General features: G+C 30.6%; 58 protein-coding genes, 4 tRNA genes, 1 other RNA gene and 1 pseudogene (2 of these 64 cut by a window edge). 10 read left to right on the forward strand and 54 right to left on the reverse strand.

All coding sequences use genetic code 4. The features are described from left to right. Both cmk and der read left to right on the forward strand, forming a co-directional pair. Positions 1 to 200, forward strand: the 3' end of a protein-coding gene (cmk, locus tag VBM89_RS02140) for a (d)CMP kinase (protein WP_257089399.1). Its footprint begins 487 nt before the window's first position; 200 of the gene's 687 nt are visible here — the last part of the coding sequence; the start codon falls outside the window, past its left edge; it ends in the stop codon at positions 198 to 200. Continuing rightward, positions 193 to 1,503, forward strand: coding sequence for a ribosome biogenesis GTPase Der (gene der / locus VBM89_RS02145; protein ID WP_323188655.1), 1,311 nt, complete (start codon positions 193 to 195; stop codon positions 1,501 to 1,503). Before cmk ends, der begins: the two co-directional genes overlap by 8 nt. Before the next feature lie 121 nt (positions 1,504 to 1,624). On the opposite strand, the gene rsmG is transcribed toward der, so the two are convergent. Further along, on the reverse strand, positions 1,625 to 2,314 hold the full coding sequence (rsmG, locus tag VBM89_RS02150) for a 16S rRNA (guanine(527)-N(7))-methyltransferase RsmG (RefSeq protein ID WP_323176653.1): 690 nt from the start codon (positions 2,312 to 2,314) through the stop codon (positions 1,625 to 1,627). Continuing rightward, positions 2,301 to 3,287 carry a ribose-phosphate pyrophosphokinase gene (locus VBM89_RS02155; protein WP_323176654.1) on the reverse strand — a complete coding sequence of 329 codons (987 nt, stop codon included), beginning with the start codon at positions 3,285 to 3,287 and terminating at the stop codon, positions 2,301 to 2,303. Before VBM89_RS02155 ends, rsmG begins: the two co-directional genes overlap by 14 nt. A gap of 110 nt (positions 3,288 to 3,397) precedes the next feature. Here VBM89_RS02155 and VBM89_RS02160 point away from each other — a divergent pair. Then, positions 3,398 to 3,483 (forward strand) — tRNA-Leu (locus VBM89_RS02160). Positions 3,484 to 3,491: 8 nt separating this feature from the next. After that, positions 3,492 to 3,567 (forward strand) — tRNA-Lys (locus VBM89_RS02165). A gap of 170 nt (positions 3,568 to 3,737) precedes the next feature. On the opposite strand, the gene VBM89_RS02170 is transcribed toward VBM89_RS02165, so the two are convergent. The 15 genes from VBM89_RS02170 to alaS form a co-directional block, all read right to left on the reverse strand. Continuing rightward, a tRNA-Ile gene (locus VBM89_RS02170) sits at positions 3,738 to 3,814 on the reverse strand. A gap of 64 nt (positions 3,815 to 3,878) precedes the next feature. After that, on the reverse strand, positions 3,879 to 4,277 hold the full coding sequence (rpsI, locus tag VBM89_RS02175) for a 30S ribosomal protein S9 (RefSeq protein WP_323176655.1): 399 nt from the start codon (positions 4,275 to 4,277) through the stop codon (positions 3,879 to 3,881). 2 nt (positions 4,278 to 4,279) lie between these two features. Next, positions 4,280 to 4,714, reverse strand: a complete 435-nt coding sequence (rplM, locus tag VBM89_RS02180; RefSeq protein ID WP_257089389.1) for a 50S ribosomal protein L13 — start codon at positions 4,712 to 4,714, stop codon at positions 4,280 to 4,282. Positions 4,715 to 4,886: 172 nt separating this feature from the next. Then, positions 4,887 to 5,567, reverse strand: coding sequence for a 16S rRNA (uracil(1498)-N(3))-methyltransferase (locus VBM89_RS02185; RefSeq protein ID WP_323188656.1), 681 nt, complete (start codon positions 5,565 to 5,567; stop codon positions 4,887 to 4,889). Between the two features lie 2 nt (positions 5,568 to 5,569). Then, positions 5,570 to 7,189, reverse strand: a complete 1,620-nt coding sequence (locus VBM89_RS02190) for an ABC-F family ATP-binding cassette domain-containing protein (protein WP_323176657.1) — start codon at positions 7,187 to 7,189, stop codon at positions 5,570 to 5,572. 184 nt (positions 7,190 to 7,373) lie between these two features. After that, the gene (locus tag VBM89_RS02195) at positions 7,374 to 7,985 is read right to left on the reverse strand and encodes a hypothetical protein (protein WP_323177654.1); all 612 of its coding nucleotides are present in this window, start codon (positions 7,983 to 7,985) and stop codon (positions 7,374 to 7,376) included. A 60-nt stretch (positions 7,986 to 8,045) separates the two neighbouring features. Then, positions 8,046 to 10,859 (reverse strand): preprotein translocase subunit SecA, encoded by a 2,814-nt coding sequence (gene secA / locus VBM89_RS02200; RefSeq protein ID WP_323188657.1) that lies wholly within the window; start codon positions 10,857 to 10,859, stop codon positions 8,046 to 8,048. A gap of 197 nt (positions 10,860 to 11,056) precedes the next feature. After that, the gene (locus VBM89_RS02205; protein ID WP_323177656.1) at positions 11,057 to 11,857 is read right to left on the reverse strand and encodes a hypothetical protein; all 801 of its coding nucleotides are present in this window, start codon (positions 11,855 to 11,857) and stop codon (positions 11,057 to 11,059) included. A 25-nt stretch (positions 11,858 to 11,882) separates the two neighbouring features. After that, positions 11,883 to 13,328, reverse strand: coding sequence for a hypothetical protein (locus VBM89_RS02210; RefSeq protein ID WP_323177657.1), 1,446 nt, complete (start codon positions 13,326 to 13,328; stop codon positions 11,883 to 11,885). A 249-nt stretch (positions 13,329 to 13,577) separates the two neighbouring features. Then, on the reverse strand, positions 13,578 to 14,372 hold the full coding sequence (locus VBM89_RS02215; RefSeq protein WP_323177658.1) for a hypothetical protein: 795 nt from the start codon (positions 14,370 to 14,372) through the stop codon (positions 13,578 to 13,580). A 113-nt stretch (positions 14,373 to 14,485) separates the two neighbouring features. Then, a complete protein-coding gene (locus VBM89_RS02220) occupies positions 14,486 to 15,172 on the reverse strand; it encodes a hypothetical protein (RefSeq protein ID WP_323177659.1) in 687 nt (228 codons plus the stop codon). 24 nt (positions 15,173 to 15,196) lie between these two features. After that, a complete protein-coding gene (gene greA, locus VBM89_RS02225; protein WP_257089363.1) occupies positions 15,197 to 15,691 on the reverse strand; it encodes a transcription elongation factor GreA in 495 nt (164 codons plus the stop codon). Between the two features lie 63 nt (positions 15,692 to 15,754). Beyond that, the gene (locus VBM89_RS02230) at positions 15,755 to 16,411 is read right to left on the reverse strand and encodes a BC85_0335 family putative methyltransferase (RefSeq protein ID WP_323177660.1); all 657 of its coding nucleotides are present in this window, start codon (positions 16,409 to 16,411) and stop codon (positions 15,755 to 15,757) included. Next, a complete protein-coding gene (gene ruvX, locus VBM89_RS02235) occupies positions 16,411 to 16,851 on the reverse strand; it encodes a Holliday junction resolvase RuvX (RefSeq protein ID WP_323176663.1) in 441 nt (146 codons plus the stop codon). The genes VBM89_RS02230 and ruvX overlap by 1 nt, the downstream gene beginning before the upstream one ends. After that, positions 16,839 to 19,463, reverse strand: a complete 2,625-nt coding sequence (gene alaS / locus VBM89_RS02240) for an alanine--tRNA ligase (protein ID WP_323188658.1) — start codon at positions 19,461 to 19,463, stop codon at positions 16,839 to 16,841. The genes ruvX and alaS overlap by 13 nt, the downstream gene beginning before the upstream one ends. 276 nt (positions 19,464 to 19,739) lie before the next feature. Between alaS and VBM89_RS02245 the strand changes: the two genes are divergently transcribed. Then, on the forward strand, positions 19,740 to 22,172 hold the full coding sequence (locus tag VBM89_RS02245; protein ID WP_323188659.1) for a leucine-rich repeat protein: 2,433 nt from the start codon (positions 19,740 to 19,742) through the stop codon (positions 22,170 to 22,172). 44 nt (positions 22,173 to 22,216) lie between these two features. On the opposite strand, the gene mnmA is transcribed toward VBM89_RS02245, so the two are convergent. Both mnmA and VBM89_RS02255 read right to left on the reverse strand, forming a co-directional pair. After that, the gene (mnmA, locus tag VBM89_RS02250; RefSeq protein ID WP_323188660.1) at positions 22,217 to 23,332 is read right to left on the reverse strand and encodes a tRNA 2-thiouridine(34) synthase MnmA; all 1,116 of its coding nucleotides are present in this window, start codon (positions 23,330 to 23,332) and stop codon (positions 22,217 to 22,219) included. A gap of 100 nt (positions 23,333 to 23,432) precedes the next feature. Then, positions 23,433 to 24,746 (reverse strand): C1 family peptidase, encoded by a 1,314-nt coding sequence (locus VBM89_RS02255; protein WP_323188661.1) that lies wholly within the window; start codon positions 24,744 to 24,746, stop codon positions 23,433 to 23,435. Positions 24,747 to 24,821: 75 nt separating this feature from the next. Here VBM89_RS02255 and VBM89_RS02260 point away from each other — a divergent pair, with 75 nt between their 5' ends. Continuing rightward, on the forward strand, positions 24,822 to 25,607 hold the full coding sequence (locus VBM89_RS02260; protein ID WP_323188662.1) for an MAG0110 family membrane protein: 786 nt from the start codon (positions 24,822 to 24,824) through the stop codon (positions 25,605 to 25,607). 111 nt (positions 25,608 to 25,718) lie between these two features. Here the strand turns inward: VBM89_RS02260 and tuf are convergent, their stop codons facing one another. Then, positions 25,719 to 26,906 (reverse strand): elongation factor Tu, encoded by a 1,188-nt coding sequence (tuf, locus tag VBM89_RS02265; protein WP_257089347.1) that lies wholly within the window; start codon positions 26,904 to 26,906, stop codon positions 25,719 to 25,721. Positions 26,907 to 27,392: 486 nt separating this feature from the next. Between tuf and VBM89_RS02270 the strand changes: the two genes are divergently transcribed. After that, the gene (locus VBM89_RS02270) at positions 27,393 to 29,774 is read left to right on the forward strand and encodes a phosphoketolase family protein (protein ID WP_323188663.1); all 2,382 of its coding nucleotides are present in this window, start codon (positions 27,393 to 27,395) and stop codon (positions 29,772 to 29,774) included. Between the two features lie 82 nt (positions 29,775 to 29,856). Here the strand turns inward: VBM89_RS02270 and VBM89_RS02275 are convergent, their stop codons facing one another. The 5 genes from VBM89_RS02275 to VBM89_RS02295 form a co-directional block, all read right to left on the reverse strand. Beyond that, the gene (locus VBM89_RS02275; RefSeq protein WP_323188664.1) at positions 29,857 to 31,827 is read right to left on the reverse strand and encodes an endonuclease; all 1,971 of its coding nucleotides are present in this window, start codon (positions 31,825 to 31,827) and stop codon (positions 29,857 to 29,859) included. Between the two features lie 93 nt (positions 31,828 to 31,920). Then, positions 31,921 to 33,390, reverse strand: coding sequence for an endonuclease (locus VBM89_RS02280; RefSeq protein WP_323188665.1), 1,470 nt, complete (start codon positions 33,388 to 33,390; stop codon positions 31,921 to 31,923). A gap of 143 nt (positions 33,391 to 33,533) precedes the next feature. Next, a complete protein-coding gene (locus tag VBM89_RS02285; protein WP_323188666.1) occupies positions 33,534 to 34,379 on the reverse strand; it encodes an HAD-IIB family hydrolase in 846 nt (281 codons plus the stop codon). 7 nt (positions 34,380 to 34,386) lie between these two features. Next, positions 34,387 to 35,217: a bifunctional 5,10-methylenetetrahydrofolate dehydrogenase/5,10-methenyltetrahydrofolate cyclohydrolase gene (locus VBM89_RS02290; RefSeq protein WP_323188667.1), complete on the reverse strand. Its 831-nt coding sequence runs from the start codon at positions 35,215 to 35,217 to the stop codon at positions 34,387 to 34,389. Further along, the gene (locus tag VBM89_RS02295) at positions 35,205 to 37,694 is read right to left on the reverse strand and encodes a valine--tRNA ligase (protein WP_323188668.1); all 2,490 of its coding nucleotides are present in this window, start codon (positions 37,692 to 37,694) and stop codon (positions 35,205 to 35,207) included. Before VBM89_RS02295 ends, VBM89_RS02290 begins: the two co-directional genes overlap by 13 nt. A gap of 167 nt (positions 37,695 to 37,861) precedes the next feature. On the opposite strand from VBM89_RS02295, the gene smpB reads away from it, so the two are divergent. The 3 genes from smpB to VBM89_RS02310 all read left to right on the forward strand — a co-directional run bounded on the left by smpB (position 37,862) and on the right by VBM89_RS02310 (position 38,770). Next, positions 37,862 to 38,302 (forward strand): SsrA-binding protein, encoded by a 441-nt coding sequence (gene smpB / locus VBM89_RS02300; RefSeq protein ID WP_323188669.1) that lies wholly within the window; start codon positions 37,862 to 37,864, stop codon positions 38,300 to 38,302. Between the two features lie 7 nt (positions 38,303 to 38,309). Next, positions 38,310 to 38,692, forward strand: a transfer-messenger RNA (tmRNA) gene (gene ssrA / locus VBM89_RS02305). 3 nt (positions 38,693 to 38,695) lie between these two features. Further along, positions 38,696 to 38,770: transfer RNA gene (locus tag VBM89_RS02310), tRNA-Thr, on the forward strand. Between the two features lie 480 nt (positions 38,771 to 39,250). Here the strand turns inward: VBM89_RS02310 and rplO are convergent. The 29 genes and pseudogenes from rplO to rplQ form a co-directional block, all read right to left on the reverse strand. Further along, positions 39,251 to 39,691 (reverse strand): 50S ribosomal protein L15, encoded by a 441-nt coding sequence (gene rplO, locus VBM89_RS02315; RefSeq protein ID WP_257089325.1) that lies wholly within the window; start codon positions 39,689 to 39,691, stop codon positions 39,251 to 39,253. A gap of 1 nt (position 39,692) precedes the next feature. Then, positions 39,693 to 40,322 carry a 30S ribosomal protein S5 gene (rpsE, locus tag VBM89_RS02320; protein WP_416234916.1) on the reverse strand — a complete coding sequence of 210 codons (630 nt, stop codon included), beginning with the start codon at positions 40,320 to 40,322 and terminating at the stop codon, positions 39,693 to 39,695. Next, the gene (gene rplR / locus VBM89_RS02325) at positions 40,322 to 40,672 is read right to left on the reverse strand and encodes a 50S ribosomal protein L18 (RefSeq protein ID WP_257089321.1); all 351 of its coding nucleotides are present in this window, start codon (positions 40,670 to 40,672) and stop codon (positions 40,322 to 40,324) included. Before rplR ends, rpsE begins: the two co-directional genes overlap by 1 nt. Before the next feature lie 24 nt (positions 40,673 to 40,696). Continuing rightward, complete coding sequence (gene rplF / locus VBM89_RS02330) at positions 40,697 to 41,236, reverse strand: 50S ribosomal protein L6 (RefSeq protein WP_323188670.1); 540 nt, start codon at positions 41,234 to 41,236, stop codon at positions 40,697 to 40,699. A 5-nt stretch (positions 41,237 to 41,241) separates the two neighbouring features. Further along, a complete protein-coding gene (gene rpsH, locus VBM89_RS02335) occupies positions 41,242 to 41,637 on the reverse strand; it encodes a 30S ribosomal protein S8 (RefSeq protein WP_257089317.1) in 396 nt (131 codons plus the stop codon). A 2-nt stretch (positions 41,638 to 41,639) separates the two neighbouring features. Then, complete coding sequence (locus VBM89_RS02340) at positions 41,640 to 41,825, reverse strand: type Z 30S ribosomal protein S14 (protein ID WP_257089315.1); 186 nt, start codon at positions 41,823 to 41,825, stop codon at positions 41,640 to 41,642. A 3-nt stretch (positions 41,826 to 41,828) separates the two neighbouring features. Beyond that, positions 41,829 to 42,374 carry a 50S ribosomal protein L5 gene (gene rplE / locus VBM89_RS02345; RefSeq protein ID WP_257089313.1) on the reverse strand — a complete coding sequence of 182 codons (546 nt, stop codon included), beginning with the start codon at positions 42,372 to 42,374 and terminating at the stop codon, positions 41,829 to 41,831. Position 42,375: 1 nt separating this feature from the next. Further along, positions 42,376 to 42,699, reverse strand: coding sequence for a 50S ribosomal protein L24 (gene rplX, locus VBM89_RS02350; RefSeq protein WP_416099228.1), 324 nt, complete (start codon positions 42,697 to 42,699; stop codon positions 42,376 to 42,378). 31 nt (positions 42,700 to 42,730) lie between these two features. Then, entirely contained in the window at positions 42,731 to 43,096 is a 366-nt protein-coding gene (gene rplN / locus VBM89_RS02355; protein ID WP_257089308.1) for a 50S ribosomal protein L14, read from the reverse strand. Further along, positions 43,096 to 43,365 carry a 30S ribosomal protein S17 gene (rpsQ, locus tag VBM89_RS02360; protein WP_416234915.1) on the reverse strand — a complete coding sequence of 90 codons (270 nt, stop codon included), beginning with the start codon at positions 43,363 to 43,365 and terminating at the stop codon, positions 43,096 to 43,098. Before rpsQ ends, rplN begins: the two co-directional genes overlap by 1 nt. A 2-nt stretch (positions 43,366 to 43,367) precedes the next feature. Then, complete coding sequence (gene rpmC, locus VBM89_RS02365) at positions 43,368 to 43,562, reverse strand: 50S ribosomal protein L29 (RefSeq protein ID WP_323176676.1); 195 nt, start codon at positions 43,560 to 43,562, stop codon at positions 43,368 to 43,370. Next, entirely contained in the window at positions 43,562 to 43,984 is a 423-nt protein-coding gene (gene rplP / locus VBM89_RS02370) for a 50S ribosomal protein L16 (protein WP_257089304.1), read from the reverse strand. The genes rpmC and rplP overlap by 1 nt, the downstream gene beginning before the upstream one ends. Continuing rightward, positions 43,984 to 44,634 (reverse strand): 30S ribosomal protein S3, encoded by a 651-nt coding sequence (gene rpsC, locus VBM89_RS02375; RefSeq protein WP_323176677.1) that lies wholly within the window; start codon positions 44,632 to 44,634, stop codon positions 43,984 to 43,986. The genes rplP and rpsC overlap by 1 nt, the downstream gene beginning before the upstream one ends. A gap of 1 nt (position 44,635) precedes the next feature. Continuing rightward, on the reverse strand, positions 44,636 to 44,980 hold the full coding sequence (gene rplV / locus VBM89_RS02380) for a 50S ribosomal protein L22 (protein WP_257089299.1): 345 nt from the start codon (positions 44,978 to 44,980) through the stop codon (positions 44,636 to 44,638). Further along, a complete protein-coding gene (gene rpsS, locus VBM89_RS02385) occupies positions 44,980 to 45,258 on the reverse strand; it encodes a 30S ribosomal protein S19 (RefSeq protein WP_257089297.1) in 279 nt (92 codons plus the stop codon). The genes rplV and rpsS overlap by 1 nt, the downstream gene beginning before the upstream one ends. Beyond that, positions 45,258 to 46,103 (reverse strand): 50S ribosomal protein L2, encoded by an 846-nt coding sequence (gene rplB, locus VBM89_RS02390; RefSeq protein WP_323176678.1) that lies wholly within the window; start codon positions 46,101 to 46,103, stop codon positions 45,258 to 45,260. Before rplB ends, rpsS begins: the two co-directional genes overlap by 1 nt. Positions 46,104 to 46,217: 114 nt before the next feature. Further along, positions 46,218 to 46,685 carry a 50S ribosomal protein L23 gene (gene rplW, locus VBM89_RS02395; protein ID WP_323188671.1) on the reverse strand — a complete coding sequence of 156 codons (468 nt, stop codon included), beginning with the start codon at positions 46,683 to 46,685 and terminating at the stop codon, positions 46,218 to 46,220. Further along, positions 46,685 to 47,413 carry a 50S ribosomal protein L4 gene (gene rplD / locus VBM89_RS02400; RefSeq protein ID WP_323188672.1) on the reverse strand — a complete coding sequence of 243 codons (729 nt, stop codon included), beginning with the start codon at positions 47,411 to 47,413 and terminating at the stop codon, positions 46,685 to 46,687. Before rplD ends, rplW begins: the two co-directional genes overlap by 1 nt. Positions 47,414 to 47,584: 171 nt before the next feature. Next, positions 47,585 to 48,208: pseudogene (gene rplC, locus VBM89_RS02405) on the reverse strand (50S ribosomal protein L3); the annotation flags it as partial. 33 nt (positions 48,209 to 48,241) lie between these two features. Beyond that, positions 48,242 to 48,547 (reverse strand): 30S ribosomal protein S10, encoded by a 306-nt coding sequence (rpsJ, locus tag VBM89_RS02410; RefSeq protein WP_257089286.1) that lies wholly within the window; start codon positions 48,545 to 48,547, stop codon positions 48,242 to 48,244. Positions 48,548 to 48,748: 201 nt separating this feature from the next. After that, entirely contained in the window at positions 48,749 to 49,090 is a 342-nt protein-coding gene (locus VBM89_RS02415) for a thioredoxin family protein (RefSeq protein WP_257089285.1), read from the reverse strand. Between the two features lie 8 nt (positions 49,091 to 49,098). Further along, positions 49,099 to 50,751 (reverse strand): ribonuclease J, encoded by a 1,653-nt coding sequence (locus VBM89_RS02420; protein ID WP_323188673.1) that lies wholly within the window; start codon positions 50,749 to 50,751, stop codon positions 49,099 to 49,101. A 154-nt stretch (positions 50,752 to 50,905) separates the two neighbouring features. Next, entirely contained in the window at positions 50,906 to 52,339 is a 1,434-nt protein-coding gene (pyk, locus tag VBM89_RS02425; RefSeq protein WP_323188674.1) for a pyruvate kinase, read from the reverse strand. A gap of 170 nt (positions 52,340 to 52,509) precedes the next feature. Continuing rightward, positions 52,510 to 54,123 (reverse strand): MAG1430 family protein, encoded by a 1,614-nt coding sequence (locus VBM89_RS02430; protein WP_323188675.1) that lies wholly within the window; start codon positions 54,121 to 54,123, stop codon positions 52,510 to 52,512. Beyond that, a complete protein-coding gene (gene yihA, locus VBM89_RS02435; RefSeq protein WP_323188676.1) occupies positions 54,110 to 54,703 on the reverse strand; it encodes a ribosome biogenesis GTP-binding protein YihA/YsxC in 594 nt (197 codons plus the stop codon). The genes VBM89_RS02430 and yihA overlap by 14 nt, the downstream gene beginning before the upstream one ends. A 4-nt stretch (positions 54,704 to 54,707) precedes the next feature. Further along, on the reverse strand, positions 54,708 to 55,169 hold the full coding sequence (gene coaD, locus VBM89_RS02440) for a pantetheine-phosphate adenylyltransferase (RefSeq protein ID WP_323188677.1): 462 nt from the start codon (positions 55,167 to 55,169) through the stop codon (positions 54,708 to 54,710). Further along, positions 55,156 to 56,352: an acetate/propionate family kinase gene (locus VBM89_RS02445; RefSeq protein WP_323188678.1), complete on the reverse strand. Its 1,197-nt coding sequence runs from the start codon at positions 56,350 to 56,352 to the stop codon at positions 55,156 to 55,158. Before VBM89_RS02445 ends, coaD begins: the two co-directional genes overlap by 14 nt. A gap of 2 nt (positions 56,353 to 56,354) precedes the next feature. After that, entirely contained in the window at positions 56,355 to 57,299 is a 945-nt protein-coding gene (locus tag VBM89_RS02450; protein ID WP_323188679.1) for a phosphate acyltransferase, read from the reverse strand. Positions 57,300 to 57,451: 152 nt separating this feature from the next. Next, positions 57,452 to 57,671, reverse strand: the 3' portion of a protein-coding gene (gene rplQ, locus VBM89_RS02455; RefSeq protein WP_323176688.1) for a 50S ribosomal protein L17. 152 nt of this gene lie beyond the right edge of the window; 220 of the gene's 372 nt are visible here — the last part of the coding sequence; its start codon lies beyond the right edge, outside the window; its stop codon occupies positions 57,452 to 57,454.

Here is a 57,671-nt window from a genome sequence, read left to right on the forward strand (position 1 = left end):
ACAACACAAACTACCAAGAGGTTTTAAAAGAAGTTGAATTACGTGATCAACAAGATATCCATAGAGAAGTTGATCCATTACATAAAACAGAAGATGCTATTTATATTGATTGTACTGAACTAACAACTGAAGAAGTTGAAAACAAAATTATTGATATTGTTAACCAAAAATTAAAAGCAAAGAAGGAACAAAATGCGTAATACAGTTGCAATTGTAGGGAAACCAAATGTAGGGAAAAGTACTTTTTTCAATAAGCTTGTAGGAAGAAAAGTTTCTATTGTCCACGACCAACCTGGCGTTACACGTGACAGACTTTACGAACGTATTGTTTGAACTGGTCACGAAATTAAAATCATTGACACTGGTGGAATTGAAATTGAAAACAGACCATTCCAAGAACAAATTCAAATCCAAGCTAAAATCGCTATTGAAGAAGCTGATGCAATCATCTTCTTATTTGATGGAACTAGTGAAATTACAAATGATGACTTATTCATTATGAACATTTTACGTAGATCTAAAAAACCAATCATTGCTGTAGCTAACAAACTTGAAGACACACAACAATTTGATTACTCTTGATATAGTTTAGGAGTTGATCACATTTATCCAATTTCAGCTCTTCACGGAGAAGGGATCGGGGATGTTTTAACTAAATGCATTGAAGTTTTAGATTATTCAGACCCTGAAGAAATCGATGCATTTAATTTAGCTATTATCGGAAAACCTAACGCAGGTAAATCTTCACTTTTAAACAATTTAGCTAAAGAGGAGCGTTCAATTGTTTCAGATATTGCCGGTACAACCCGTGATTCAGTTACATCATTAATTGATATTGATGGAAAAACATACAATGTTATAGATACTGCCGGTATAACTAAGAAGTCAAAATTAGTTGAATCAGTTGACCACTATGCACTTATGCGTGCTATGAACTCACTTTCAGAAGCTGATTTATCACTTATCGTTATTGATGCTACACAAGAAGAAGTTTCACACTTTGATTCAAGAATTATCGGTTATGCATTAGATAATGAAAAACCAGTTATCATTGTAATTAACAAGTGAGACTTGATCGAAAAAGAAACAAACACAATGACTGAATATGAAAAAAGACTTAGAAACAAATTCCACTTTGTTCCATGAGTTCCATTTGTATTTATTTCAGCTAAATACAATCAAAGATTAAACAAACTTTATGACACAATTAACTTAGTTAGAACAAACTTAGAACGTCAAATCAAACCATCATTATTATCAAACTTAATCTTAGAAACTCAAATTATTCAACCTGCTATTCCATTCAATGGTGGTAGATTAAATATCTACTTTGCAAGACAAGAAAAAGCAAAAGTTCCTACATTCACTTTCTTTGTTAACAATAAAAAATACTTACACTTCTCATATCAAAGATTCCTTGAAAATCAATTGCGTCAAACATTCGATTTTAGAGGTTGTCCTATTAAAATGAACTTCAAAAACAAGAAAGATGCTATTGAATAATTAAAAACCATGCATATGATTTCGATCATATGCATTTTTTATCGAAACATAAAACTCTATTAATAAAGTGAGAAAGCAAAATTGAAATAAAAAAGATAGCTTGATGCTATCTTTGAATAAATTAATTAACCTTCTTAATATCTTTTCATAAATAAGGAAATCTTTTTGGTGTATTTTCTAATTTCTTAATTGAGACAATGTAATTTTCTCTATCAATATTCTCATCAATAAAAGGTTTTACTGAATATTGAACTTTAACATCTTTTAAAATGTTCTTTGCGTCATTAAGTTCTTCATTAGCTTTTTTACCTTTTAATAAAGATAATGAACCATTAACTTTAACTAAGTGTAAAGCAGCCATACTTAAAGCTTTTACAGTTGCTACAGCTCTTGCTGTAACAACATCGAATTGATTAGTTTCCTTTACATCTTCAGCTCTATATTTGTAAACAGTTACATAATCTGATAAATTTAACTTCTCAATAACTTCATTTAAGAAGTTAACTCTTTTTAAAAGCGGTTCATATATAACTACTTTGTTTTTAGGCTTTGTTAACACATATGGAATTGATGGAAAACCTGCTCCTGCTCCAATGTCTAAAATAGTTCCACTTTGTAAGTCCTTAGTGATTTCAACCATAAATACTAAAGATTCGTAAATACCTTCATTTCAAAGTCTTTCATCTGAAAAACCAGTTAAATTCATAACTTTGTTTTTCTCTTCAATTAGATTAACATAAGCTTCAAATAAACTAAAATCTCAGTTATTTTTAATGCATAATTCTCTAACAAGTTCTTTACTTCTCATCATTGTAATTATTTATTTGTTCCTTTATTTCTGTGTATACATTTGTAATGCTTCCACCATTTAGAGATGCATTAATCACTTTTCCTATAAATTCACCTAATGAAACAATTTGTAATTTTGAGTATTTTTCTAGTAATTCATTGTTATCAATACTGTCTGTAACAATAACTTTTTCGATGTTAGGGTCGTTTTCAAAAATATCAAACCCTTTTGAAAACACGCCGTGTGTTGCAACAACAATAATTTTATTAGCACCATTATCTTTTAATGTTTGTGCTGCTTTTTTAATTGTTCCACCTGTATCAATAATATCGTCCACAATAACCGCATTTTGACCTTTGATATCACCGATAATACCCATTACTTCAGTTTGATTATCAGCATTTCTTCTCTTGTCAATAATTGTAATTTTAATTGTGTTCGCTATTAATTCAGCAAGTTTTCTAGCTCTTACAGTTCCACCGTGGTCTGGAGATACAACTGTGAATGATGTATTAAGTTTTCTTAATGCTAATGCAAGTGGATATTGTGCTCTTAAATCATCAACAGGAATATCAAAGAAACCTTGAATTGAAGGGTTATGTAAGTCAACACAAATCATTCTAGTAGCACCTGCTACTTGAAGTAAATTAGCAACTAATTTAGCTCCAATTGGTTGTCTTCCTGATGCTTTTCTGTCTTGACGAGCATATCCATAGTAGCTTAAGCATACATTGATCGAACCTGCGCTTGCTCTTTTAAGTGAGTCAATAAATAACAATAATTCCATTAAATTATCATTTACAGGTTTTGATGTTGAAGCAATGATGTAAACATCTTTGTTTCTAACAGTTTCTTCAGCTACTCACATTGCTTCACCATCAGTATAAACTGTTCTTGTTGCTTTTGAAAGTGGTATATTAACAAGTTCAGAAATCTTTTTTGCTAATTTTTCTGAATTATGCATACCAAAAATAACTGTTTGATCTTTATTCATTTTTCCTCATTTATATTTTACCCTTTTTGTTGCTTTATTATTTAAATAAAAATATTAAAAAAATACTTTGTTTTATTTTTTCTGTGTTATAATATTCAAGCAAAAGAAATGCCCAGGTGGTGGAATGGTAGACACAAGGGACTTAAAATCCCTCGGTAGCAATACCGTGCTGGTTCAAGTCCAGTCCTGGGCACCAAAAAATGTGCGTCCTTAGCTCAGCAGGTAGAGCAAATGGCTTTTAACCATTGGGTCAGAGGTTCGAATCCTCTAGGACGTACCATTTCAAGAAATTGACCGAGGAACCTTAAAAGGTTCTTTTTTTATTCCTTTTTTTACTTTTGCAGTAGTGAGCTAGTCATATAAGTAAAAATCAATTTCTTTAATTTATAAAAAAAGATCAAGAAAAAACCAACTATTTCTAGTTGGTAAAATAAGGTCATCTTTATGAAATGGTGCGAACGAATGGACTTGAACCATCGACCTCACGATTATCAGTCGTGTGCTCTAACCAGCTGAGCTACGCTCGCATAAATGTACTTCTATTATAGCATAAAACTATTAAAACAGAAGTACAAAATATTATTAATTTTATTAACGTTTTGAGAATTGTCTTGCACGACGTGCTGCACGTAAACCTGGTTTTTTACGTTCTTTAGCACGAGCATCTCTTGTAAGCATTCCAGCTACTTTTAAAGCTGAACGATATTCAGGGTTAGCTTCTAATAAAGCACGTGCAATACCTAATCTAATAGCACCTGCTTGACCACTAAGACCACCACCACTTACGTTTACACTAACATCAAATGTTCCAAATGTATCTGTTAAAACAAAAGGTTGGTTAGCATCTTTTAAGTAAATGTCAGATGTTAAGTATTCTCTAGCATCACGGTTGTTAATAACAAATTTACCTTTACCTGGTGTTAATCTAACACGAGCAACTGAAGATTTTCTTCTTCCTAATCCACGGTACATAACTGTTTCTTTAGCCATAATTATTTAACCTCTAATCTTTCTGGTTGTTGAGCTTCGTGTTTGTGGTTTGGTCCAGCATACACAAATAAACTACGACGTTGTTTGTTTCCTAATTTTGTGTGAGGAATCATTCCACTTACTGCTTTTTCAATTAAAGCTGTAGGTCTTTTAACTCTTAATTTTGCTGCTGTAATGCTTTTTAATCCACCTGGGTATCCTGAGTGTGAGTAGTAAATTTTGTTTTCTTCTTTTTTAGCTGTTAAAACTACTTTTTCTGCATTTACGATGATAACAAAGTCACCCATATCTGCGTTAGGTGTAAATGTAGGTTTGTTTTTCCCTCTTAAAATTGATGCAACTTGAGCAGCTAAACGCCCTAATACTTGTCCTTCAGCATCAATAACATATCATTTTTTGTTAGCTTGTTGAGTATTAACTATTGTTGTTTGTCTCACGCTATCCTCCTATATACGTTAATAATAAAAAATTTATCTCGGTTTATAAATTTATAAATTGCTTATTTATTATACCACATAAGTTTTTTTATACTCATTTTTTTACATATGGTTTATTATGTTTTTTAGACCTATAATCTAGGTATTTTATATATTTTCTTAATTAATTTTATTAATCAATTTTCATTTGCGATAACATGAAAATTGCTGCTGTTTCTGCTCTTAAAATTCTTGAACCTAATGAAACAACTTTTACATTATTTTTTGCAGCTAAATTGATTTCTTCATCTGAAAAACCACCTTCAGGTCCAACTAAGAAAATAACATCACTATCAATTGGTTGTGGTAAATTTGATGAAATATCAATTTTTTCATGCGCTATATATTTATTTTGAATCGGCAGTTTTAACACTTGTTTTAATGTCATTAATTCGGTTAAAACTGGAATTTTATTTCTAAATGATTGCTCAGCTGCATTTTGCAAAATAGTTTTAAATCTTTCATATTTTGAGCTAAATTTATTAAATTTAAGCAAGTCATGATTTGTGTATTGAGTTTTTAGTGGAATTATTTTTGTAACTCCAAGTTCTGTAGCTTTTTGTAGTGCTCATTCAAAACGATCTAACTTAATTACAGCCATTGCAAGAACAACTTCATATTTATGTTCGTGATTTTGTTCTATTTTTTTAATTATTTTCGCTGCATTATTATCTAATACACATTCATAAAATTCTTCATTATAAACACAAATAAAAGGTTTTGTGTTTATTCTGATAACTTGAAGATGTTTTAATGTTTCTTTTGATAAAACAAAAGAGTCATTGTTTTTCTCTGTTACAAAAAATCTATTCATAATTAGTTATCTTGCATAATTTCTTCATATTCTTCAAGAGAACCTCTAAATAAGAAGCTCTTTGTAGGTGATTGAAGTTCTAAAATAACATCGGCGCATTGGTTAACAAATGCTCTGTTATATGTTGTGAAAATTGCTCCACCCTTGAAGTTTTTAACACCTTCAATAACTGAGTCAATACTTTCAGCATCTAAGTGATCTAATGGTTGGTCTAAGATGATAAAGTTAGATTCAAGAAGCATCATTCTTGAGAACATTAATCTAGCTTTTTCTCCCCCACTAGTTACTTTAACTTTTTTGAATACTGAATCATTGCTAAATAACATACGACCTAAGAAACCACGCATTCTAGCATCATCATTTTCTCTGTTTTCTTTTTCTTTATTTTCAAGTGGTCACTTAGAAATTCATTCAAGAATGTTTTCATCTGTATCAAAGTATTTGCTATTTTCATTAGGGAAGTATGAAGGTGTAATTGTTTGTCCTCATTCAACTGTTCCTGAAGTTGGTTTATTAATTCCAAGTAAACATTCTAATAATTTTGTTTTAGCAATGTCATCTTCTCCAACAATAACCATTTTTTCACCTGGTTTCAGTGAGAATGATACGTTTTCAAATAAAGTTTCACCTTTATCATTTTTGTATGTTAAACCTTCAACATTTAAAATTTGTTTACCGTGATCACGGTTCATTTCTCAACGAACGAATGGATATTTTCTATTTGAAGGTTTAATTTCATCAAGTGAAATTTTTTCAAGAGCTTTCTTACGTGATGTAGCTTGTCTTGATTTAGATGCATTAGCACTGAAACGTGCGATGAATTCTTTAAGTTTTTCGATTTGTGCTTCTTTTTTAAGATTTGATTGCTTCATCATTTCTCTAGCTAACTCTGAACTTTGTTTTCAGAATGAATAGTTACCTGTGTAAATTTTTGCTTCATTGTAATCAATGTCAACAATATGTGTACAGATAGCATCTAAGAAGTCACTGTCGTGGCTAACTACAATAACAACGTTAGGGTAGTCAATCAAGAAGTTTTCAAGTCATCTAATACTTCTAAGGTCTAAGTGGTTAGTTGGCTCATCCATAATTAAAATATCAGGATTTCCAAATAATGCTTTAGCTAAAAGAACCTTGATTTTTTGATTAGCTGTAAGCTCTCTCATTGGAGCTTCTCATTTTTCTTTAGGTATATGTAAGTTACTTAAAAGTTCTTGCGCATCATTTTCTGCTGTTCATCCACCTAACATACCATATTTTTCTTCTAAATCGGCTGCTCTTTCATAATCTTTATCAGTTGCATCAGGGTTCATATAAATTGCATCTTTTTCTTCTTTGATTTTGTATAAATCAGTGTTCCCCATAATTACAACTTCAGTAACATTGTAATCATCATATGCATTATGATCCTGGCTTAATACAGAAATACGTTTGTTTTTCTCGATAACAATATTTCCACCTGATGGCTCAATGTCACCTGCAACTATTTTTAAAAATGTTGACTTACCAGCACCATTAGCACCAATAATTCCATAAGTGTTACCTTCTGTGAATTTTAAGTTTACGTTTTCAAATAATTTTTTATCACTAAAAATCTTGCTTAAATTTTGAACTTCAATCATATTTAGCTCCTTTGTTTTAATTAACAATATAAAATTAATGATTTATATATTTTATATTATTTTGAATAAAAAAACCTTCAAATTGAAGGCAGTACACATCTAAGTTTTCACTTCGATGTCGGCTCCTAAAAATAATACCATAAAAATAAAAATCACATAGCAAATTTGCTATGTGAAAGATAAATTATTTTTTGAATTCTGTAATAACTTCTTCACTGTATTCTCTGAATTTGTTTGCAACTGGGTGTAATGTGTAGTAGTTTTGAACAATAACTTCTTCAACTACTTGTTCTGTAACTTCTCTAACTGCTACTTCTACTCTTTCTTCAACTTGTTCACAGTTACATTCACCTTCACAGCATGTTTGTTTTTCTTCTTCACATCCGCATTCTTCTTTAGCTAATGCTGATGAGCTGTAAACAACTTCTGCTTCTCTTTTAACCATATTAGCGTTTCTGTTTGCTAAGCAGTGTCCACCACATCTATGTCCACCAACAGGTTCTATGATATTTTCTTCACGTGTTAAGTCCGATTCAACATAAACGTATTCTTCTTTAGGTTCTTCTTTTACTTCTGAATATACAACTGTTTCTTTTTCTTCTACTGGTTGTTCTTCTTCAACTACAGTTTCTTCTACTAATGCTTCTTCATTTTTAACTTCTTCAACAATTGTCATTTGTTCAACGTGGTATTTTCCACCTAAACAAGGACATGATAAACAAACACATTGAATTCTTGGTGATTTACATACTTTACAATTTCCATCTAATTTAACTTCTAATTCTACTTGTGCCATAAGGATCTCCTTTTATTTCAAACTATTTAGATTTAATAAATTTATGATTTTGAACAATTTTTATTTATGTTTTACATAAACATTGATATTTAGCCTTGGTCTTTGTGGTTGTCTTCTTTTTGGTGCAAGAGCTACTGAACGACTAATTTTATGTTCATTATCTTTAATATAAGCAATATTACTACAATTATAAAGTTTATTATCAAGATTTATAGCAATATTTTTATTAGTTTTATTACTTTGTTTTTTAACTTTTTTTGGTTTTTCATCTAATCTAACCACTTCTTGATTTTGTAGTTGATTTTCAACCGGAACTTCAATTGGTTCACTAGCTGCTTGAGCTAATTTTTCTTGCTCAGCTTTCTTTTGTTGCTCTAGCTCTTCCATTCTTTTCTTAATTAACTCGTAAGTTTCAATAACAACTCTTTCTTGCTCTTCAATTGATTTGTATGGATCAATTCTGAATGATGAAAGAATTTGTTGGAATATTGGGTCAGCTTTCATTTGTTTTGTGAATAATGTCTTCATTCCAATTCTGTCTGAGAAGACTTTTAAAAGCACTCCATAAGCAATATCATCAATCATTTTGTAGAAAGCTTTTGTCCCTTCCTCTGTATAAATTTGGTAGGGGTTCTTTTGTGAATATTGAGCTAAGTTAACGTTTGAACGTAATTTGTCCATTAAGTTGATATGACTTTGTCATTTTTCATCTAATGTACCTAAAATAAGTGCTCTTAAGTGTCTTATTAACTCTTCTTCTGAAGTGTTTTCTATTGCATTCTTTTCTCAATCTTGATAAATTGAAAGAATAATGTTAGCAATATATTCTGGTAAATCTGTTTCGTGAACTTTTGAAATGTCATTAATATCAAAGTGGAATTTAATGAATTTACCAATGTTTTCATTTAAAAAGTCTACAAGAGCTTCATAATGATAAACATTATTATGCAATCTATATTCACCACTTCTAACAATCGTTCTAGCAGCAGATGCTATCATTCTTTGAACGATAAACACTATGTCACTGCTGTATAAGATTAAATCACGTTGCGCATAAATTAAGTCACGTTGTTGTCTAATAACGTCGTCATAATTTAAAACTGATTTACGTGAGTCATAGTTGAAACCTTCAATTTTCTTTTGAGCGTGATTGAAAGCAAATCTAAGTTGTTTATTAGTAACTTCTTTGTCACCATCTTTTGAGTAAGCTTCTCTGAAACTTTCATAGTTTGCAAAACGTTGCATTAATTGATCATCAATAGAAATAAAGAATTTACTTGTACCAACATCTCCTTGACGTCCTGAACGCCCTCTTAGCTGGTTATCAATTCTTCTTGATTCAGCTTTATCTGTTCCTAAAACGTATAATCCACCAAGTTCTAAGGCTTGAGGTGTGGGCTTAATGTCAGTTCCACGACCAGCCATGTTTGTGGCAATAGTAACTGATTTAACTTCACCAGCATGCGAAATAATTTCAGCTTCAGATGCATTTTGTTTAGCATTTAAAACTCTATGAGGAATTGCTCTATGTGTTAAAAGTCTATGAATTACTTCTGAATCTTCAATTTGAGCAGTACCAACTAAAACTGGCTGACCTTTTTTGTAAAGTTCTTCAATTTTGTCAGCAACTGCATTTCATTTTGCTTTAGCAGTTGCAAAAATTGAATCAGGTTCATCCACACGAACAATTGGTTTATTTGTAGGAACAACATTAACTCTCATATTGTAGATATCAATGAATTCTTGCTCTTCAGTTTTTCCTGTACCGGTCATTCCACAAAGCTTTTTGAACATTCTGAAAAAGTTTTGATAAGTAATGGTTGCTAAAGTTTTTGTTTCAGGTTCAACTTCAACCATTTCTTTGGCTTGGATAGCTTGTTGAAGCCCTTCTGAATAGCTACGTCCATCCATTATACGACCAGTGAATGCATCAACTAATTCGATTTTTCCTTCACGGACAATGTACTCAACATCAATACGCATAATTTTATGTGCTCTTAAAGCATTTTGGATTAAGTGAACATTTTCAGAGTTTTCAATTTTATAAAGTCCATCAGTTTTGTAAAACTCATTAGCTTTAGCAATCCCTGAGTGTGTTAGTGCTACAGCTTTTGACTCTTCATCAATTATGTAATCTTCAGGACCAAGAGTTCTAACGAATTGGTCAGCAGCAAAGTAAGCTGCTGTATCATCTTTTTCTCCACCTGAAATGATAAGAGGTGTTTTAGCTTCATCGATTAAGATTGAGTCAACCTCATCGATTAAACAGAACTGAAGTCCTCTTTGAACTTTGTTATTCTTATTTGAGACCATATTATCTCTTAAGTAATCGAACCCAAGTTCAGAGTGAACTGAATAAGTAATATCAGCTGCATAAGCTCTTCTTTTATCATCTTCATTCATTTGTGCTTTATTAATCCCAACAGTAAGTCCTAAGAAATTAAACACAGCACCCATTTCAGTTGCATCACGTTCAGTTAAGTATTCGTTAACTGTAGATACAATCGCACCTTTACCTAAAAGAGCATTCAAGTAAACCGGAGCAATAGATGTAATTGTTTTACCTTCACCAGTTTTCATTTCAGCTACTGAACCTAAATCTAAAAGTAATCCACCTAATATTTGAACGTCATAAGGTCTTTTACCTAAAACTCTCTTTGTTGCTTCTCTAGCTACTGCAAAAGCATCATTACGAATGTCTTCCAATGAATGACCTTTTTCTAATAGCTTTTTAAAGTATTCTGTTTTAGATTTAAGTTCTTCATCTGTAAACTTAGAAACTATGCTTTCAAGCTGATTAATTTTCTTTAAAGCTTTCTCAGCAATACGCATTTCTGACGTTTTGAAGTCTAATAATTGTTTTCAACTTTTCATAAGTTCAATTATACTTTTTTATTTATAAAATAAAAAAGACCTATTAACTTTTATGAGTTGAATGGGTCTTTTTGACTTTTAACACTATGTGTGTGTTGAAAAAGTAATTTTCAGGTTAATAATTATTGTATGAATATTTAGTTAAAAATAAAGTTTTACACAATTTATTTTTAACGTTTTTTAGATATAAAATTAAACTAAAAATCATAATCTTGTTTGTAGTTATTTGCTAATGTAAATTTTCGTTTTGGAAGTTTAATTTTCTCAGCAAGCACAGATCTCTTATACTCATAATGGAACATCTCAGGTTTTAATTCTATTTTCCCTAATTTTCATAATCCATCATCACAAAATAACAGAGCCAAATAAACATCCATTTTTCTTGTTTTTGATTTCTTTAGAAAACTTAATCTAAGGTGCATTCATGGATAAAGAGATGCATTTATATTGTATTTGACAGAATATCATACTGTTTTTAATCTCACTTTTTCATTTAATAGAAATTGCATTTTATGATCAGGATTTTTAAATCTATTATCATAAAAATTATCGTCAGGTAATGATTTTGATTTATCACGATATATCTCTACTTCTCTCAGAAAATATTCTCAACGTTCTCTTATTACTCCATATTTTTTAAATACAAACATAAAAATACTACTACTTACTAGGAAACCAATACTAAAACCACAATTTGATACTAAAAACATAGATAATGAATCAGATAAATTTACATAAACCCTGTTCAAAGCAAATAATACAATACACGCAGGAATCAAATACAAAACTGATAATGATATTAAAATATAAAAGATTCTCTCATAGATTACTTCGAATTTTAATCTCTTTTTAAAAATTATTGTCAAATAATCAAATAATTCATCTCTTAATTTAAAACCTGAATCCACAAGCTTTATAACAACATAAAGTTTATATTCAGCAAGTCTCAGTCTTGGTTGAAAAAGTTTTGATAGGAATAATAATAATGCAAATATCATAACTTATCTAGTATTAATAAAAAAATTAACCTAGATTATCCTCTTTAGTTTTATTTGGAATTCTCTTAATATATTGACCGCGAGTTTTTGATTTAACTTTTATAAATCCATTCATAGCCAATTCTTGTCTAGACATATTTAGAAAGTGTGATAAATGCCTTGTTTGCTTTGTTTTCAAATTGAAGAAATATTGGTTCTTTCCTCCTCTTCCACCTTCATTATATGGTTTATCTAATTTCGTTTCATCAATTACAACTCACTCAATTTTTTCCATTTTTGACATTTGATTTGAAAATCCAGCAATTCTATCTAATAAAGCATTTTGTTTTTTTAAATTTGCGTCTAAGTCTTTACCTGTTTCAACTAAATCCACAACACCTGAAGCCAGTGAAATTGCTGAAGAACCAAGCGAAAAGAATTTTGCGCCATGTGATATGGTCTTTACAGAATAACCTATTGATTTACTAATTTTATCTGTTCCTATAAAAGCTAATTCATATATAGCTTCCTTAAGTTCAACAACACTTTGAGCAAATGTTGGTCACAATGTACTTGCGCTTCACACTCCTGCAGCAACGTTTTCAGTGAACATATAATCATAGACATCTACCAGTTTTTTATAAACAGATTTTCTGTGTGAAATAACACCCTCAAGTGCAGAAACGACAATCCCTGCAGCGACCGCTACTCCTGTTGAAATAGCTGAAAGAAGAGCAAGAGTTCCTAAAGTAAAAAATGATGCAATAGTCGCGGCTGCAGCAACTGCACTAGCGGTAATTGAAATTATTAAAAATGCAACTTTGGTCTCTTGAAGGCGTTCAATGTGTTTTAACTCTTCAAAAACCACATCCTTTAAATATTTAGATTGTTTTTCTAATTCTTTATATTGAAATATAAGTGTTTTTGAACTAACAGTTCCATCGATATTTACCGCAAAATTTAATGCACTATCTGTTTCTTTTCTAATTATTTTCGACGATACTTTATTTTCAAACTCTTTCACTTCTCCTTTAGTTTTCTTTTCATTTTTCTTTATATCTATTAATTTCTTATGCATTTCTTTCTTGAATTGAGCTTTTGCTTCATCAAGTTTTTTTGAACCTGAAACAGATGCTTGTTGTTTTATTTCTTCAATAGGAATGTTATTTCCTGTTTTATTTTGAATTTGTTTTTGTGCACTTCTAAGAATTAAATCTTCTATTTTAGAATCATCCATTAATTCAACAGTTTTCTTTGCTGAATGCTTTTTACTATCTTCCACAACTTTATTAGATATTTCAGAAATTGATTTTTCATTCTCTGCAATAAAAGAGTCTATTTCCTTAATCACCTCCATCTCCAGTTTTTCAGGATTGTTTGTTTCATTTGTTTCTGCATTTACAGCTCTTGCTGTGATTGGTTGATTTGTAGGCATCACCATAGATGGTGTTGAACCAACAATATTTAAAACATTTAAGAATTTTGATTCCATAGTTATTTCTCCTTTAATTAATTAAATATTCTTTTTATGTTTTAATGCTATCACTATGAAAAATAAATGACTTAAAATACTGATATTTCTTCTTATTTTTTCACAAAATGTGAAAAAATATAAACAAATTAATACTCAATAATAATCATTCATCATATTTTTGAAGTTCACATTAGTCATTCATTAGAAATAAATTTTAAAAAAAGAGTCAAAATTTTTGACTCAATTATTTACATAGAAGTAAAAAACTTAAATATCAATTTCTCTAGTCTTATAATTTTGACTCAATACAAATTTTTGCTTTGGTGGTTTTATATTTTCATTAAGAATTGTTCTTTTATATTCATAATAAAACATTTCAGGTTTTAATTCAATATTACTAAGTTTTCACATACCATCACCACATAATAACATTGCTAAATAAATATCTATTTTCTTAGTTTTTGATTTCTTTAAAAATTTAATTTTAATATGCATTCAAGGGAATAACACTGAAGATATGTCCACTCTAACTGAAGGTCACACTGTTTTAAATTTTGTCTTTTCATTTATTAAAAAATGAACTTCGGAATGAGCATTTAGAATCAAATTATCATATAAATTTTCATTGGATAATCTTGCATTCTTACTTGAATATTCTGGTATTAAGTAATTTATATAATCATCCAAATATGATTTTAGATTACCTCATATTCAAAGGCCCAAAAGTGAAGAACCCTCACATAGTAAAATAATAGAAGCAGGCAATCCTGTGTAGAAACAGAAACTAGTGATAGGATTTATTTTAGCAAAATAAATGCATGCCAAAATTATCGAAATAATTGTGTGTATAGCCGATATTGTGATGATTACAAGAAAAACGATTAATAATATCTGTTCGAATTTCAATCTTTTAAGAAATTTTTCTTTTAAGTAATCAAAAATTTCAGGACGTATTTTCGTGCCTGAATCAATTAATCGTATAATGTCAAATAGTTTATGTCATATAAATCTCATTTTTCCATCTATCAGTCAGGATAGATAATAAATAATCATTAATATCATTCTTGATTCCTTTTCTTAATATTTAAATAATATCACCTATTCCATAAAATAATTAAAAATAAATAGTTATTGAATGTTAAGTAAAAAAGAGCTCATCGAGCTCTCTAATTTATCTAATATCCCAACGAAACTTTATTAATCACATTTTGTTTATAAACTCATTTTAAAAATGGATAAATTGCTATTGAAATTATTACTAAAACACATCATTCAACTAGCATATTTACTCAAATTAATGTTAATCAAACCGATGGTGATGATACTTCTTTTATGCCTATGAATTGAATTCCGATAAAAATAAAAATCGAAACAAATAATGTATTGGCAGCAAAAATTAAGAAAGCAAAGATTGTACTTGTGAATATATTGAATTTACCTATTTTAAAGCATAAATAATATGCTCCTACTAAAAATAAAGCTAAAGCGATTCTTGGAACAAATGAATATAAGATGTTATTGAAAATTGGGTACCCTAAAACAATCGAACCTATCCAAGATCAAAATCCAAATGACAGTGTGCTTCATAAAGTTCCAATCATACCTAAATGAATTGAAGCAATTAAAATAACAATTGGAACAGTTGTTATTGATATAACACCAATCGTAATATACCCTGTGTAAGGTGTAAAAGTTAAAATTACAATAATTGCCATATACATAGCTAAGTAAGCTATGTTTTTTATTGTGAAAAGATTTTGATCGGGTTTATGTCTAGTTTGTTGTTGTTTATTTGAATTTGCAATTCATATTAATTCTTTATTAGAGCAAGAATTATGATTTTTTGAATTATGTAGTTCCATAAATTAAGAAAAGAAAAATTCAGCTTAATTACTGAATTTAACACTTAAAATTTCAATCATGTATTTTGTTTGTGCATCAACTTCAACAACATCACCAGCTACATGTCCCATCATTGCTACTGCAAGTGGACTTTTGTTTGAAATTTTATTTTCAAATGGGTTTGTATCGTGTGTACCCATAATTGTAACTTCTTTAACTTGGTTTGTGTCTTTTTTAACAAATTGAACTGTTGTACCAATTCCAACTGTGTTTTGTGTTGACTCATCTTTAGCTTCAATAATTTTTGCATTATCTAAAATTTGTTCTAATTCGCTAATTCTGCCTTCAACAGCACCTTGTCTATCTCTAGCTGCATCATATTCAGCGTTTTCTGATAAGTCCCCTTGCGCTCTAGCTTCTTTTAAGGCAGCTTGAACAGCAGGTCTTTCAACATTAACTAAATGTTCGTATTCTTTTTTATATCTATCGTAAGTTTCTTGCGATAGGTAAACAACACCTTTTAATTCTTCATTGTTCATAATCATTCTCCTTATGTTATTTTGAGAAAAGTTAATTTAATTATATTTTATTTTAGTCTGATTTTATCTTTTTACTATAAAAAGAAATTTAGAACTTAAAAATGATACTTCATATGGGATTGAAGACATTCTAAGTAATGAAATTAATCTTTTAATTTCAGATCTTTTTGCATTATCGAAACTAATAATACACATACCTTTTTGCATCTTGTGAACATACTTATCATATAAGTCATTTACGTCTTGCTCAGTACGTAAAATCGCAACAAAATCTAATTCTTGATCTTTATATTCTATTATTCCTTTACCAGCTTCATTACCAAAATTCTCTTTAACTTTATCATATAAGTCTTTATTTAAACTTGAGTTTAAATAATAAATATTTGATTTTGTTTTTGAGTCAATTGCAACTATTGGGAACATATCTTTTTCATCGATAATTAAACAATTTTGATAATGATTTTGATAAATTGTATTAATAATACCTTCAATGTCTAAATCGTTTGCTTTTGATTTTAGGAAGTCTTTAATATCAAAAGGTAATACACCAAGTTCACTACGTAAAGATTCAATTTGAACAAGCGCTTCAGCATGCGCTTTTGCTAAATATTTTTTACGAATCTTTCTTGAGTAAATATTTAACCCAATGTAAATAGCAATACCTAAAACAAACACAACTATTGCAGATACCATTAAAATCATTCTTGTTGTTTCGCTCATTATTTACCTCATTTATGTTTATAGTAATCTAAATAATCATTAAGTATGATTTGTGCTGCAAGCTTATCTTTATGATCTTTTCTTTTCTTTCTAGTTAAACCGGCTTCAATCATAGTCTCATGGGCTTTTTTAGTTGAATATTGTTCATTGACCAATAAAACAGGTAAGTTAAATTTTTCTTCAAGTTGCTTTTTGAAATCTTCAACCATTAAAGTTCTATCACTTTTATCTCCACTAATTTTAAGTGGGTAACCAAGCACTATTCCATCAATTTTGTTTTTATAAACTTCATTAATGTAGTAGCTAATTCTGTCAAGAGCTTGGGTAAATTTATATTCTTCGAATTTAAAGTTTTCTAATCCTGATGCAATGATTTCACTTTCATCAGTGATTGCAATTCCACAACTTTTAGTTCCTAAATCTAGACCTATTTTTCTCATGTAATCTCTTCTAATGCAGCAATTAAGTTATTAGCAGTTGCGACTTTACCCATAGATAAGATAGCGTTTCCTCCACCACGTCCATTAAGTTTTGCAAATAATTGTTGTGCAATAGCATTTGAATTGTATTCTTTTGAAGCTACAACAATCATTGGATTAGTTTCATCATTTGATGTAAGTACAACTAAAATGTCATTGTATTTTTCTCTTAATGTAGAAGCTACTGTTTTAATGTTTGATTTATCAACTGTTTGATTTAAGTAAACTTTGTTTCCATTTATTGTTAAAACTTCAATTGAGTCATAATCAAATTCAAATGAATTATGTAAATCTTTTTGAATTCGCTTATTGTCTTCTTTAAGTTTTTCAATTGTTTCTTCTAAGTAATCAATTGCTTCTTCTTTTGCAGTAGGAATATTTAAATCAAAGTTGTATGAAGCTTGTAGCTTAGTGTTTTTGTCAATTAATTTTTCTGCTTCAATAATTAATTTATCAATTTCTTCATCTAAAAACTCATCAACTAAAGCATTTGATGAAATAGCTCTAATTCTATATACACCAGCAGCTTTCTTATCAACGTTTGTAATTTTGAAGTTTTCTAATTTAGCTGTATTTGATAAGTGAGTACCTCCACATAAGTCAGCTGTAATATTGTCAAATTTAACAATTCTTACATTTAATGGGTTCATATATTCTTGTTCTTCAAGAGTCATAATTGCACCCATTTCTTTAGCTTGGTCTGTAGTCATATTCAAGTAATGTCTTACAGCATCCATCTTAATGTACTCACGAACTAAGTTTTCGATTGCTCTAATTTCTTCTTTTGTAGGTCTTGTATCAGCTGGTAAATCAAATGTTAAACGTTCTTCATTGTTATTTGAACCTAATTGTTTAATTTGATTTCCTAAAACACTTCTAAGTGCACTGAATAATAAGTGTGTTCCAGAGTGGTTTCTTTCAAGACCTAGTCTAATTGTTTCGTCAACAAAGCAATCTACAGGTAAGTTTTTAACAATTTTTCCTTCAACTTTGTGAATGTGGTTTCCAAATTTATCTTTGAAAACATCTAAGATTAAAATTGTATTTGCACCTTGTTTTATGTAACCGCGATCGTGTTTTTGTCCACCACTAGTTGCATAAAAAGGAGTTCTATCAAGCACAACATATGAAATTCCGTTAGCTTGCTCAATTTCTTTTTCAGTATCTAGTAAGTATAAAATGCTTGAAACTGATTTTGTGTATTCATAACCAATAAATTCATCAACTTTTGATTTGATTAAAGTTAATGAGTTGATTACTTTATCCATTCCTGAAACTTTTATTCCTTTACTCATTTCGGCGTGTTTTTGTTTTGCTGCTTCAAAAGCTTCATAATCAATTTGGATATTTTGTTGAGCTAAAATTTCTGCAGTTAATTCAACAGGAAAACCATATGTTTCGAATAATTTAAATGCAATGTCTCCTGGGAAAACTTTTAAATCTTCAACAATAAAGTCAGATAGAATTTGTTTTCCGTTTTCAATAGTTTTAGCAAAAGTTAATTCTTCATCTTCAATAACTTTTTTAATTGGATTTACATCATATTCAAAAGGTAATGTTTCTTTAATCACATCAACAAGTTTGTATAAGAAAGGTTCGTGAATATTTAATTGCATAGCTTTGTAAACACTACGTCTAATTAATCTTCTTAAAATGTAACCTCTACCAACATTAGATGGTTTAGCTCCATCAGCAATAGCATTAGTTACTGTTCTCATGTGATCAGCAATAACTTTAAAATATGAGTTCATTAAAGTTTGATCTTTATCATTTACAAAGTAATTGTTTGTATCATATCTATAATTTGTGAATTTCTCGATTTCGTGAATAATAGGTAAAAATAAGTCAGTATCAAAGTTTGTAGGTGCATCTTGCATAATTGAGACAATTCTTTCTAATCCAGCACCAGTATCAATATTTTTTTGCTTTAATTCTGTATATTCACCTTCACCATTTGAGTTATATGTCGAAAACACAATGTTTCAGATTTCAATGTATCTGTCATTTTCAATGTCTTCTTTAAGTAACTCGATTCCTCTTGAATCATACTTCTCACCACGATCATAGAAAATTTCTGTGTTAGGACCACAAGGACCTGAACCAACTTCTCAGAAGTTAGTATCTTTTCCACCTGGTATCATGTGTGATTCGTCAAAACCGTGAGCCATTCAGTAATTTTTAGTTTCTAAATCTTCATAGTAGTATGTGAAATATAATCTGTCTTTATCAAGTTTTAGAACATCTAATAGAAACTCAACAGCAAAATCAATAGCTTCTTTTTTAAAGTAATCTCCAATTGAGAAGTTTCCTAACATTTCAAAGAATGTATGATGTCTAGCTGTAATACCAACATTTTCGATGTCATTTGTTCTAATTGCTTTTTGTGAGTTAGTTAATCTTTTTGCAGGAGCTTCTTTTTTACCTGAAAAGTAATCTTTTAAAGTTGCGACACCACTATTGATTCAAAGTAATGATGGGTCATTTTGAGGAATTAAACTTTTTGAAGGAACAACAAAGTGTCCTTTAGATTCGAAAAACTTTAATCATGATTCTCTAATTTGTTTTGAATTCATACTTACCTTCCTTATGTTCTTTTATTTCTTTGAAATAAAAGTAAAAATATTACTAAATTATATTAAAAAGATTTTTAAACAGATTAAATTTTCAATTTGTTTTAATCAATATCCTTATTTTCATTTTTATCACTAAAACATCTTGTACATTACGTTAAAAGTTTTAATTACAGATTTGAATTCAAAATAATTAGCACAAAATTTTGTTAATTTCAGTTAATTAAAATAACCAAGTTAAATTCTATAAAGTGTAAAATTATATTAATTAGGAGAAATATGAAATTAAAAACAAAAAATATTTTTAAATTATTAACATTAACTGGTGCGATTTCATCAGTAACAGGAACTATTGCATGTTCTCAAGAAGCACCTAAAGAACCTAAACCAGGTAATCCGATTGCAAATCCAGGTGACATAGCTCAAACAATTGCTAAAAAAGAGGAATTATTGGATTTCTCAAAATCACTCACCGATACTACAATGGCGCTTACACCAAATCTTTTCAATAACTATGCCAATTTAGTCAAATCGCTAACAAATGCAGATATTAATGATAATTCTGAGAATTACGTGGAAGCTCTAAAAATTAAAGACCAAATAGCAAAAAACTTACAAGATGTCAAATCATTAGAAGAAGGTAAAAAAGAGGTTGAAGGAATCACCTTTTCAAATATCCCTCTAACAAATGAAGTTATCTTATTAATTGAAAAGACAAAAAAATATGTGACTTCAAAATATCAATCTTCAATCGAAAAGCTAAATAGTGCCAACATAAAAGAATTAGATGATTTTGAACTAGATAAGCTGATTGCTTTAACCTCTTATGCGTTGAAATTGACTAGCTCATCATTTGATAACATGTACCCGATAGTTATGAAGGTTATTAGAGATAAATATATCTTACTTAATAGAATGGATATAAATTCTTTAAATGATCTATTTACAAATTTAAAGGATCAGGAGCAAGTTAAACAATTCTTTCTTGCTTCAATCACAGAATTATATGAATCTTTCGATGATACTGATAAAACTGTTAAAGCATCACAAAATAATTCTCTTCTTTTTCCATTTTTGAATTATTCTAATCCGGAATCTGATATTCAAGCTGAAAGAAACTTGCATATCGAAACCTACGGAATGGCAGAAACAATTGTTGATATTTCTGAATTAGTACATTCTGTAATAAATAATCCTGAAACGCTTGATTCATTAGGAACTGAGAAGAAAGATGAAATCTTAACTTTCTTAAAAGAAATAAATAATAAACATAAGGGTAATACCAATTTGAACTTATATACAATCGGTCAAATGCTTAATAACGATACCATAAAGATTGAAAAAAACATAATAGTTAACATTGTATGGGCTATGTTTCTTCAAAAAGATGAAACTAGAACAATGTTGAAGTCAATCATTAATGAATTTACCGATTTCTTTTTAAAGAAACAAAACAATACTGTTTTAGGGCTTAAATACGAAATTCCAGAAAAACAAATACCTATTTTCTTAAATGAAAATTACACTGCAATTATGGAGGAAGCATTTAAGGATAAAAAAGTTTCATATGTTTATGCTCCATATGTTGAAAAAATTGGAAAAGATTCATTAAATACAGAAGATATTAGAAATGTATTTTTACCAAAAGCAACTTATTTAGGAGAAAATGCAATTAGACATCAATTGTTAGCAGAATTTGCAAATACAGTTCCAGAAAGCTTTAAAAAACAAATTAAACTTAATGAGAACACTTATGTATCTGTGGATAGTGAAGCAACTGATGTACAAATAACTTCAGATAAGCCGCTTTATTTTGTAAATAGTTTATTCAAGAACAATGAAAATATCAATACAGTTACAATTACTTCAACACAACCAGTTCATATTTCGGAAGAAATGTTTAAACACAGTACAATTAGATCAATAACAATTCAAGCACCTGAAGTTTATATTGCAAATGAAGCATTTGCAGATACTCCAGCACTTGAAACATTTGATGTTCAAAATGTTCAAAACATAGGTGAGTATGCGTTATTCGGTTCAAAATGATACTATGACCACATTTCAAACTCAAATGAAGAGCAAATTAAATTAGGTTCAGTTTTAATTGGTTACAAAAATATCAATAATAAAACTGAAATAACTTTAGACCCATCAATTACACAAATCTACAACTCTGCATTTTCATTTGACAATAAAATCCCAGAAGCAGCAGCTGCTAATGAAGTTATTACAAGTATAGCAGCAGAAAATATTAAATCAGTAAATCAAGGAACATTTGGATCATTATCAAACTTAACAAGTTTAAACTTACCTAACTTAACTTCTATAGGTGCTACAGCACTTCAAGGAACACCATATTACTATAACATCTTAAACGATCAAGAAAGCACAAAAGCGATGTTAGGGAAAGTTTTAATTAAACTTAAATCTGATAACCCTTATGTTACATTGTCTGATGATGTTGAATTTATTTACACAACTGCATTCAAGAACTCAAACCAAATAAACTCAATTCAAGGAGAAAATGTTAAGGGTATTGCTTCAAATACATTTGCAAATGGATTCGGAACAATTTCTGCACTTAACTTCCCTAACTTAGAAAGTATCGGTTCATCTTGAGCAACATCAATTTCTTCACAAAGTGAAACTCCAGTTCTAGTTGCACCTAAATTAAATGTAGTTAATAAAAACCAATTAATTGGAAATTAAGATAAGAAAAATCATATGAGTTAATTTAACACCCATATGATTTTTTATATGTATCATTTTTTAGTTTCATCATCATAAACTTCATCAATTGTTGCTCCACCAATACATTTGTCTCCATCGTATAAAGCAACTTGTTGACCTGGTGTAACAGCTGATGAACCCTCAGGATAGAATACTCTGATTTTATCATCGCCTAAAAATTCAACGGACACTTTAATATCTTTTTGTCTATATCTAAATTTAGCAGTTAAATTATCAGGATTGAAATCTTTGTTATTTAAGGTTAATCCCGAAGCGATTAAATTATTTGAAATTAAGTATTCAGGTTTTGAGTTAGGTGCAACATATAAAATATTTTTTTGCACATCGTGACCACAAACATAATATGGTTCAACCATACCACCTAAATTTAAACCTTTTCTTTGTCCAATTGTGTAATAGAAACATCCGACATGTCTTCCAACAACTTTATTTGTTGTAATATCTACAATATCTCCATCTTGTGCTGGTATATAGTTTTGCAAGAATTGTCCAAAGTTTCTTTCTCCAATGAAACAAATTCCTGTTGAATCTTTTTTAGTTGCAGTAATTAAACCTAACTCAGAAGCAATTTGTCTAATTTCAGGTTTAGTTAATGCAGCAAGTGGCATAATAACTTTTTTAAGTTGATCATGACTTAATTGAGCTAAAAAGTAAGTTTGATCTTTATCTTGATCTTTTGCTCTGTATAAGTGACCGTCAATTACATTTGCATAATGTCCCATAGCAATATAGTCTGCTTTAAGTTCATTAAATGCATAGTTAGCAAAAGCATTGAATTTTATGTACTTGTTACATAAAATGTCCGGATTAGGTGTTCTTCCTTTTTTGAATTCTTCAATAAAGTTTTCAAAAACATTATCTCAATATTCTTTAACAAAGTCAACTCTTTCAAGTTTGATGCCTAATGAATTTGCAACTGATTGAGCATCCATATAATCTCTTTCTTGTGGACACATATCTTGTTTAAGATCATTGTTTCCAAGAAAATCATTATTAACAATACTATCTCAGTTACGCATAAATAATCCTACTACTTCATAACCTTGCTTTTGTAATAAATAAGCAGCAACTGATGAATCAACACCACCACTCATACCTATAACAACTCTTTTAGACATATTTCTCCTTTATAGACTTAAATAAGTATATAAATTGTAATATAAAAACCAAAAAAGCGAAATTTTTTGGTTTTTAATGTAAAAATTTAACTTTTTGCTATTAAGCAAATGGTTCTCATAACTCAAGAACAACTGATTTATCAGCTTTAAGATATTCTTCTGGAACATATTTAGGATTTACAATAACTGAGAAGTTGTATTCATCAAATCATTCATCAGACATTGAGTAGACACCTTTTTTACCAGAATCATCACCTCAACTGTTTTCAACTTTTCAAGCAATCGGTTTACCGTTTTCTGTCTTAACACCTACAAAAGCCATCGCGTGATTTAACATTGAGTTGAAGTAGATAATTCTATCTTCTTTATTAAAGTCACTAATTGGTTCAAAAACTGAATCAAAATCATAAAGTTTTGGGTCAAAAATTCCTGATTTATTATCTTTGAAAGGATCGACATCACAAGCAAATCAAACTGGTAAGTTATCTTTTAATGAAGCAATTACAGCACTCTTAATTACATCTAATGGAACATTAATCATTTCAACATCTTGATCTTCATAAACTGATTTTTGATATTTAAGAACATATTTAGTTCCATAGTCATAAAGATTTCTGGGGTCGTGCACTAGATTAACTTTTTTGTCAAAATCTTTTCCTACATATTTTTCGAAAAACTCTACAGGAGTTATGTTTTCAATTTTGTGATACTTATTATCTTTATCTTTGTATTCATAAGTGAACTCAGTAACTGGTGTTCCTAAACATTTAGAAACGATGTCATAAACTCTGTAAAGCGCATCTTCTTTAACTGCTTGAATTTGTGTCTTATCAGCACTTTGTGCAACAAGTTCTCTAATTTTCTTCATTCCATTTTTAAGATGCTTATCAATTTGTTCATTCATATCTGTTGTATTTCCTGAATGGAATGTTTCAGGCATAATTGATTTTGGAACTGCACCATATTTTTTAAGTAAGTTAACAAAATATTCTCAGTATCCACCATCTGAAGCAACATTTCTATTAATTAAGTGATAAACTTCTCTATTTTCTAATGGTAAGTTCGCTGTTTGGATTGCATAATTTAAAAATGTGTTCGCTTTTTCAATTTTGTCATAGAAAGCAAAGTAGTTTTGTGAAAACTCAAAGCTACTTACATTTAAATTTTTAGCAGCTTCTACTCTAGCCATATTTAATGAAGCGAAAATTCAACATCTTCCACTATTTTTTTGTGATGTTATATCACCTAATGTTGTTTCTATATCAAAAACGTGATCGTGTTTGATAAATGTTTGATGATCAAAAACTGTATTCTTAATACCATTTTTGATGATTGAGTTTTGAATCATTTTATTGATTGATTTTGATTCAAATTTTGACTTAAATCCATCTAATAAGTTTTTAGTTACATTCATTTTTACTCCTATATACCTTGTATATTAGTTATTAATATAGTTTATTTTAATTCATAATGTATTACAATTTAAATTATGAATAATCAAGAAACTATTAAAGCAGTTCCTGATGTTAAATCAGGCTCTGTAAAATTATTTTATGGAATTATACTATTAACAAGCACTGGTGGATTGTTTTTATTATCATTATTATCAATCTTCTTTGTGTGAATTGATTTACTAATACTAAATTCAATGTCAAATTGGTTTTATCAACTTTTATTTTTAATAATGATGATAATCGTCCCTTTTATTGGAATTATGATTCTAAGTTTTATAAAACCGAAAAATGAAACTCAAAATCTAATACTCACGAGCATCAAGTTCTTCTTCTATTCATTATTCTATGGAATTTTAATTGGAACAGCTTTATTATTAATTAGTTTTGGATCATATACATATGATAACTCTGCATTAGAAATTATCAGGTATGCATCACTGCAATTAGCATCGGTTATTCTTATACCGGTAGGAATATTATTCTTGACCGGAATATTAGGAATGTTAAAAATTATTAATGTAAGATCACTAATAGTAATGATTCTAGTTCTATCATTCGCAATATTAGTTACATTCTTAATTTCATTCTTTGCTTTTAGACAAAGAGATAACATTAACTGATGAATCGGAATTTTAATGGTTGCATTAATCTCATTATTTATGATTCTTCAATGATATTCAATTAGAAAAACAGCTGATTATGTCGAGTATATGAGTAGAAAATCATTAATCACTTTAGGAATTCAACACGGATTTCAGTTATTTATTTCATTAGCTCAACTACTTTATTACGTTATTGTTATATTGGTTAAAAGAAGATAAAACAATTTACCCTCAACACTACGGTGTTGATTTTTTTGTTAAAAACGCAAAGAAAATACACAGACCTAAATCTGTGTATTTAAAATTATTTGTGAAAAACAATTAGTCAAATTATTTAACAATTTTTGTAACTGTTCCTGCACCAACTGTACGTCCACCTTCACGGATTGAGAATTTTGTTCCTTCTTCAACAGCGATAGGTGCGATTAATTTAACTTTTAAGTTAACGTTTTCCCCTGGCATAACCATTTCACGTCCTGGTTCGAATTCAATTCCCCCTGTAACGTCTGTTGTACGGAAGTAGAATTGAGGTTTGTAGTTTTTAAGGAAAGGAGTGTGACGTCCTCCTTCTTCTTTTTTAAGAACGTAAATAGCAGCTTCGAATTCTGTGTGAGGAACGATTGAACCTGGTTTAGCTAAAACTTGTCCACGTTCAACTTCATCACGGTTAACTCCACGAAGTAATAATCCAGCGTTATCTCCAGCTTGTGCTTCTTTAAGGTTTTTACGGAACATTTCGATTCCTGTAACAACTGTTTTCTTAGTAGGTTTTAATCCAACGATTTCAACTTCGTCGTTTAATTTAAGTGTTCCACGTTCTACACGTCCTGTAGCAACTGTTCCACGTCCTGTAATTGTGAAAACGTCTTCAACAGCCATTAAGAATGGTTTGTCAAATTCTTTAACAGGTGTTTGGATGTATGAATCAACTGAATCCATAAGTTCCATAATTTTTTCTTCGTATTTCGCATCACCTTCTAATGCTTTAAGAGCTGATCCACGAATGATTGGAGCATTGTCTCCATCAAATCCGTATTCTGAAAGAAGTCCACGGATTTCCATTTCAACAAGTTCGATCATTTCTTCTTCACCTTCAAGCATATCTACTTTGTTTAAGAATACAACGATACGAGGAACCCCAACTTGTTTAGATAAAAGAATGTGTTCACGTGTTTGAGGCATTGGCCCATCTGTTGCAGCAACAACTAAGATAGCTCCATCCATTTGAGCTGCCCCTGTAATCATGTTTTTAACATAGTCAGCGTGACCAGGACAGTCAACGTGTGCATAGTGACGTTTTTCTGTTTGGTATTCGATGTGTGATGTGTTAATTGTAATTCCACGTGCTCTTTCTTCTGGTGCGTTATCGATAGAAGCGTAATCACGAGCTTCTGATAATCCTTTTTTAGCTAAAACTGTAGCAATAGCAGCAGTTAAAGTTGTTTTACCATGGTCAACGTGTCCGATTGTTCCAACGTTAACGTGTTCTTTACTACGATCAAAATCTAATTTTGCCATGTAATTTCCTTTCTATTTTATATATATAAAATTGTTTAATAAATGTATTGTGTTTTAGCGCCAAAACCAACCTATGCCTAGCCTTTCATCTAGGTCCTGTCCATTTGTTAAATTAGCACATTAATTTTATCAAAAATAATTTTTGAAAACAGTATTTCCAATAACATTTAAATTAGTTTTTATATTGTACCACAAAATGCAATTTCTATTATCTCTGTCTAATAATGAAACTAATTAGAGATGCAGTTTTATATAAAATCATCAATTAAATTTAATAAAATATATGCGATAAATAATACTAAAAATTTCTAAAAATAATTATATAAATGTACAAAATTCAAGCAGTTTGATGGTACAAAATATTGGTTATTTTCGGTTTTGTTTAAAAAATAAATAAAGTAAAATAATGTTACATTAAGTTACAAAACGTTTTAACTTGATGTTTAAATTTATTTCGAAATAAAATCAAACAAAAAAGGAAACAAGATGAAAAAAACTTTATTTGATAGTAAAAATTATTTAGATAAAGTGCATGCTTGATGACGTGCTGCTAACTATCTTTCAGTTGGGCAAATGTTTTTAAGAAACAACCCTTTACTTAGAGAAGAGTTAAAAGCCGAAGATGTTAAGATGTACCCAATCGGTCACTGAGGAACAATCCCAGGACAAAACTTAATCTATGCTCACTTAAACCGTGTTATTAACAAATACGACTTAGAAATGTTCTACATTGAAGGTCCAGGACACGGTGGTCAAGTTATGATTTCTAACTCATACTTAGATGGAAGCTACACAGAATTATTCCCAGAAATTTCACAAGATGAAGAGGGATTAAAAAGAATGTTCAAGAGATTCTCATTCCCTGGTGGAACTGCATCTCACGCTGCTCCTGAAACACCTGGTTCAATTCACGAAGGTGGAGAGTTAGGATACGCATTATCACACGCAACAGGTGCTATTTTAGATAACCCACAAATCATTGCTGCTACAGTAATCGGTGATGGGGAAGCTGAAACAGGACCACTTACAGCAGGATGATTCTCATCATCATTCATTAACCCAGTTAATGATGGAGCTGTATTACCAATCATCCACATCAATGGTGGAAAAATTGCAAACCCAACAATCTTAGCTAGAAAATCAGATAAAGAAATCAGAGATATGTTAGCTGGATTTGGATGAGAAGCTATCTTTGTTGAAGCTGATGTTTTTGACCAAAGAGGAATTCACAAACCAATGGCAAAAGCATTTGACAAAGCTATTGAAAAAATCCAAAAGATTCAAGCAAAAGCAAGACAAAAATCAGCTGAAGAAGCTACAAGACCTATTTGACCAGCTCTTGTTGTTAGAACACCAAAAGGTTGAACAGGACCTCACACATACAATGGTTTAACATATGAAGGAAGCTTTAGATCACACCAAGTTCCACTTCCTGTTACATCAGAAAAACCAGCTACATTAGACTTATTAAAAGAATGATTAACTTCATATCATCCAGAAGAATTATTTGATGAAAATGCTAAATTCAAGGCTGAATATGCTGAAATTGCTCCTAAAGGTGCAAAAAGAATGGCAATGCACCCTATTACAAATGGTGGTGTAAACCCTAGAGCATTAAACTTACCAGACTGAACACAATTTGCATTAGACATCAAAAAACCTGGTTCAGTTCAAGACCAAGATATGGTTAACGCTGGAAAATGATTTGCTGAAGTAATCAAAATGAACCCAGATAACTTCCGTGTATTCGGACCAGATGAAACTAAATCTAACAGACTTTACGATGTTCTTAAAGTAACAAACAGACAATGATTAGAAAGAGTAAATCCTGAATTAGATGAAGCTATCGGACCAGTTGGAAGAGTTATCGATTCACAATTATCAGAACACCAAGCTGAAGGATTCTTAGAAGGATACGTATTAACAGGACGTCACGGAATGTTTGCTTCATACGAATCATTCTTAAGAGTTGTTGACTCAATGCTTACACAACACATGAAATGAGTTGCTAAAGCAAGAAAAGTTCACTGAAGAAAAGATTACCCATCTCTTAACGTTATTGCTACATCAACAGCATTCCAACAAGACCACAACGGTTACACACACCAAGATCCAGGTATTTTAGGTCACTTAGCTGACAAAAAACCTGAATTAATTCGTGAATACTTACCAGCTGACTCTAACACATTGTTAGCTGTATTAGACAAAGCTTACAGAGAAAGAGATGTAATTAACCTTATCGTTGCTTCTAAACAACCAAGAGACCAATTCTACAATGTAGAAGAAGCTAAAGAATTAGTTGAAAAAGGTCTTAAAGTTATTGATTGAGCTTCTACAACAAAACCAGGTGAAGAACCAGACTTAGTTGTTGTTGCATCAGGTACAGAACCAAACTTAGAAGCATTAGCATCATTAGAATACATCAACAAAGCATTCCCTTCACTTAAAATTAGATTCGTTAACGTAGTTGATTTATTAAAATTACGTCACCCAAGCATTGACCCACGTGGATTATCAGATGCTGAATTCAACGCAATCTTTACAAAGAACAAACCAGTTGTATTCGCATTCCACGGATATGAAGGTCTTATTAGAGATATCTTCTTCTCACGTCAAAACCACAACTTATTTGTTCACGGTTACAGAGAAAACGGAGACATCACAACATCATTTGACATTAGACAAATGAGCCACATGGATAGATTCCACATCTCAATCACAGCCGCTAAAGCAGTTTACGGTGATAAAGCAGCTGACTTCCTAAAACAAATGGAAGAAAAAGTTGCATACCACAACAGATACATTAAAGAAGTTGGAATAGACATTGACGAAGTTAGATTCTGAAAATGATCAGGTCTTAAAAAATAAGACAAACACTTTATAAGTGTTAAAAGATAATCAAAAACACCTTAGTAATTCAAACTAGGGTGTTTTCATTTTGCTTTTTCAATTAACTATTTTCTAAACCTACTAAAATACCTCTATTAACAAATGGTTTTCTACCTTCAAGACTATCAATAAGGTCTGGATAATCGATAAATGGGTTTCTTAATCCACCTTGGTATCTAGCTGTTTCGTTGTTTCTATCAATATCAAATTGTGAAATTGAATCTGTTGAAACTCAGTTTTTGTATGTTTGATAGTAGTGGTCTTTAATGTATGGTTTAGTGCTTGAGAATATTGAATTTGATTTTTGATTTAAGTTTCTATTTCTATATGTAACTGTAAAGTATAGATATGCTCTAGCAATGTCTCCCTTGAATGCATCTATTGGTTCAAATGTTGTTTCACCAATTGAGTTTCTTCCTAATTTTCCACCATTTCTCGATGTTTTAGTTGTATCACTTACATTGTCGTGAGGGAAATTACCTCTGTTTGCATTAACTTTAATATCTGTAGGTCAAACGTGGTGCGCGTCTGAAACCATTGGCGATTCTTTGTTGAATCAAGATTGTGGAATTAAGTGTTCCTTGTTTGTCCCTTCCCCTTCATCTCTTGCAGATGATCTTTTTCCTCATTGAAAATCAGGGAATGTATATGGATCTCTTCCGTTTGAATTTTCTGAATAAATATCTAACAATGTATTATCTTTTTCAAAATATTTATCTTTAAATGCATTATATTGATCATAGAATGTTCCTAAAGCACCATATGAGCGAACTCCTCCAAAGTGACTGTTTTGAATCGTTAATAATGCATCATATAACTCATCGCCCATTTTACCATCAGCTTGTGCATAGTAATTATTACTTGCATCATATCTTAAACCATTAGCGGTAACTGGTTGAGTCGGTTGTGAAGGTTCTGGATTTGGATTTGATGGTGTTCCAACGTTTCCTGATGATGGTAGAGTTGATGGATTATCACTTCCATTAACTGATTCTTCTGTAGATGATTCCTCAACAATTTTAAGTTTTACAACAGATGTGTATAAATTGTCATTTGAGTAGTCAAATGTCTTATCTTCATTTCTAACTGTTAATTTATATTTAACTGTTAGCGTTTGTGTTTGTGCATTATATTCATAATTTAAGAAACTATTTGGATATTTTTTATTTTTGTATGTAAATTCTTTTTCTACATCATTTACTAATTGGAACTCATCGTTTTGAAATTCTGATTTGAATTTAAGAAATGCTGGTCCTTTTTTCTTATCTAATCCAACCGTTTTGTCCGTGTACATATAAGCAATATTTTCATGAGCATTTAACTTAGCTAAAACTTGTGTTTTTAAGTCTCCTGAAAGAGGTAATGAAACTAAAATATTGTTATATAAAGTTGTTATATCCTTTTCAACTGGTTGAACCACGTTACCTGAAAAATCAAGTGTAAATGTTGAAGTATACACATTGCTTCCTACTGCAATATAACCATCAGCTGGTTGTGCAACTTTATAACTAATTACAACTGCGTTTGTTTGTGCATCAAATGAATCAACATCTATTAATTTGTTGTTTGTAATTTCTTCATTAGTGATTTCATTTCCTGCAAATGCCTTATTAATAAGTTTAAACTCTTGAAAAATACCGTCATCATTTAACAACGCAACAAATGTATTATTTGCATCATTCAAACGAAGTGTGTTATCAGCAGCATTGAAGACAAGTTTTGCATTTTGTGCACTTAATCCTGAAACAATTACTTGCTTGTTTTCTTCTGTTAAAGACATTGGGTTAGTAACTACGTTTGAAGCATCAGGTATTTCGTATTCGTTTATAGGTTGTCCCGGATTTGGTTCAGGGTTTGGATTTGAAACAGGTGGAGTTATTGGGCCTGTAACTGGTTCCTTAGGTTCTGGTGTTGGTTTTTCATCAATTGGATTTGATGGTTCTGGATTTTTTTGTGAACATTGAGTCGATAATACTGATGTAGATGTAACAAATAGTGATAATACTAATAATGGTTTTAAAAACTTTTTCATACCCTTACTATTATCACTTTTTTAAAAAAGTGATAGAAAATAGCCTTAATTTTCACAAAATGTGAAAAAAATAAGCCATTTTGGCTTATTTGATTAATTCTTTTGCGTAGCTGAAACAAGTACTCCTAAGTTTGTGAATGGTTTAGGATTTGATCCAACTAAGTTTTCTAATAAGTTAGGGTAGTCAATGAATGGGTTTCTTAATCCACCTTCAAATGCAGCAATTTTGTTATTTCTTGCAACGTCAAATGGAGAAACTGGATCAGTTGCTGTTCAGTTTGCAAAAGTATTAAAGTAGTGATCTTTAATGTAAGGCGCTGTTTTTGTGAAGATTGATTGAGATGTAGCTGCTAAGTTTCTGTCATTGTAAGTTACAGTGAAGTAAAGGTATGATCTAGCAATGTCACCTTTGAATTCATTGATTGGTTCAAATGATGTCATACCAATTGAGTTTGTCCCTAATTTTCCACCGTTCATTGATGTTCAACTAGCAGAAGCATTTGCAACTAAATCGTGAGGATAGTTACTTCTTACTCCGTTTACTTTAATATCTGTTGGATAAATGTGGTGAACGTCTGAAACCATTGGTGATTGTTTACTGAATCAAGATTGAGGAATAACGTGTTCTCTATTCATTCCATAGCTCTCACCAGAAGCATTATTACTTGTTGGGTAAGATCTATATGTGTATGGATCTGTACCTGTTGGGTTTTCAGAATAAATATCTAACATTGTGTTATCTTTTTCAAAGTAAATATCTCTGAATGGTGAGTTGTTTGATTGGTAGAACCCTGGAATATCTCCATATCCTCTAACACCTGATAAATGTGCTTTTTGAATCTTTAATAATGCAGCATATAATTCTGCACCGCTTTTTCCGTTAGCTGATGCATAGTAATTATTACTTGAATCATAGTTGTATGAGTAGTTTGAATTTACTGGTGTAATAGTTATATTTGAACTGCCTGTGTTTCCACCTGTTGTTGGTGAAGTTGTTGTAGTTTGCGCTTCCTTAAAGAAAACAGTAAATTTTGATGTAAATGTCTTAGTTGAAAATTCATATCCACTATTATCAGCAGCACTTGTGTTAATTGCAGCTTTGTATGTTAAAGTTAATTCATTTGTGCTTGCATTAAATTGGAAGTTAATATCACCATTTGGTCTATCTGTACCTTTGTATGTGAAAATTGGTTCTTCAAAATTTGCTGGATGGAATTTAGCATTAATAGCTTCTTCAAATAACGCCCCAACAGCTGGTCCTGTTTTTCTGTTTAAACCAATTTCATTTGTATTTCTCATGAAGTATAAGAATTTGTTATTTCCATCTTTTAAATAAGTTAAGATTTGATCTTTTGAAGCAGCAGGAATTTCGATAGGTTTAAATACATTGCTTGCATTTTCTAATGAAACTTCAGCTGGTGCAGCAGGAATAACTGGTTTTGGTGTAACAATTTCTTTTCTTCCATTATCACCTGTTTTATTACATGAAAGTGAAACCATCGGTAAAATAGCACTAGCTGCTAAACTTGATGTTAAAAATAATTTTTTAAAAATTTTCTTCATTTTTCCTCCTTAAAATAAGGTTAAAAACTTCTATTATTTTAGTTGTATTATGTATCAATATAATTTAAAAATTATATTACTTATAATTTTATACAAATAAAAAATAAAAATATGGAAAATTTATTCCATATTTTGTGAAAAATTTACTTGTCTAAAAATTGAGATAAATACTTTGCAAGTCCAGATTGATTGCATGGGAATTCAGTAATTTCATCAGCAATTTTCTTTAGTTCAGGAACTGAATTTTGCATTGCAATTAATGTTCCAACTTTACCTTTTGTAGTTGAATCATTCATTGAATCACCAATGTGCACAGCATCTTCAGGATCAATTCCCTTAAGTTTGCAATATGCAACTTCAGCTTCACCTTTTGATGAACCAATCTTAGTAATTTCTAAGGTTTTATTTTTTTCTCCAACAAATGCTATTTCAAATATGTCTCCATATTTTTCTTTTCATTTTTTAGCAAATTTAGCAGCCTTTCTAGCTGATAAACTTGATAAAAGAGCCTTGTGTATAGGAAAATCGTTTTTGAAGTCTTTGTATGGCTTTGCATTTGTAATTCATCTGAATTTCTTAGAAAAGTTTTTGTAAATTTTATTTACAAATTTAATAATGTAATATAAGTAGTTTTTTACATATACGTGACTTGAATCAATTGTTACAAAGGCAAACTTTTTAGAGATTAAATTAAATAATAACTGTGCTTTTTCAGGTTCAATTATTTCCTCTGAAATAATTTTTCCATTCTCAACTGTAACAGCTCCATTTCAAGCTATATATGTAATTTCTCCTGTTAAACCTTTAACAATATCAGAAGTTTTTGCACTTAAACCACGACCAGTTGCGACCACAACTGGAATTTGTTTATTTAACTCTGTAAGTGTTTTTTTAGTAAATTCTGTTGCGCTACGCATTCAAAATTTTTCTTCTGGTCCATCTAATGTGGTTCCATCTAAATCGATAAAAATAATTTTAGGTTTCTGCATTAATCTCCTATTTAACAATGTCAACTAAGTTTTTCATTAAAGCAACTACAGTCATAGGTCCAACTCCACCAGGAACTGGTGTAATTGCAGCTACTTTATCTTTAACATTTTCAAAATCAACATCACCTGATAATTCTGCTGAAAGTTTGTCATCTAAGTTAGTTCCGACATCGATAACAATAGCTCCTTCTTTAACATTGTGAGCTTTAATGTATTTTGCAACACCTATTGCAACAATTAAGATGTCTGCATTTTCAATACCTTTAATTCCTGTTTCTTCATTATATGTAGAAACGTTAGCATTTTTTCTTTTAATAATGTGTGCAAGAGGTTTTCCTACAACATGTGATCTTCCAACAACACATACTCTTTTGTTTTCTACGTCAATTCCATAGTGTTCCATTAATTCTAAAACACCACGTGCTGTAGCTGGAATAAAGTGTTTGTCAGCTGTATCGTTATATAATCTGAATTCATTTTTTGTTGTAAGTCCATCAATGTCTTTATCGTATGGAACTGCATCTAAAATAACTTGAGTTGGCAAATGAGAAGGTAATGGTAACTGAACAATGATTCCATCGAATTTTTCATTGATTCTGTCCATTTTCTTAAGTAATCTGTCTTGAGAAATATCCTCATCAAATTTGAATAATTCAGCTTCAATACCTAAATCTTCAGCTACTCTTAATTTGTGAGCTATGTATTTGTTTGAAGCAGCATTATCTCCTACTTGGATAATTGCCATTCTTAATTTTCTTTCTAAATCAAGATCAATTATCTCTTGTCTCAATTTAGCTAATTCTTGTTTAGCTAACTCTTTACCACTTAATATTTGCATGATAATTCCTCCTCATATTTTTTAAGTTCATCTGTATATTTTTCTAATTTTGCTTTTTCAACAGCAACTTTATCAGCAGGAGCTTTTGAAACGAATCTTTCATTGTTTAAAAGTTGCTCTGCTCTAGCTATTTCTGCTTTAACAAAATTAATTTTTTCTAAAAGGAGCTTTTTATTTCTTTGTTTTGTTTCATCTGATTGTTTTATGAATAAAACATTGTCATTTAGTGCTATTAAGTAATCGTTATTATCTTCGTATAAAGCAAATACCATTTTGTTAATTGTCTCAATAGCAACTTGTGGAACGTCATTTTTAAGTGAATAAATAAGAAGTTCTTTTTTAGAAATTTGATTATTTTCACGATATTTTCTAAGTTCAGTTACAACTTCAATAACTGTGTTTATATAATCGGTTGAATGATCATCTTCAAATGTAGGTCATAATTGTTCTAATAATTCTGCATTAAAGATTTCTGAATATAACCTGTCTGTTATGAATGGTAAGAATGGATGAAGCAAAATTAAAGTTTTTCTTAAGACTTCAAGAGCTGATTTTTTAGAATATGAACTCTTTAAGAATTCAACGTATCATCCACTAAGGTCTGTGAAAATAAATTTGTAGATTTCTGAACCGATGATTGAAAACTCATAGTTATCAATAAGTGAATCGATCTTAACTGATAAGTTTTTAAGTTGATTTAATATTCACTTATCTGCATCAGTAGCTTCATTGTTATTATCTTCTAGTTCATTAATGTATCTAGCAATGTTTCATAACTTGTTATTAACTCTTCAAGCAGCTTCAACTTTATCGTCTGAGAATTTAATATCTAAACCTGGTGTTGTGTTTGTGATTAAGAATCATCTTAAAGCATCTGAACCATATTTTTCAACCATATCCATAGGGTCAACACCATTGTTTAATGATTTAGACATTTTTCTACCTTGCGCATCTCTAATAAGGCCGTGAAGTAGTAATCTATCAAATGGTTTTTGACCTGTAAATTCAAGTCCAAAGAAGTACATTCTAGCTACTCAGAAGAAAATAATGTCATAACCTGTAACTAAAAGAGATGTTGGATAATATCTTTTTAGTTTTTCATTAGTTTGAGGTCATCCTAAGAACACAAATGGAGCAAGTCCTGATGAGAATCAAGTATCTAGAACATCTGGATCTTGAACTCATCCTTCACCTGGTGAATCAACTTGAACTTTCATATTACCATCTTGGTTATATCAAGCAGGAATTCTGTGTCCTCATCAAAGCTGTCTAGAAATTGTTCAATCATAAACATTTTCCATTCATTGACGCATAGTTAATTCAAAACGTTTTGGATAGAACTTAACAGCTTCTGGATAATCTAAATCTTTTAAGATTAAATCTCTGAAGTGTTCCATTTTAACAAATCATTGTGGTAGCACTAAAATTTCAACTGGTGTTTTAGATCTATCTGAAATACCAACATTTGAAATTGTTGTTTCAACTTTTTGAATATAACCATTATCTTGTAAGAATTGTGCAATCTTCTCTCTTGCTGCAAATCTTTCTAAACCGTGGAATTCAGGTAATCCAGGATAGTTAATTAAACCATCTTTTGAAATTGTTTCATTGATTTCAAGATTGTGTTTTTTTATAATATCAATATCAACTTCAGCGTGTGCACTAAGTTTCATTAATCCTGAACCAAAGTTAATATCAACATATTCATCAGGTATGATTGGTAAATCTTTTTTAGTAATTGGGTGAATTACAACTTGTCCTTCTAAATCTTTGTATCTTGAGTCATTTGGATTAAATACAACAGCGACGTCGCTTAATAAAGTTTCAGTTCTAACAGTAGCAATTGTCAACACATCGTTTGAACCCTTAATTGGATAATTGATGTAGTACATTTTTTGCTCTGCAGGTTCATTATTAACTTCAATGTTTGATAAAGCAGTTTGTAACTTAACATCTCAGTTAATTGCTTTAACACCTTTGTAAATGAAACCTTTGTTGTATAAGTCAATGAAAACTTTTGAAACAGCTTCATTAGCTTCTGCATCAAGTGTGAATCTTTCAGCTGAATAATCAAGTGCTAGACCAATTTTTGATCATTGTTGTCTAAATAAGTTTGCATATTCAGCTTTTCATTCTCAAATCTTATCAACGAAAGCTTCTCTACCTAAATCATGACGAGTTTGACCTGTTGATTGGAATAAAACATCCTCAACTTTTGATTGTGTAGCAATTCCAGCGTGATCCATACCTGGAACTCACATAACATCAAAACCATTAAGTTTCTTATATCTTATAATTGTGTCAGGTATATAAACATCAAGTGCATGACCTAAATGTAGCTTACCAGTTACGTTTGGTGGTGGTAACAAAATAGTGAAAGGTTTTTTATCTAAATCATGAGTTTGAAAATATTTCTTAGCTTGTCATTTTTTATCAATGTCTTTTTCAACTAGCGTGTGATTATATATTTTGTCCATTAATACCTCCGTTAAATAATTTCAAGGTATTTTTACTTAAAAAAATATCTATATAAATAATTATTAAAATTATAATAAATTTTGCTAAAATTCCTTACCCCTTTTACTGGTAGCACATAAGTGAAAAAATAAAATGTTTATAAAACAATATAGTAAAATTTAATTGTATGAAGATAATTAGCACAAATAAAAAAGCTCATCACAACTATGAAATTATTGATAAATATGAAGCAGGAATTGAATTACTCGGTTGAGAAGTAAAATCAGCTAGAGCTAATTCAATTGACATTTCAAATGCATTTTGTTCAATTTACAAAGGTGAAATGTATCTTAAGGAAGCTTACTTCAAGCAATATATGCACGTAAAAGCTGATGAGTTTAGAGATAGAAAATTACTTCTTCATAAAAATGAGATTCGTAAGATTAAATTTGCTACAGAATCACAAGGTCTTACTATCATACCTTTAAAAATGTACTTTAATTCTTCATCAAGAATTAAAGTAGAAATAGCTTTAGCTAAAGGTCTTAAAAAGTATGATAAAAGACAACAAATCATTAAAGATGAAGTTAATAAAAAACTCAATAAGCTAATCAATTCATATAAATAATCATTATGGGGATATAATGGTTTCGACATACATTGGGGTGTTGTTGTTGCAGTAGTGTGGTAGACTATAATTACTTCTAGACTTTCTTAAATGGAAACGCTAAAAAAGAAAACAAAGTTTCAAACTTTGCAATGTTCTCAATGAACAACTTAAACCCAGTTTTTGCTTAATTAAATGCAATCTGGTGACTTTAATGTAGCTCCTTTCTATGTTAAAGTTGGTCTTAAAAGGATAGCATTAGCTTTGGTAAACTAATGTGAAATTTAGCCAAACTGTTTAATATTTTTCGAATGCTTTATCATTAAAACAGTTATAAAAAGTATTCTAAACTGTAGATGCAACAACATGCTCAATTTGTGGACAGGGGTTCGATTCCCCTTATCTCCACCATTAGCCGCTTTAGTTCTAGTGGTAAAACAGTTGACTCGTAACCAACCATCATGAGTTCGATTCTCATAAGCGGCACCATTAGATTAATCTATTTAAACATCATGACTATTGAAGTTGTGATTTTTTTAATGTCTTTTTTAAATCAATCACTAAGTGTCTACCTTTTTCAGAATTTACTTACATTTTTTAGAATAAGGATAGCTAGCAAAGTTATCTACTGTAATTATTAAAAGGAATGTGTGAAAATAACTAAAATATTAATTCCATTTGGCGCAATATCATCTGTTGTTGCTGCAACAATTTCGGTATCTTGTGGTTAAAGATACCAACAGGTCGTAAAAGAGTTCAATGAGCGTAACCTTTTAGCCATTTGCTTGATTTTGTTTATATCCATCCTTTTGTATAACTTGCATGATTTGAATAGTTTATATATTTTGCAAAAAGTTAAAATTTAGCAGTTATTTTAATGAAATTTTAATGTTTTTATCAAGAAGGGCAAAATAAAAAAACACCTTAGCAATAGCTAAAGTGCCTTATATGTTTGATTGAATTTAGAAATTATAATTCGTTAATTGTTCCACCTAATTTAGCAAAAGCTTCTTTAGCTGATGCTGATGCTTTGTGTACATCGATTGTTAATTTCTTTGTTAATGTACCATTTCCTAATAATTTAACAGGCATATTTCTTTTAATTAAGTTTACACTGAATAAAGCTTCAATTGTGATTACATCACCGTCGTTAAATCTTGTTTCTAAATCAGCAAGGTTGATTACTTGGTATTCAACGTGGTTAACATTGTTAAATCCACGTTTTCCGATTCTACGGAATCATGGTGTTTGACCCCCTTCGAATCCTAATCTGTGACCTTTACGTTTGTTTTGACCTGATTGTCCTTTACCAGCTTGTTTACCTTTTCCAGCAGCGTGTCCTCTACCTTTACGGTGCTTTTCTGGTCTTGAACCTTCTGTGAATTTTAAAGTATTTAATTTAATTGCCATATTATAAATCCTTAACTTCTTTGTCTCTGATTTCAGCGATTTCTTCAACAGTTCTCATGTTTAATAATGCTTTAACTGTAGCTTTAACAACGTTTGCTTTTGAACGAGATCCATATGTTTTTGTAACGATATCTGTGTATCCAGCTAATTCAACAACAGCACGAACTGTTCCTGAAGCAATAAGTCCTTTTCCTTTTGGAGCAGGTTTTAACATTACTTTAGATGCTAAGAATTTAGCAGTAATTTCATGTGGAACTGTACCATTAACTACTGGTACTGAAACAAGGTTATTTTGTGCATCTTTAACAGCTTTCTTGATAGCATCTGGAACTTCGTTTGCCTTACCGTGTCCAAATCCTACAAGACCTTTTTTGTTTCCGACTACAACAAAAGCTGAGAAGCTGAATCTTCTTCCACCTTTAACAACTTTTGTAACACGAGCAATGTCAACTACTTTTTCTGAGAATTCTGATTCGAATTTAGGAGCTGCTTGACGTGGTCTTCTGTTCATTGGTTTTCTGTTTGCACGTTCTTGTTTGTTTTCTGTAGCTTCTGATTTAACTGTTCTTGGTCTTCTTGCTGTAACTTCTTTTGTTCCAGCTTCTAATTTAACTTCTTTTTTGTTTTCCATTAGAATTTAACTCCTTGTTCTCTTACTGCTTCTGCGAATGCTTTAACACGTCCATGGTAGATATATCCACCACGGTCAAAAACGATTTCTGTAATACCTAATTTGTTAATTTTTTCACCCATTAATTTACCTAATTCTGATGCTGCAGCGATGTTTCCTGAGTATTTTTCATTTTTAAGTGTTGAAACACTTGCTAATGTAACACCTTTTGTGTCATCGATTAATTGAGCATAGAAGTTTTGGTGTGATTTGAATACATTTAAACGAGGTTTTGTAGCTGTACCGCTAATGTGTTGACGTAAACGAACATGTTTAACTTTTCTAGCTGCGTTTCTTGATTTTGCTTTCATTTTATTCACCTAGCAACTCCTAAATTATTTAGAAGCTGTTTTCCCTTCTTTACGTCTAATTTTTTCACCTTTGTAAGAAATACCTTTACCTGAGTACACGTTAGGTTTTCTGATTGCTCTAACTACTGAAGCAAATTGTCCAACTTGCTCTTTGCTAATTCCAAATACTGAAATTTCTGTAGGTTTAGCAACTGTAACTTTTAATTCTGATGGAACTTGTTTTGAAACTGGGTGTGAGTATCCAGCGTTAACTATAAGTTCATTTCCTCTAAGTTCAGCTTTGTACCCAACCCCTTTGATTTCTAAATCAATTTGGAACCCTTCTGAAACTCCCTTGATCATGTTTGCGATAAGAGCGTTTGTTGTTCCATGTAATTGTTTTGTTTGTTTGTTTTCGTTTGCACGTACTGTTGTAACTTGATTGTTTTCTACTTGTACTTTGATTAATGGACTAAATGTTCTTTCTAATTTTCCGTGTTTTCCTGAAACTGTAACTGTGTTACCGTTAACTGAAACTTCTGTTCCAGCAGGAATAACTAAAACTCTATTTCCAACACGAGACATACTAATTATCAAATGTAAGCGATGATTTCACCACCAACATTAGCCTCCTTAGCTTGTTTTCCTGTCATTAATCCTTTTGAAGTAGAGATGATTACTGTACCGTAACCTGATAAAACACTAGGAATTTCATCTGCTTTAACGTAAGTTCTAAGACCTGGCTTAGAAACTCTTTTAAAGTCAACGATAGCTTGTTTGTTTTTCTTGTATTTTAATGTAACTACTAATTCTTTGTTTACACCTTCACCTGAAACTGTGTAAGATGCAATGTACCCTTCTTCTAAAATTAACTTAACAATAGCTTCTTTTTTAGTTGAATATGGAATTGAAACAGTTTTATGTTTTCTAATGTTAGCGTTTTTGATTCTAACAACTAAATCTGAAATTGGATCTGTAATAAACATAATTATCAACTCGCTTTCTTCATACCTGGAATTTTACCTTCGTGTGCAAGGTTTCTAAAGCAGATACGACATACTTTGTATTTTCTTAAAACTGAGTGTGGACGTCCACATAATTCACAACGTGTGTAAGCACGTGTTGAGAATTTAGGGTGACGTTTAGCTTTTGCGATTAATGCTTTTCTTGCCATAAACTATTTAGCTCCTTTTTTTTCGAATGGTACACCAAGTGCTTCTAATAATGTTTTAGCTTCTTGGTCAGATTTAGCTGAAGTTACAATAATAACGTCAAGCCCTTTGATTTTACGGATTTTGTCAAATTCGATTTCTGGGAAGATGATTTCTTCTTTAATTCCTAAGTTGTAGTTACCTCTTCCATCGAAAGCTTTTGGATTAGCTCCACGGAAGTCACGAATACGTGGCATTGCAACATTGATTAATTTGTCTAAAAAGTCTCACATTCTTTCTCTACGAAGTGTAACTTTTCCACCCATAGGCATACCTTCACGAAGTTTTCATGAAGCGTTTGATTTTTTAGCTGTTGTTTGGTATGGTTTTTGAGAAGAGATTAATGTTAACTCATTTAAAACTTCTTCAATAGCTTTTGAGTTGTTGATTTCTTTTCCAGCTGTCATGTTTAATACAACTTTTTCGATTCTTGGAACTTCCATTGATGATTTGTATTGGTATTTTTCTTTTAAAGCAGGAACTGCTTTTTCTAAATAAACATTTTTTAACATATTAGATTTCCTTTTGTGTTCTTTTTGCGATTCTTACTTTTTTACCTTTGTCATCAATTTTGTATCCGATTTTTGAGATTTGTGCTGGTTTATCTTTTGTAGCTTTTTTAACTAAATATGCAACATTTGAAACGTGGATTGGAGCTTCTTTTTCTGAAATTGAACCATCTTGGTTTTGGTGTGAAGGTTTGTTGTGTTTTTTAACAATATTTACACCTTTAACGATAACTTTGTTTTCTGAACGTAAGATTTTTTCGATTTGACCTGTTTTTCCTTTATCTTTACCGGCAATAACCATAACTTCATCATTAACTTTGAATTTGATTTTGTTCATAACTTATCTCCTTATAAATAAATTAAAGTACTTCAGGTGCAAGTGAAACGATTTTTGGGTATTTTTCTCTAATTTCACGAGCAACAGGTCCGAACACACGTGTTCCACGTGGTGTTCCATCTTCTTTTAAAATTACAACTGCGTTATCGTCAAAACGAATGTATGTACCATTGTCACGGTGAATTCCGTAAGCTGAACGTACAACTACTGCTTTAACAACTTGCCCTTCTTTAACCATGCCGTTTGGAATAGCTTTTTTAACTGAACATACAATAACATCACCAATGTTTGCTGTTTTTTTCTTTGACCCACCTAAAACACGAATAACACCGATTTCTTTAGCACCTGAGTTATCAGCAACGTTTGCTCTAGATAATTCGTGAATCATTAGTTATTTCCTTCGATTGCAGCTTGTTTAACTTCAACTAATCTGAAGTGTTTTGTTTTTGATAATGGTCTTGTTTCCATAATAACAACGATGTCACCTAATTTAGCAACATGGTTTTCATCATGAACAGCAAATCTTTTTGTTGATTTGTAACGTTTTGAATATAATGGGTGTTTTTTGTATGTGTCAACTGCTACGATGATTGTTTTTGCTGTTTTACCAGCAGAAACAACTGTTCCAACTAAAGTTTTTCTTGAGTTTCTTTCCATAATTATTTAGCTCCTTTTTTTTCATTTAAAGCTGTTTTAACTTTAGCAATGTCTTTTCTAATGTTTGCAATTTTGTGTGTTTCTTTTAAATCACCTGTAACGTTTTGATATCTTAAAGTAAATAATTCTGCTTTAAGTTGTTCAACTAATGTGTTTAATTCATCAACTGATTTGTTTTTTAATTCTTTGTAAAGCATTATTTATCTCCTTCTTCTCTTTTGATAATTTTTCATTTAACAGGTAATTTGTGACCAGCTAATCTTAAAGCGTCTCTTGCTACATCTTCTGCAACACCTGACACTTCGAACATAACTGTATTAACTTTAACTGCTGTATATCATAATTCAGGAGTACCTTTTCCTGATCCCATACGTACACCAATTGGTTTAGATGTTTTAGCAAAGTGAGGGAAAATACGGATAATAACTTCCCCTTCACGTCCCATTCTACGTGTAGCAGCAATACGAGCTGATTCAATTTGACGAGCTGTTACTCAAGCAGATGTTACAGCTTGTAAACCAAATTCTCCAAAAGAAACTTTGTTTCCTTTTGTTGCTTTACGTTTGTCGTGTCTTTGAATGAATGGTTTTCTGTATTTGGTTCTTTTTGGTTGAAGCATTATTTATCCCCTTCCAATTTTTCACCTAATGATACTCAAACTTTAACACCAATTGCACCGTATGTTGTTCTAGCAGTAGCTGTAGCGTAATCAACATCTTGTCTTAATGTGTGAAGTTTCATTTCTCCTTCTGAGTACCCTTCTGTTCTAGCCATATCAACTCCGTTTAAACGTCCTGAAACAGCTGTTTTGATACCTTTAGCACCAGCACGCATTGCATTTCTAATAGCAATTTTTTGTGCTGAACGGAAACTTTCACGATTTTCTAATTTTGTTGCAATCATTTCTGCAAGTAATTTTGCATTTAAATCTGGATTTTTAAGTTCTAAAACTTGAACATTTAAGTTTAAGTTTTTGTTTTTAATAAATTTTGATAATGCTAATGTTAAGTCTTGAATGTTTTTACCTTCAGCACCTAACATAGCAGCTGGTTTAGCTGTGTGAACTAAAACTGTAACTTTGTTGTTTGCGTTACGTTTTACTTCAACTTTACCAATTTGGTATTGACGTACTAATTTATCAAAGAATTTGTAGATTTTAGCATCTTCAACTAAGAATGAACCAAAGTTAGCTTTTTCTGCAAATCATTGTGAGTTGTGAGCTTTTGAAATTCCGTAACGGAAACCATTTGGATTAACCTTTTGTCCCATATTAATTTCTCTCCTCTAATGTGATTGATAAATTTGATGTACGTTTTAAGATAGAGTAAGCTCTACCTTGGCTTCTTGGTTGGAATCTTTTAAGAGTTGGACCTTCATTTACATAAACTTCTTTTACGAATAATTTTGTAGCATCTAAACCATGGTTGTGTGTTGCGTTAGCAACAGCTGAGTTTAATAACTTGATGAAAATAGGAGCTGATTTTTTGTTTGTGTTGTGTAATAACCCTAAAGCAACAGTTACATCTTTACCTCTAAATAAGTTTGCAACTAATTTAGCTTTAGATACACTAACTCTTTGCAATTTAACGTGAGCTTTTGCTTGTTGTTTTTGCATTATTTCTTCTTCCCTTTATCTGCACCGTGACCAGAGAATGTTCTAGTTGGTGAGAATTCTCCTAATTTGTGACCTACCATGTCATCTGTAACGTAAACTTCAACAAATTGTTTTCCGTTGTGAACTGCAAATGTTAATCCAACGAAGTTAGGGAAAATTGTTGAACGTCTTGATCAAGTTTTAATTGGTTTTTTAGGTGCTTTTCCTTCAACGATAGCATCTACTTTTTTAAGTAAATGGTCATCTGCGAATGGACCTTTTTTAAGACTACGTGCCATTATTTAGCATCCTTTCTTCTTCTTAAAATAAGTTTATTTGAAGATTTCTTAGTTTTTCTTGTTTTAACTCCAAGAGCTTTTTTACCTCATGGTGTAAGAGGAGCTTTACGACCAACTGGTTGTTTACCTTCCCCTCCTCCATGTGGGTGATCTACTGGGTTCATTACTGATCCACGTACTGTAGGTCTAATACCTTTGTGTCTGTTAATTCCAGCTTTACCAATATTTACTAATAAGTGTTCTTCGTTTCCTACAACACCAATTGTTGCACGGCAACGAGCTAAGATACGACGTGTTTCACCAGATTTTAATCTTAACACTACGTATTTTCCATTGTCATCTTTACCAAGGATTTGAGCTGATGTACCTGCACTACGTGCAATTTGTCCTCCAGCACCTGGTTGCATTTCAATATTGTGTACAAATGTACCTTCAGGAATGTTTGAAAGTGGTAATGTGTTACCAACAATAATATCTACGTTGTCTCCTGAAACAACTTTTTGTCCTAATTTAATACCTTTAGGAGCTAAAATGTATCTTTTTTCTCCATCTGCATATACAACTAAACTAATGTTTGCTGATCTGTTTGGATCATATTCAATAGTTTTTACTGTAGCAGGGATGTTATCTTTATTACGTTTAAAGTCTACAAGTCTGTAGAATCTTTTAACACGTCCTCCATGATGTCTAACAGTAATTTTACCTTGGTTGTTACGTCCAGCATGATTTTTTAAATTCACTAAAAGTGATTTTTCTGGAGCGTGACCTGATAAGTTTTGTCTGTAATCAAGAGTAGACATGTTTCTACGACCATTTGTAGTTGGCTTAAAATGTTTGATAGCCATTTGTCTTCTCCTTTGCTTAAAAATATTTGGGGATTTGCAAGATTATCTTTTAAGCAACTATCTAAAACCCCTTAACTAATTGTTTGATTTGAACATAAAGTTCATCGGATTTAATTATTCTCCACCAACTTTACGTTTTGTAGTAGTTTTCTTAACTGCTGTGTTTGCTTTTTTAGCTGTTGTTTTTTTAGCAGCTAATTTAGCAGCAGCTTTTTTCTCAACTTCTGAAGCTTTAGAAGCTTTTGCTTTTTTAGCTTCATCTACTTTAGCTTTAGTTTCAGCTAAAACTGCTTCTTCAGCGTCTGATGGAACATAGTTTAATGTTGAACCTTCTTTTAAAGTAACCATAGCTTTTTTGTAACGGTTTGTAAATCCGTGGAAACGTCCTACGTTTTTAGCCTTTTTATCAACTTTGATTGTTCTAACTTTGTCAACTTTAACTTGGAAAATTGTTTCAACAGCTTGTGCAATTTGGAATTTGTTTGCGTGGAAGTCTACTTTGAATGTGTAAACACCTTTAGCTCTTTGAATGTCTGATTTTTCAGTTAAAACTGGAGCTTTAATGATTCTTGTTAATTCCATTATTTAATTCTCCCTTTTAATAATTCAAGACTTTCGTTTGAAACAATCATAACGTCAGCAGCAATAGCAGCTTCAACTGTTAATGAGTTAGCTTTAACAACTGTAACGTTTGGTAAGTTTCTAACTGATTTGTAAACCATTGTGTTTTCTGTAACAACTAAAACATGTTTTAAGTTTGCTACTTGTAATTCAGCTAATTTAGCAGCAACTGTTTTTGTTGAGATTGTGTCTAATGCTAAATCATCAACGATAACAGCTTGATCTTGTGCTAATAATGTTAAAGCTGAAATAAATGCACGGAATTTAACTTTCTTGTTAACTTTAAGTGAGTAGTTTCTGTTTGGTTTAGGTCCGAATGCTCTTCCCCCTCCAACTCAGATTGGTGAACGCATAGAACTGTGACGTGCTCTACCTGTTCCTTTTTGTCTTCAAGGTTTTTTACCTGAACCACTTACTTCTGAACGGTTTTTAACTTTGTGTGTTCCTTGTCTTCTTGATGCTCTCTCTGATAAGATTGAGTCAAATACTGCTTGTTCATAAATTTTTTCACTAGCAAATAATTGTGCTGGTAAATCTGCTTTATGAGCAACTTTAGCAACGTTTTTGTCTTTTTGAACTGTAACTTTAGCTGATTTTGAAGCAGCTGGTTTTGTTGAAGCTTTTTTAGCTGGAGCTGATTTAGGAGCAGCTTTTTTAGCTGTTGTAGATTTTTTAACTGTTTCTGCCATAAATTATTCTCCTTTGTTTGCTTCTGCAGCATCAATTAATTCTTGTAATTGTTGTGCGTTCATTCCAACTGTAACTTCAATGTGGAATTTTTTAGCTTTTTCAATAAGTTCGTTCATTAACATAGCTTCTTTAACGTTTACTAATTTAATTTCTTCACGGCTTGGTAATCCTTTAACCGCTTCTTTTACTACTACGAATGATTTTTTAGGCCCTGGAATTGAACCTTTGATTAATAATAAGTTGTTTTCTACATCTACTTTAACAACTTCTAAGTTTTGAACTGTTGTTTTAACATGTCCAAGGTGTCCTGGCATTGTCATACCTTTGTAAACACGGTTACCTGAGATATCCCCAAGTGATCCTGTTTGTCTAATAGGTTGAGATCCTCCACCTCCACCGTGAGATTTAGGTCCGATGTGTTGGTTATGTCTTTTAATTGTACCAGCGAACCCTTTCCCTTTTGATGTACCTGTAACGTCTACAAGTTCACCTGCTTTAAAAATGTCAGCTTTAATTAAATCTCCAAGTTCGTATCCTGACATATCACGAACTTCTTTAACGAAGCGCTTAGGTGTTGTTGAAGCTTTAGCAAAGTGACCGATTTCAGGTTTGTTTGCTCTACTTGCTTTTTTATCAGCTGTAGCAAGTTGTGTTGCAACGTAACCATCTTTGTCGTTTGTTAAAACTTTTGAAACAACATTTGGTTGTACTTCGATTACTGTAACAGGAACACTTTTTCCTGATTCAGTAAAGATTTGAGTCATACCAACTTTACGTCCTAAGATTCCTTTCATATTGTCTCCTTAAAAATTGAGTATTAAATTTGATTATTTAACTTTAACTTGAATATCCACACCAGCTGGTAATTCAAGTCTTTGTAATTGATCTTGAGTTTTAGCAGAAGGATCGGTAATTACAACTAATCTTTGGTGTGTTCTGCTTTCGAATTGTTCACGGCTTTTCTTGTTAACGTGAACAGATCTTAAGATAGTAATTTCATCTCTTTTTGTAGGTAAAGGAATTGGTCCACTTACTTTAGCATCTGTTGCTTTTGCAATTTCATAAATTCTTTTTGCAGCAGCATCAACTAATGCGTGGTCAAACCCTTTAACTTTGATGTTTAACTTACTCATTGTTGTCTCCTTTGTTCTTAATTTTGAACATAGCTCCTTTTAAAAACCCAACGTGTCCTCAACAACATTTTGGCACGTTGGCAACCTTAAAATTCATAGCTATAGTTGCTTATTGATTATATAGTAAAAATTAAAAAACAGAAACCGAAATTTCTGTTTTTATTTCTAGCAACTCCTCTCCGTGTATCAAGGAGCTTTTTCTTATGAAATTTTCTTTAAAATTCAGTTATTTAAAATCTGAAATGGAACGTATTCATAAGCTTTTTCTTGGATAGTTTGACCTTGTAGTAACATCATTGTGGGAACCTTTAAAACTTGTCATTTTGTATTAGGAACTCTAAATAATTGAGCCTCTTCAGCATCCACATTAATGAAACGAATTCTATGATTTCCTTCATATTCTTTAGCAATTTCCTCTACAATAGGTCTCATCATTTTACAATCACCACATCATTGAGTAGTGAAATTCAAGAAGATTAATTCGTTATCTTTATTAGCTTCAATTATTTTTTTAGCTTCTTCTCATTTTAAATTTTCAAACATATTCACCTCTAAACAGCTAAAAGTGATAAAGCGATCATAGGGTCTTTATCAGTTGCTTTAAATATTTTCTTTCTAATTGTTTTACGTAATTTTTCATTTAAATCATACATACGTTTGCAGCTATTTGATTTAACTACATCTACAATGATTTGTTTAATTAAGTTAGTCATTTGCTCTTGCTCAGAAATATCAATAACACCAACATAATTAATGTGTAATTGTCCTGTTAAGTTACGTGTTTTCGAATCGTACATAATATTGATTACAATAACACCTTCTCTACCTAAAAATTCTCTTTCAGAAATAACTTCAGATGAAATGTCTCCAACTCCAAAACCATCAATAATAGTAGTTCCAACTTCTTTAACTTTTCCGTTGTGACTAAATAATTTACCATCAATAAAGTGAGCTATTTTTCCATTCATTAAGACAAGTGTATTGATGTCTTGAACATTCTTAAGTTCATCATTAATGTATTCACTAGCTGAAACTAAATATCTGTATAAACCTTGAGCAGGCATGAATACATCTGGTTTAAGAACTTTTACAAGTGAAACCAAATCATCTCTTGTAGGTCTTACGTAGAAGAACATTTTTTCACTAATATCAAATAGGTTGTGCGTGATTTTAGCTATTTCATCCATTGTTTGTGCATAATCAGACTCAAGACCATTAACTGGTGGAGCTAACATAATCACAGTGTCAGTAGGTTTAATTTTTAAATAAACGTCATTATTTTCTGTAATTCTATTGAAACGTGAATAAAGTCTTTCAGTTGATGCAGTAATTAAAACAATAGCATTTGAATGTTTATTAATTTGTCTGTGGTCAATTAATTTTGGTAATGGCACTACTGTTGAGAATTTAGAAATTAAATCTAATAAATCAGCATATGTTTTTCCATATGGAACTACTGGTCTATTGTATTTGATTGCTAAATCTAAAACTTGTTGCAATGTAACCATTTCTTCACCATAGGCACCAACAATTATTTTTTCATCAGGATTTGCTTTCTTGAAAATATCATCAAGTTCGGTATATGCATTATATTTTTCAATCCCTCTACCTGAAACATTTGATTTACCAGCATCTGAAACAATAGCCACAATTTTTCTACCTTCAAAGTATTTTGCAAGTAATGGGAAGTAAACTTTTCCATAAATTCCTAAGTTACCTTCAACATAGTTAAACATAAATAAGTAGTCACCTGTTTTAGTTTGGAAGTTAAACCCAATATTCCCAGGCATTGAACCTGTTAGCCCAAAAGGAACGATTGTTAAATCACCAAATTGAAGTTTTTGTCTAATAACTTGAACTTGTCCTTTTTTAAGTTGAATATCGTATTTTGTAATTCTGTCAATAACTAAAACTTGATTAAATGCAGAAGTATAGATTTTAAGGTTAGGAATTTTCATTAACAATCAAGGGATTGCACTGAATGTTTCATTCTTAATGTCTGTGATGAATAAACCTTTAATTCTGTCTTTGTTTTTGATTAAATAATCAAAATTTGGAATAAGTGTATTAACACCATTTGACATATTTAAAGGCACCTTAGCACCTGCATTAACTATAAAAATGTCATCATTATATTCAAAAACATAACAGTTTTTACCGTTTTCGTCTTGTCCTCCAAGAGCGAAAATATTTACATTTTCCATATTTTTCTCTCTTTCATTATGTATTATGTGTTTTAAAAGTAAGGAATAATTAGTTTGCTAATTAATTTTTTAATTATAGCAAATTGATTTTTTGAGGGTAAAAATAAAAACACCTAATACATAGGTGTTTTAGTAATTAATTACTTAATGCAAATTACTTAACAACGTGTTCTGTAATTTGATCGTTTTCAACAACTAAGAAAGCGTCTCCTTGTTGAATTCCGTATGGTTCTAATGCTGAAACAGCATTTTCGTGATCTTGTTTTACAAGTGGGAATAATGATTCTGAATCAACTGAGTTTCATACTGATGAATATGAACCGAATGCATTGATTAATAATGGATCATTTACAATACCAATAACTGTTGAGTTAGGTCTGAATTTAGCAACTTCTTTTAATAAAGCTCCTGTTCTTGATAAAACAACAACATATTTGTATTTTCCTTCTTGTGCTTTTTGAGCTATTGAGTAAGCAATTTGTGAACGTTTGTTTGATTGATCTGAATTTTTTCAAACTTTTTCTAATTGAATTTCGTAGTAGTTTCTTGAGTAGAATTCTTTTTCTGCTCTTCTTGAAATAGCTGACATTGTTTTAACAGCCTCTAATGGGAATGAACCGTTTGCACTTTCTCCTGAAAGCATTGTTGAGTCAGCTCCTAATTCAACTGCGTAGTAAACGTCTGTAACTTCAGCACGTGTTGGGTGTGGTGAGTTTTCCATTGAGTCTAACATTTGTGTTGCAACGATAACTGGTTTACCAGCTTCACGACATTTTCTAATGAACATTTTTTCATAGTATGGAACATCGTAGTAAGGAATTTCTAATCCTAAGTCTCCACGAGCAACCATAATACCATCTGATGCTTCAATAATTTCATCAATGTTTACACATCCTAAGTGTGATTCAATTTTTGAGAAGATTTGAATGTGTTTTCCACCGTTGTCATCTAATAATTTTCTTAATTCTTTAACGTTTTTAGCTGAGTTAACGAATGAAGCAGCAACATAGTTAATTCCACTTTTAATTCCGAATTTAACGTCGTTGATGTCTTTTTCAGCTAAGAATGGTAATGAGAAGTCTACACCTGGTAAGTTAACACGTTTGTTTGTTTTTAATTTGTGTGTGTTTTCAGCTTTAACTTTTACGTAGCCATTTCCAACTTCTGTAACTACTGTTGATAATTTACCATCATCAATTAAAACTTGGTTTCCAACAGATAAGTCTTGTGCCATATCATATGCAACTGTAATTTCTGTTGATGTACCTTCGTGCGAAAGATATTTATCTTGTGTTGTGTAGATGATCATTTCTGTACCTGATTGCACAACTTGAGCTCCATCTTTCATTTTTCCAATACGAATTTCAGGTCCTTTAGTATCTAACATAAGAGAAACTGGAACTTTTAATTCTTGTGAAACTCTTTTTCCTAATGTAAATTTATTTAATTGTTCTTCGTGTGAACCGTGGCTAAAGTTTGCTCTAATTGTTGTTACACCATTTTGAACTAATGATAATAACATAACATAGTTATCACTTGATGGGCCAATTGTAGCAACTAATTTAGTTCTTTTATCAGTAATTTTCATATTGCTCCTAGTAATTAAATATATATTTAAAATATAAACATATTTTACAACATTTTTCAAGTTTTACCTTATGGTAGTTTGTAATTAGTTCTATATTTTTATTCCTATGCACAAGGAATAAAAAAACACAATGCGCTAATTGTTAGAACATTGTGTACACAAATAATTTATTAAGCTTGTTGATTTAAAAATGAAACATCTTGACTAAGTTCAATTGTATTATCACTTGTTAATGGAAATACAGATTTAGCAGTTAAATCATCTTTTGTAGCTTTTAAAACGTTTTGATTGAATACTAAATGAACATTTAATGTGTTATCTGTCATTGTAATTGTTGATTGTGCTCAATCAATTGCAACTAAATCATTGACTTGTAAATCAAAGTTAGCTTTGATAAATTCAGGTTTAGTTTCTTCATTTAAAGTAGTTACATAATCGTTTAATGCTTGAATAGATGAGTAGTTAGTTTTTAATTTTTCTTCACTTAATGTAAGTGATTTAGTAATTAATGTTGAATATTTATTATCTGCAGCAACTGTTGCAAATCCTGTTAACTCATAAACATATTGTTCTGTAGCTTCATTTTCACTATTTAGTTTCTTAAATTGTAAATATAAAGTTCCTGTTTCATCATTTGCATATGATGTAAATTCGATGTTTGACATAGTGTAGAAGATATTTTCAGTTGTTGCATCATCATTATAAACAAATGTAAATGATTTACCTGTGTCAGTTTTAGCAGCTTGTTCTGAAGTCATTGCATTTTGAGTTTTAAGTTCTGCTAATCATTTATCTTTGTTTCAATTTGTATCACCGATTTGAAGAATTGGAGAACTAGCAAATTCTGAAGCTAAATGAGTTGATTTATCTAATGAACCTGTTGAAACTAATGAATAATTTTCAATTGTCGGTCTAACAGCATCTAAGAATGATAAATCAACATTAGCATCAACTTTATTATTCTCTTCTAAATTAAACACTGATTGTGAACTTAAATTTTCTTTTGTAGCAGCTAATACATTTAAGTTGTATGAAAGACTTAATTTCATTATTTTGTCCTCAAATGCAACTTGCAGACTGCTTCAATTAAAATTAGTCAATTTAGATGATTCTTTTGTTGAGAAATGATTTTTAATAAATTCAACTTTTTTATCTTGCTCTAAGACTTCAAAGTGTGTTTTTAACGCGTCTGAAGATTTGAATTCTCTAAATAATTTTTCAGTATCAGCAGTTAATGTAGCAATCGTTAAATTAGCATATGGATTTTTAGTAGACAATGTTGCAAAACCAGTTAATTCAAAAATGTGAGTTTTAACTGTATTTGCATTTTTATCTTTAACTAACATTTTAAGCAATAATGTACCTGTTAAATCGTTTGCATATGAAACAAATTCAATTCTATAACCTTGATCTCTAGCTTCTTGAGCAATCGCATTAAATACCATTCCATTGCTTGCTGTTAATTCAAATGATTTAATATTATCAACTTGATTTTTATCACTTTCAGTTTGGATTTTAGCAGCTGTAAGTTCTTTAATTCAAGCTGAATTATCTCATCTTGTTCCACTAATAGGAACTAATGGATTTGTTACATATTCAGAAGCTAAATGTTTATCTTTAGTTAATGAACCGGTAACATTTAGATTAAAATCTGCATAATCTATATTAGTTTTTTTCTTTGATTGTTTAACCAATAATGCTGATGTAGCTGCTATTCCACCAAGAACAACAACTGAACCACCTAAAAGTAATAATGGTTTTAATGTTTGTTTAGTCAATTTCATTTTCATCTCCTGAAAGAGTTTGTGTTAAATCATCACTAAGTTGCTCAATTCCGACTTTTTTTTCTGAAGAAACTAAGAAATACTCAAAGTTTCGAAGTTCATTACGTAAGCTTTTAATGTGATTTAATAGTTGGTTTTTGTCTTTTTGTTTAAGTTTGTCAGTTTTTGTGAAAACTAACTTAAAGTTTATATTATTTGATATTAAAAAATTTAATTCAGGAACATCTGTATTAGTAATTCCGTGTCTAGAATCAATTAGTAAGTAAACACATCTAAGGTTTTCTCTTTCTATCAAATATTCATAAATCATCTTCATCATTTTATCTTTTTGAGTTTGCGAAATTTTTGCGTAACCATAACCTGGTAAGTCAACTAAAACTGCTCCAAATTCATTTTCAAAATAGTTAATTAATTGTGTACGACCTGGTGTCTTAGATGTTTTTGCTAATTTCTTATTTTCAACAATTGCATTGATTAATGAACTTTTTCCAACGTTTGAGCGACCTCAAAAAGCGACTTCATAATTTGGATGTTCGTATCAATTTGCCCTGTTTGTAGATGATTTAATAAATTTAAACATTGTCCTAAATTCCTTTTTTGTTTTGTTTTGCTTTTTCTATTTGTTCTTTATGTTGTTGTCTGATTTGAGTTGAAGAAATATTTGAGTTTTCATAATCAGGCATTATTATGATTGTTTCAAGACTATTATTTAAAGCATTATTTGCTGTAGCTAATTTGAGTTCATAATTAAAGTCAGTTTGATTTCTAGCACTACGTACAAGTCATTTTACATTTAATTGATGAGCTAAATCAGCTGTTAAATCAAAGTAGTTTTTTAAGACAACCACTTTATCGTTTTCTTGATATTTATTTTTAATTGCTTCAAAATTTTCTTCAATTCTTTCAATATTATCTTTATCAGGATTGTAAGTTACAACAACATAAAGTTTGTCAAAAAGCTCGGTAGCTTTTTGCACTATTGATTCGTGACCTTTATGAAATGGATCGAATGATCCAGGAAATAAAGCTATTTTAGTTTTGTTCATAAATTTTAATTGCATTTCTTGCAATAACTAATTCTTCATTTGTTCTAATTACATAAACTGGAACTTCTGAATCAGGTGCAGAAATTAAAGCGAATTCACCAATTGGTCCATAGTTAACTTCTGAATTTAATTTAATGTTTTTGAAGAATAATTTGTCTGCAATCATTTGTCTAATAATAGGTGTGTTTTCTCCAATTCCAGCTGTGAAAACAAGCGCATCTGGTTTACCACCAATTTTGTTTGCATAAACTGCTACATAGTCAGCAATTTTTTGTGAGTAAAGTTCAAGTGCAAATTGTGCATCTACATTTCCTTTGTTTGCTGCAGCACAAATATCTCTCATATCTGAAGAAATTGTAGAAACACCTAAAAGACCACTTTGTTTATTTAAAATATCTGTGAATTGATTGATGTCTAAACCTGATTCGTTCATAACAAATTGATGAATTGAAGGGTCAATGTCACCACTTCTTGTTCCCATCATTATTCCAGCTAATGGTGTCAGCCCCATTGATGTGTCAAATGATTTTGAATCTTTAACAGCACATAATGAACCGCCGTTTCCTAAGTGCATATTAACAAATGTTACAGTTTCTTTGTCTAAGATTTGAGCAAGTTTTTCTGTAATGTATTGGTGTGAAATTCCGTGAGCACCATATCTTTTGATTTCGTATTTTTCTACTAATTCTTTCGGTAGTGCATATGAGCTATTTACTTTGTTAATTGTTGTATGGAATGCTGTATCAAAGTCACCTGATAATTTAGCGTGTGGGAAAACTTTTCTAAATCCGTAAATTGATTGCACTGCTCCTGGGTTGTGTAATGGTGCATAAATTGAAACTTTATCTACAATGTTAATTACTTCATCTGTGATTTTTGCTGTATTGTTAAAGTATGTACCACCTTGAACAATTCTAAATCCAATGTACTCAATTTCTTCTGGTTGGTGGATTAAGTTAATTTCTTCCATTAATTCATATAATTTGTTAACAGCAACTTCGTGATTTGGCATTGCTACTGTTTTTTCAAATTTTTGACCATTGAATTTAATTGAAATAGCTCCCTCAGGTAATGTAATTCTTTCAGCAATACCACTAGCGATTAATTCTAATGATTCTTTATCAAATAAACTTAATTTAATTGAGCTACTTCCTGCATTGATTACTAAAACTTTTTTATTCATTATTACTCCTTGTTTGTGTTTAAAATCGAAATAAGAATTGTTCCTATTATATCTTTTGTCGTTGCTCCCCTTGATAAGTCTGCAACGGTTTGATTAAATCCTAAAACAAAAGGACCATACGCATTGAATTTACCTAACTGCTGAATAAATTTGTAAGATATATTAGCTGAATTTAAATCAGGAAACACAAATACATTAGCATCTTGGTAATTAAATAAATCTTTTTTCTCTCTTATTTTGTTATTTAACGCTGCATCAACTTGAACTTCACTTGCATACACATTTTCATGTGGATATTTTTCTGAAAACAATTTTGCTGCATTTGACATTTTTAAAGCTTGTGCACTTGAGTTTGAACCATTTGTTGAAAAGGACATAAATGCACCAGTTGGTTTATCAAGAACTTTTTTGCTAAAGTCCATAGCATTTTTAGTTATATCAACTAATTGTTCTTCAGTTGGTTCAATAATAAAAGAAGGATCAGAAACTACATAAGTTTGTGATTTTTTATTAAGCACCATTGCTGATGAAATTGTGGTTGTTGTTTTATCTAAAACCCTTAGAGCACTACGATAAAATGATTTTGAAGTTGTGTTATATCCACCCACAACAACGTCATATTTTTGTGTTTTAGCAATGTGCATACCAATGATGTTTCTAGTGTTTGAATCAAACTCAAGGTCAAGTTGATTTAAATCTAAATTAGGTTGTTTTTTTAATCTAGATTGTATGTAGTTTTGCTTAACTTTTTGGATTTGGTCAAATGAGACAAAAACATCATGTTTATCATTTGAGTTTTCAAATGATAAGTAGTTGATTATGATGTTTTTATTGAGCATTAATTTGTTTATTCAGAATCTTTGAGAAGGTGAATAAGTATCTATTAAAAGCACTGTGTATTGGTGCTTTTTATGTTTAATTTTTCAAAATATTGAGTGTAAAAGCATAGTATCCTTTTTAGTTTGTTATATTATACCAATAGTTTAGTTTTATGTAATTGTATATAACTAAGTTATTTAGTGTTAAATAAAAAAATATCAGTTTGAATGTAAACTGATATCTATATATAAAACTCATATTTATTATTAAAAAGTAAAGATTAAACTAATTCAATAATTGCCATACGTGTTGAATCACCTTGACGACGAGGTAATTTAATAATCCTTGTGTATCCACCGTTTCTTTGTGAGTATTTTGGTGCAATATCATCAAATAAGTATGATAATACAGCTTTACCATCTTTAGTTTTAATTGGACGTAAGAAACCTGCAACAGCACGTCTGTTTGCTAATGTAGGGTTTTTAGCTTTTTGAATCATT

Source organism: Mycoplasma sp. 1199, from assembly GCF_034863365.1.
Taxonomy (GTDB): domain Bacteria; phylum Bacillota_I; class Bacilli_A; order Mycoplasmatales; family Metamycoplasmataceae; genus Mycoplasmopsis.